This window comes from Kitasatospora sp. NPDC056138 (genome assembly GCF_042264695.1).
Lineage (GTDB): Bacteria > Actinomycetota > Actinomycetes > Streptomycetales > Streptomycetaceae > Kitasatospora.
The window spans coordinates 1-57,671 of sequence record NZ_JBHJVK010000020.1 but is presented as its reverse complement, the minus strand read 5'-3'; the positions used below and the strand labels follow the sequence as shown (position 1 = coordinate 57,671).

Sequence of the window (57,671 nt, the reverse complement as noted above, 5' to 3'; positions counted from 1 at the left end):
CGGCCGGCGCCGCCAGTACGGCGGGGTGAGGTGGTAGAGCTCCGCGAGGTGCCGGCGCAGGCGCGGCCAGGGGTACTCGTCGAGCGCGCTCCGGACCTCGACGGTGTCACCGGGCGGCTCGGGCCGGTGCACCTGGACCTCGTCGCGGGCGGCCAGCACCGTCTGGCCGCTCACCGTGCGGCCGTCGCCGGCCGGCGCCCACGCCCGGGGCGGCGGGTGCCGGTCGGCGGTGACGGTGAGCACGACGTCGGCGGCGAACGCCGCGGCGCGGGTCCACCACTCCGCCGCGTCCAGGCTCGCGTCACCGTGCCGGTACTCGATCGAGTCGCCGGCCCGGCCGACCGACCTGGCGATCTTGAGCGCCGGGTGCGCCAGGCGGCGCTTGAGGTCGTCCCGCAGCTGTCTGATCCGCGTCGCGCCCACGGGCGGCGGCCCGGGCAGCGGCTGGCAGAACCGCGTGCCCCGGTGCGCCTCGGCCCGGATCGAGGTGCCCAGGCGGAAGTGCAGCCACTGCCGGGCCTGGAAGCGGGCCAGGTGGGCGGCGTGCAGGGCGGTGTCGGTGCCGAAGGGCACCCCGACGTGGACGTGGCCACCGGCGCGGGTGCTGGTCCAGCCGCCGCAGCCGCGGATGATCGCGCACACCGCGACGAGGTCCTCGTACGCCTGCGGGGTGTCCCGCAGGATCGGCGAGACGACTTCGCCGTCTCCCTCGGCCTCCTCCAGCTCGACCCGCCAGGTACGGCGGTCCTCGCTGTAGGGCTCGGCGCCGTCGGGCCCGCGCTCGGCGCCGTGCTGCCGGACCCGGGCGTCGCGGGCGAGCCCGCGCTCCCGCAGCAGTGCGGCGATCGCGTCGATCTCCGGGGTGCTGAGCAGCGTTCCGTCCGCCGCCCGGGCGCCCTGGCCGGCGTGGAACTCGATCTCGACGCCGCGGGTGACCAGCCTCCCGACGCCGCCGAGCAGCCGCCGGTACTCGGTCTCCAGCGGCGGCAGCCCGGCCCGCAGCCGGCGGGCCACCCGGTGCGCCGCCTCGTCGAACAGCCGGTGGTCGCCCAGGTAGGAGCAGGCCGGCCGGGCGGGAAGCAGCCGGCGCAGCTGATCGCGCACCTCCGCCGTCGTCATGACGGCCGGCCGGCCCTCGGCCGGCTCCAGATGCGGCGGCAGACCGCGGGGCAGCAGCCGGTCCTGGTGGTCGGCGAACCTGGGGACGGCGCCGGCGTGCGGCGGGTGGGACCGCCACGCGTCGGCCCGTTCGTCGGCGCCGTCCGCCCACTTGAGCCGGACGCCGCCGCGCAGGTCGGCGACGACGTAGCCGGGCGCTGGCACGTGCACGGCTTCACCCAGCCGCGCCGCCAGTTCGGAGGCCCACCCCGGCTCCACACCGGGGGCGACCAGGCACACCTCCAGGCCCGCACAGCCGTGCTCGCGGAGCAGCGCGGCCACCTCGTCCGGGGCCGGCAGCGGTGCGCCGTCCCGCAGGGCGGCCGTGCACAGGCCTTCGGGCCCGGTCACGCCGTGCACCTCGACACCGGACACCGGGCGCGCCACCGTCACTCCGATCCGCGCAGCACGCCCCAGGTGTGGTGGACACACCTGACTCCGCCGTGGATCCGGACGGTGAACCCGCGCTCCCGGGCCCCCGTGCACAGCAGCCCGTCCCAGCCCATCGTCTCCTCCCAGTCGAACAGCACCGGTGCCTGAGAGACGACGGCGTTGGCCCACACGGTGCAGGCGCCGCCGACGCAGCCCACGTCGAGCGGCTCGTGCGGCAGTTCCTCCCACGGGATCGGCGCGCCCCAGCCGCCCTCGGGCACGGCCTTGCCCCCGCAGACGTAGCGCCCCTCGACCCGGTCCCAGGCCGCGGAGACCGCCGCGAGCGGCGTGCCGCCCGGGCGCGAGTACTCCTCGACGAGCCGGCGCACGGCGTCGGCCGGCGGGTCGATGTCGTCCTCGAGCGTCAGGATCAGGTCCTCCTTGATCCTCGGCAGGACCGAGGCGTAGAGGCGGGCCACGTGCAGGTTCCGCTCCCGCTTCAGGTACCACTCGTCCGGCGACGGCTGGTAGACGGTGCCGTCGACGGTGAAGTCGAGGTGTTCGAGCCCGCGGGCGGCCTGGATCCCGACGCTCGCGGCCCGCAGCCGCTCGGTGAACTCCGGGTCGCGGCTGTTGTCCACCACGTAGAGCGAGGTCCGGGCGGGCAGCTCGGCCTTCAGCAGCACCTCCTCCCACTTGGAAAAGGTGCTCTCACGCCCGGCGTGCAGCGAGACGACGGCCAGCGACCGCTTCTGCCAGGCGTCGGCCGTGGCGTCGGCCTCCGGCCGCGGCGGCTGCGGTGCCGCGAAGCTGACGGCGCGCCAGCCGGCGGCGGTCAGATCCAGGCAGAGCGCGTGGTCGAGCGAGGCGGGCCCGTCGCACCGCTCCGGCCACCAGCCCACCAGCTCGGCGGCGGCACGCCGCCAGACCGAGGCCGGCTCGATGCCGTCGGCCACCCGCAGCGCCCAGTAGTCCCGCTCAGCGTCCTCGCCGCCGGGCGACAGCACCGCGACGTCGGACAGCGCGGAGCGCACGGCCTGCTGAGCGGCCGCGAGCAGACCCGCCGGGACGACCGCGTCGACGAACACCGCCCAGCGGGCTTCGGTCGCGGCCCAGCCCGCGGTGCGGGCCTGCGCCCGGCCCGGCCAGTCGCCGGCCAGCACCGTCCAGCCTTCGGGCGCCTCGCGGGGGGCGGCCGCGCCGAAGCCGAGCAGGACCCGCTCGGCGGGCGCCGGAACCTGGGCGTCGACCGAGGCCAGCACCGCGCCGAGCCCGCCGGGACCACCGGCGTCCGCCGTGACGATGACGGCGATCTCGGGGGCCGTGGTCACGCCGCGCTCACCCCGTGGTCGGAGAGCACCTTGGCCAGGGCGTCGATGCAGTCCTGGATGTCCTCGGGCTCGGCCGCCGGGTGGACGGGCAGGCAGAACGCCGTGCTCGCGCACAGGTCGGAGTTCGGGCAGGTCTCGTTGGAGGGGTTGCCCGCGAATATGGGCTGGCGGGTGAGCGGGATCGGGTAGCGGCGCTGCGCGGGGATCCCCGCCTGCTGCAGCTCGGAGACCAGCGTGACGACGTCGAGGACGGACGGGTCGGTGGTGAGCCGCAGGGTGTACTTCCACGGCGCGGCCACCCCGCCGGGCACGACCTTCGGCAGCGAGAGGCCGGGCAGCTGCGCGAGGCCTTCGTCGAGCAGGGCGCCGTTGCGGCGGCGCGCGGCGACGAAGCCGTCGAGCCGGCCCAGCTGCACGAGACCGACGGCCGCCTGCGGCGAGGTCAGCCGGTAGTTGTAGCCGACCACGGCGTGGTGGAACAGCCCGGGGCCGGCCGGCACCAGGCCGTGGTCCCGCAGCGTGCGCAGCGCGGCGGCCAGCTCCGCGTCCGCCGTCAGCAGGGCTCCGCCCTCGCCTCCGGTCGTCATCGTCTTGTCCTGCCAGAAGCTGAAGCAGCCGACGTCGCCGACCGAGCCGACCCGGCGGCCGTCGATCTCGGCGCCGTGGCCCTGGGCGGTGTCCTCGATGAGCTTGATCCCGTGTCGGCGCGCCATCTCCGCCAGCTGCCCGACCGGCGCCGGGTAGCCGTTGAGGTGCACGGCGATGACGGCCTTGGTGCGCTCACTGATCTTGGCCTCGGCGTCGGCCGGGTCGATGCAGTAGGTGTCCGGGTCGATGTCCACGAAGACGGGGGTGGCGCCGAGGTAGGCCAGGGGCGAGGCGGACCCCACGAAGGTGTAGGCCGGCACCAGGACCTCGTCGCCCGGGCCGATGCCCAGGGCCGCGAGCGCGAGGTGGATGGCGCTGGTGCCGTTGTTCACGGCGATCGCGTGCGGCACCGAATGCCACTGCGCGTAAGCCTCTTCGAACTCGGCGACGTGACGGCCGGAGTTCTGCGAGAGCTCGTTGGTCAGCAGGACGGCGGCGGCGGCGTCGACCTCCTGCGGGCCCAGCTGAGGCCAGGACGGGAAGTTCTTCGTACGTACGGCGGACACGTCTCTCCCAGCGGGTTCGAAGGTGAGGAGGGCCCGGTTCGCAGCCGGCTCCGTCCCGGCCGCTGAGCTTAGGCACGGGCACTGGTGACGGAGTGAATGCCGTCTGTCGGCGGCATTCAGAACACGGTCAGAGCTTGATCACTGGACTTCCCTAGCGTTCTCGCCAGACATCCGAGAGATTGGCGGCTTCGTGGAGCAGGGACTTGCGCCGGTGCCGGAGGGCCCGCGGCGGCCTTACCGGGACCAGTGGGAAGCGGCGGTCGCCGAGGCCTACGCGGACGAGCTCGGCCTCGCCGACGTCACGATCGACACCGCGTTCAGCACATCCGGCGACGACGGGGCGGCCGACCGCATCGCCGACCGGCTGTTCGAGACGACCCGGACCCGGCTGCCCCGGGCCGAACTCACCGCCCGCGACACCGTCGAACGGGTCGCCGCGTACCTGCGCGAGCGCGCGCCGTCCGACCGCTGCCTCCAACTGCCGGCCGACTTCGATCCGCACGCTCCCTCGCTGTTCTACTTCCACTCCGCCTCCGGCACGGCGATGGCCGTCAGGACGCTGCGCTCGGTCCTGCCGGTGCAGTCGGTCGGCGTGCGCGCCGCCGGTCTGGAGGGCGAACGCGAGGTGCCCCGCAGCATCGAGGAGTTCGCCTCGATCTACCTGGAGGAGCTGCTGCGGCTGCCGGCGGAGCAGCCGTACCTGCTGTGCGGCTTCTCGACCGGTGGCGCGATCGCGTTCGAGGTCGCCTGCCGACTGCTGGCGGCGGGCCGGCGCGTCGCGATGCTCGCCCTCATCGACAGCCAGCCGCCGGACCCCTCGCTCGCCGCAGGGGTGTCCTCGGAGGAGGTGCTGATCGGCGGCAGGCTGCAGGAGCTGCTCCGCCGGATCGGCGTCGACGTGCCCTACACCATCACGGTCGGGGACGCGGGCGTCGTCAGCAGCCTCAAGGAGGCCCGCGTGCTCGCGGAGACGGTCGGACCGGAGGTCCTGCGGCGCCAGCTGGAGGTCTTCGCCCGCACCCTGCGCGCCGACCGGTTCTACCACCCCGGCTACTACGCCGGAGACCTGCACTACTTCAACGCCCACATCGCCGACGACCTGGTCGGCAACTGGGAGCCCCACGCCCGGCGCGTCATCCGCCACCGCGTCGAGGCCGACCACCACGAGTACTCGATCTTCCCCGACCCGGGATTCCGCACCGCGTTCGTGGACGCGGTCCGCGGCGCCTTGACAGAAAGGCCGTGACAGGCATGAGCGAGAGCACTCTGCCCGCGCAGCAGCGGCTGAGCAGCCACGTCGAGTGGACCGAGGCCCGCGTGGAGAACCGCGAGCTGAACCTCCGTGAGTTCGAGCAGCGGGCGACCCTCCTGCGCAGCCTGCCCCGGGTGCTGTTCGTCGAGCTGACCGAGAACTGCAACCTCTCCTGCCCGATGTGCCGCTCGGCCGGCAAGTTCGACCGCTCCCGCAACATGAGCCAGGAGCTGTTCGACCGGATCGCGGGCGAGCTGTTCCCCACCGCCGAGATCGTGGACCTGCGCGGCTGGGGCGAGAGCACGATTCTCAAGAACTTCCCCCGGTTCGTCGACCAGACCCTCGACTACGGCTGCCGGGTCCGCATGGTGACCAACCTGACGGCGTTCCACGAGGCGACCTGGCGCAAGCTCGTGCGTTCCGGCGCCCTGATCTCGGTGTCCTTCGACGCCGGCGAGCGCGAGACCTTCGGGCAGGTCCGCCGCGGCGCCGACATGGACGTGGTGCTGCGCAACCTGGAGGTGCTGGTCGACGAGGCACACGCCAGCGGGGTGGGCACCGGCAACATCCACCTCAACGTGACCGTGCAGCCCGCGGCGCTCGACGAGCTGACCACCATCGCCAAGCACGCGGCCCGGCTCGGCATCGGCATGCACCTCAGCCCGATCACCCTCCCGGACGGGCATCCGGACCAGCTGGTGCACCACCGTCCCGAGGTGGTCCGCGCGCTCGCCGAACTGGCGGAGGTGGCCGAGGCGACCGCGGTGGACGTGCAGCTCAACACGGCGCTGGACGAGCTGTGGGCCGACGACGGCGCGGCAAACAAGACCTGCACGCACCCGTGGATGTACCTGTACGTCAACTACCGCGGCGGCGTGGGCTTCTGCGACCACCTGATCGGCTCGCCCGCGGAGCACCACCTGGTCGGCGATCTGAACACCGCAGGCCCGCGCGAGATCTGGAACAACGAGCAGTACCTGTCGTTGCGCGCCCAGCACGCCGCCGGCCGCGAGCACATCGACCCGAAGTTCGAGGACTGCCGGTGGTGCTACCGCAACCGCTACCTGGACTTCGACCACGAGTCGTACCAACCGTACGAGCAGCACCGGACGCGGCTGACCCGCTCCCTGTGCGCGTCCTTCGTGCCCGGTCCGGCGATCGCGCCGCCGACGAGCCGGCTGCTGCCGTTGTCCGTCCGCCCGGCGCCCGCCGCCGAGGGGGACCGGTGACGGCGCCTCGGGACACGGACGAGCGCTCCCACCTGCTTCCGCTGGAGGGCTCCGACTGGGCCGTGTGGCGGGACGTCGTGCTGCGCGGCGCCGGCTTCCCGGTGACCGAGGCGGGCCGGCTCTCGGCGCCCGGCCTGGCGCAGGCCGCCGGTCTGCCGGACCAGGAGTTCGACGAGCTGTGGAAGGCGGAGCTCGAACGGCTGGCGGACTCGCTGCGCGAGGTGGCGGCCGACCCGCGCTTCCGCGAGGCCGTCGCCTGGCAGAACCCCGCCGCGGTGCGCAGCGCCGTGGACAAGGTCGGCCGCCCGGCCGAGCCGGGCCGCACCACGGAGCTCAAGCACCTGCAGCTCGTCGCCAACTACCTGCAGCGGTACACGGTCAAGAACGACACCATCGGCTTCTTCGGCCCGGCAGCCTGGGGCCGGCTGACCGAGTCCGACCGGCCGATGGACTGTGCCGGCGGGCCCGGCCTGCTCGCCGACCGCACGGTCTACTTCGAGAACTGGGCGATCGACACGCTCGCCCGGCGGCTGTCCGACCGGCCCGGCATGCGTCCGTGGCTGCGGCCGGTGCTCTCCGGCGGGGTGTTCGTGGACGACGACCGGCTGCTGCGCCCCTACCGGGACCCCGTCGAGCCGCCGCCCGGCGTCCTCGCCCTGCTCCGGCTGTGCGACGGATCGCGGACCCTCGTCGAGCTGGCCGCGCAGCGCGGCACCTCGACGGTCGACTCGGTCGTCGAGGAGCTGCGGCCGTGGCTGGACGACGGCGTGGTGCGGATGGACCTGAGCGGTCCGGTCGAGGCGCGTCCCGAACGGGCGCTGCGGGAGCGGCTCGCCCTGGTAGGCGACCGGGAGCCGCGCGAGAGCGCGCTCGCCGCGCTCGACGAGCTGGAGCGCGGCCGGGACGCGGTCGCCGCGGCGGCCGGCCGGCCGGACCGGCTGATGGCCGCCACCGCGGCGCTGGACGAGGCGTTCCGGCGGATCACCGGCAGCGACGCCGTACGCCGGCACGGCGAGATGTACGCCGGGCGGACCCTGGTCTACGAGGACACCCGGCGCGACGTGGAGCTGGAGATCGGACGGCCGGTGCAGGCGGCGATCGGCGGGCCGCTCGGCCTGATGGCCGACAGCGCCCGGTGGTTCGCCGCCCGCGCCGGCCACAACTACCTGGACCTGTTCGGCTCCCTGCTCGACCGGCACAGCCGCGCCACCGGCCGCGACCGCCTTCCGCTGTCCCAGTTGCTGGGGATGGCCACCCGGCAGCTGACCACCCGCAGCGGGCCGCCGGAGCCGGTGGCGGACGCGGTGTCCCGGTTGCAGGCCAAGTGGGCGCGGATCCTCGACGTACCGGACGGCGCGCGGCGCCACGAACCGACCGTCGAGTCGATCCGGGACGCCGTCCGCCGGGAGTTCCCCGCGACCGCCCCGCTGTGGTCCGCGGCGCGGCACCACTCCCCCGACCTGATGATCGCCGCGGCCGGGCTGGACGCGGTGCGCCGTGGGGAGTTCACGGCGGTGATGGGCGAGCTGCACCTGGCCACGAACACGCTGGAGGCCCGCCCCTTCGTGGAGCGGCACGCGGACGTCGGCCGGCTGCTCGAAGCCGCGGAGCGCGACCACGCCGGCCGCCGCTGGTACTCGGTGCCCAGCAAGGACTCGCCGCTGGTCAACTCCCGCAGCTACCCGGCCGCGCTGCTCTCGCCGCACTTCCGGTACTGGTGCCTGCACGACAGCGACACCGGCGCGCCCGGCCCGGTGCTCCCGTCCGCCGCCCTGGAGGTGTGCCGCGAGGACGGGCGCCTGGTGGTGGTCTCGAAGACCGGCGAGGGCCCGTGGGACCTGCTGGAGGTGCTCGCCGAACAGGTGTCCGCCGCGATCGTGGGCGCGTTCCGCCCGATGGCGCCGGCCCGGCACCTGCCGCGGATCTCGATCGGCCGGCTGGTGGTCCAACGGGAGACCTGGAGCTTCGAGCCGGCCGAGCTGGAGTGGGCGTTCGCCAGGACCGCGGCCCGGCGGTTCCGGGCGGCGCAGGAGTTCCGGGCGGCGCACGACATGCCCGTGCGGACGTTCTCCCGCGTGCACACCGAGCGCAAGCCGACCCTGACCGACTTCAGCAGCGTCCTGATGCTCGAACAGACCGCGCGCGCGGTGCGCCGGGCGGCGGCGGACACCGCCGGACGCCGGAGCGTGACGATCTCGGAGATGCTGCCGGACCTCGGGCAGACCTGGCTGACCGACGCCGCCGGCGCGCCGTACACGGCCGAGCTCCGGATGGTGCTCGTCGACCCGCTCGCCGCCGAGGGGGCCCGGCTGTGACCCCGGCGGCCATCGAGGCGTCCGGGCTCGGCCGGTCGTTCACCGTGGCGGAACGGGACGCCGGGCTGCGCTCGGCGGTCGGCGTCCTGGTCCGCCGGCGCAAGCAGCAGGTGCACGCCCTCCAGGGCGTGGACATCCGCGTCGAGCCGGGAGAGATCGTCGGCGTCCTCGGCGCGAACGGAGCGGGCAAGACCACCCTGCTCAAACTGCTCTCCGGCCTGCTCCACCCCTCGGCGGGGTCGGTGCGCGTGCTCGGCCACGACCCGGCCCGGCGCGAGCCGGCCTACCTGCGCCGCATGGCGCTGGTCATGGGTAACCGGTACCAGCTGCAGTGGGATCTGCCCGCCGTCGACTCCTTCGAGCTCAACCGGGCGATCTACCGGATCCCGCGCGAGCGGTTCCGGCGGACCAGGGACGAACTGGTCGACCTGCTGGACCTCGGCGACCTGGTGCGCAAGCCGGTACGCAACCTCTCACTAGGCGAGCGGATGAAGATGGAGCTGGTCGGCTCGCTGCTGCACCGGCCGGAGATGCTGTTCCTGGACGAGCCGACCCTCGGCCTGGACGTCGCCATGCAGCGGCGGATCCGGTCATTCGTCGCCGAGTACAACCGGACCGGGTCCGCGACCGTGCTGCTGACCAGCCACTACATGGCCGACATCGAGGCGCTCTGCCGACGGGTCGTGGTGGTGCACTGCGGCCGGGTGCTCTACGACGGAGACCTGTCGCGGCTCGGCGAGCGCTTCGCCGCGCACCGCGACATCGAGGTGACGCCGACCGGTCCCGACGTGGACCTGAGCGGGTTCGGCGAGTGCCGGCCCGCCTCCGCCGGGCGGCTGCGGGTGCGGGTCGAGGCGGCGCGGGTGCCGGAGGTGACGACCCGACTGCTGGCCGGAGGCGAGGTCACCGACCTCACGGTGACGCGGCCCGCGATCGAGGACGTCATCGAGCACATCTTCACCTCCGACGCGGTCGACCTGCGGGCCGACGGCGCCCCGGCCCCGGCGGCAACGCCGTGACGGCCTGGGAGGTGGCGGGCCGCGTGCGGGCGCTGGGCGCCTTCTACGCGGCCGCAGGCCGGCAGTCGATGACCCAGCAGCTGACCTACCGCGCCAGCAGCCTGCTGCTGATGACCGGCATGCTCGTCGAGCCGGTGATCTACCTGGTCGTGTGGTCGGCGATCGCCCGCTCCCAGGGCGGATCCGTCGACGGGTACACGCCCGGCACCCTGGCGGCCTACTACATCACCTGGACCCTGGTGCGGAACATGAACGTCGGCTACGCACCGGCCGGGTTCGAGCACCGGATCACCACCGGCCGGATGTCGGGCCGGATGCTGCTGCCGATCCATCCGATCCACTACGACCTGGCCGGCTTCGGCGGGGCCAAGATCGTCTGGATCGCCCAGTGGCTCCCCGTCGCCGCCGTGCTCGTGCTGCTGTTCCACCCGACGGCGCATCCGACCCCGGCCGGCGTGCTGGTATTCCTGGTGTCGATCTGGGCGGCGTTCGTGATCCGCTCGCTGTTCCTGTGGCTGATCGGGCTGATCACGTTCTGGACCACCAGGGCGAGCGCGCTGTTCGAGCTCTACCTCCTGTTCGAGCTGCTGCTGTCCGGGCGGCTGGTGCCGCTCGCACTGCTGCCGGGGTGGATGCGGAGCGCGGCCGGGTGGTTCCCGTTCGAGTGGACGTTCAGCTTCCCGATCGACGCGCTGATCGCCCCCGGCCCGGCCCCGCGGCTGCTGGCAGGGCTGGGCGTCCAGGCGCTGTGGATCGGCGTCGGAGCGCTGCTCGTGGCGGTGGTCTGGCGGCGCGCCGTGCGCCGGTTCACGGGGGTGGGCGCGTGAACCTGCGACTGGCCGCGCTCCACCTGCGCCTGCTGCTGCTCAACGAGCTGCAGTACCGGGCGAACTTCCTGCTGCGCATCGTCACCTCCGTGCTGTCCCTGGGCACCACGGTGATCACCCTGGCCCTGGTCTTCCGCCAGGTCCAGCGGCTGGACGGCTGGGACCTGGACCAGCTGGTGGTCCTGGCCGGCGTCTACACCACGCTCAGCGGCTTCACCCAGATGCTGGTGATGCCCAACGCACTGGCCCTGCTGACGGACATTCAGGAGGGCACCCTCGACGCGGTGCTGCTCAAGCCCGCCGGCGCCCTGCTGACCGTCAGCGTCCGCTCGTCGAAGGTGTGGCAGGGGCTGGACGTGGCGATCGGCCTGGCCACGACGGCGACCGGTGCGGCGCTCTCCGGCGGTGTGAGCCTGTCGGCGGTCCCGGTCTTCGCCGTCACGCTGCTGTGCGGGGCCGCGCTGATCTACAGCTTCCTGATGTCGATCGCCATCAGCGCGTTCTGGTTCGTGAAGCTGGACAACGTCGCCGAGCTGTTCTCGGGCCTGTTCCAGGCGGCCCGCTGGCCGGTCGGCCTCTACCCCGGGTGGATGCGGATCGGACTCACCGTCCTGATCCCGATCGGCCTGGCCGTCACCCTGCCCGCCGAAGTCCTCACCTCTCGGGCCACCGGGGCGGGCCCGGCCGCGCTGGCCGCCTTCGCCGCCGCCGGCCTCGCCTTCACCCGGTTCCTGTGGCGGCGCGGTCTGCGGCGCTACTCGGGTGCCTCAGCCTAAAACCTCGTACGGAGATCCTGTGGACATCAGCCTCTTCTATTTCGCCGACGACGCGTCGCGCACCGACAAGGGACGCTACGACCTGCTGCTCGACGGGGCCCGGCTGGCCGACGACGCGGGTCTGCACGCGGTGTGGACACCGGAGCGGCACTTCCATCCCTTCGGGGGTCTCTACGCCAACCCGGCGGTCACCGGCGCGGCGGTCGCAGCCGTCACCCGCCGGGTCGGGGTGCGGGCCGGGAGCGTCGTGCTGCCGCTGCACGATCCGATCCGCGTCGCGGAGGAGTGGGCCATGGTGGACAACCTCTCGAACGGGCGCGCCGCGATCGCCTTCGCGTCCGGCTGGCACGCGGTGGACTTCGCCCTGACCCCCGAACCCGAGACCGCCTACCGGGAGCGCAAGACCACGCTGGCGCAGCACATCGAGGTGGTGCGCAGGCTGTGGGCCGGCGAGGAGGTCAGCCGACTGGACGGCGGCGGCGAGCGGGTCGGCGTCCGGATCTACCCCGCACCCGTGCAGCCGGAGCTGCCGTTCTGGATCACCAGCTCCGGCCGCCCGGACACCTTCCGACTGGCCGGCGAACTGGGCGGCAACCTGCTGACCCACCTGCTCGGCCAGCGCCCGGACGTGCTGCGGCGGAACATCGCGCTCTACCGGGAGACGCTGGCCGCCCGGCACGGAAGCTCGGCGCGCGGCCGGGTCACGCTGATGCTGCACACCCTGCTCGGCCGCTCCGACGCCGAGGTGCTGGAGCTGATCCGGGAGCCGTTCAGCGGCTACCTGGCCAGCTCCCTGGACCTGACCGGCACGTCCGGGCCGACCGTCGAAGGCATCGACGAGTTGACCGAGGCGGACCGCCGAGCCCTGCTGCGCCGGGCCTTCGACCGCTACTCGCGCGACAGCGGCCTGTTCGGGTCCCCCGACACCGCGCGCCGCACCCTGCGGTCCTTCGAGGACATGGGGGTCGACGAGGTGGCCTGCCTGATCGACTTCGGCGTCGAGCCCGAGGCCGTGCTGAGCGGCCTGCACCGGATCGCCGACCTGGCCCGTGAGAACGCCTGAGTTCCCGACCGAGAAACGAGAAGACCGATGACACTGCACGAACTCGTCGCCGCCGCGGCTCGGCGCGACCCGCAGGCGCCGGCGGTGATCACCTCGCACCGCACGCTCAGCTACGCCGAGCTGGACGGCCTGGCCGAGGCCGTGGCCGGACGGCTGCGCGGATCGGTGCGCCCCGAAGAACTGGTCGCCGTGGCCCTGGACAAGGGCTGGGAGCAGATCGTCGCGGTCCTGGGCGTCTTGAAGGCCGGGGCGGCCTACCTGCCGCTCTCCACCGACCTGCCCGAAGCCCGGCTCCGGCAGCTGGTGGAGCTCGGCCGCTGCTCCCACGTGCTCACGCAGGCCTCGCTGCTGACCTCCGCGGCCTGGCCGGCGGACGCCGCCGTCTCCACCCTGGAGGGCCTCGTCCCCGCGCCGGCCGGACCGGCCGCGGGCACCCGGGACAGCCTGGCCTACGTCATGTTCACCTCGGGCTCGACCGGCACGCCCAAGGGCGTGATGGTGGAGCACGGCGGCGTCGCGGACACCGTGCTGGAGATAAACCGGCGCTTCGGCGTCGGGCCACGGGACAGGTCCCTCGCGCTGACCTCGCTCAGCTTCGACCTGTCGGTCTACGAGATCTTCGGCCCGCTGGCCGCCGGCGGCGCGGTCGTCGTACCGGACCCGGAGCGTGCGGGCGACCCGGCGCACTGGGCCGAGCTGATGGAGCAGCACGGGGTCAGCCTCTGGCACACGGTGCCGGCGCTGCTGGAGATGCTCGTGTCCTGGCTGGGCGAATCCGGCACGCCGGCGCCCGGGCCGCTGCGCCTCGCGGTGCTCAGCGGCGACTGGATCCCGGTGGGCCTGCCGGACCGGGTGCGCGACCGGTACCCCGCGGCCCGCGTGGTGAGCATGGGCGGCGCGACCGAGACGTCGATCAACTCCCTCGTCTACGAGATCGGCGACGTCGACCCGTCCTGGACCAGCATCCCCTACGGCGACCCGCTGCCGGGCGAGGGCTTCCTCCTGCTCGACGACGCGCTCGCGCCGGTCCCGGCCGGGACGGCCGGCGAGCTCTGCATCACCGGCACCGGCCTCGCCCGGGGCTACTGGGACGACCCGCGGCAGACCGAGGCCGCGTTCGTCCGGCACCCCGGGCTCGGCGTGCGCATGTACCGCACCGGTGACCGGGCCCGGGTCCGCCCCGACGGCACGCTGGAGTTCCTCGGGCGGAGCGACCTGCAGGTCAAGATCCACGGATTCCGGGTCGAGCTCGGCGAGATCGAGGCCGCGCTGCGCGGCGCCGCCGGCGTCGACCAGGCGGTCGCCGTCGCGCTCGGCCCGAGGACGGCGCTCGACCGCGTCGTCGCCTTCGTCACCCCCGGCCCGCACGCCGCGCCCGACGAGGCGGCGGTCACCGCCGAGCTCGCCGCACGGCTGCCCGGCCACCTCGTCCCGCAGCGGATCCACGTGGTCGCGGACCTCCCGCTGACCACGAACGGGAAGGTCGACCGGGCCGCGCTCGCCGCGACGGCCGCCGCGACGGGCGGCCCGGACGCCGAGCCGCCACGGCCCGGTACCGAGCAGCAGCTCGCCGACATCCTCACCGAACTGCTCGGCCGCCCCGTCGCGGACCGCTCGGCCGACTTCTTCGCGCTCGGCGGCAACTCGCTGCTGTCCGTCCAGTTCGTCACGCGGCTGCGCCGGCGGCTCGGGCTCGACGTCCCGCTGGGCCTGCCGCTGCGGCGGCGCACGATCGCCGGGATGGCCGAGGCGCTCGCGGACCTGCCCGCCGTGCGCGAGGCCGCGGAGCCGAGGCTGGCGCCGCGCGCCGGCGCCGGGGCGGCACCGGTCTCCTTCGGCCAGGAACAGGTGATCTTCCTCGATCAGCTGGCCGGGGGCGACCGCGCCTACCACTTCCAGTGCGTCATCCGCTTCCGCGGCGAGCTCCGGCCGGACCTCGTCCAGCGGGCCCTCACCGAGGTCACCCGGCGGCACGAGATCCTGCGCACCACCTTCCACCTCACCGAGAGCGGCCCGATCCAGGTGGTGCACGATCCGGCCGAGGTGCCGCTGCACGAGCTCGATCTGCGCGGCGTCCCGGACGCCGACCGCGAAGCGGCGCTGACCGCCGCGCTCCGCGCCGAGTTCGACCGCGACTTCGACCTCGCCACCGGCCCGCTGGCCGTGTGGACCCTGATCCGGCTGGCGCAGGACGACTGGGCCCTGGTCGAGACCGAGCACCACCTGGTGCACGACGGCTGGTCGGTCTCGGTGTTCTGGCGGGAGATCGGCGAGCTCTACTCGGCGTGGGCGGACGGGCGCGAACCCGAACTCGCCGACCTGCCGGTCCAGTTCTCCGACTACGCCGCCTGGCAGCGGGAGCGCTACGCCGTCCGGCGCGGGCAGGTGCTTCCGTACTGGACGAGCCGGCTGGCCGGCTCGGGCACCTTCGACCTGGCCGTGAGCCGGCCGCGCCCGCCCAAGCAGACCTTCCGCGGCGCGGCGATCCGGGTCGCGGTGCCCGACGACCTCTACGCCCGGCTGCGCGCGTGCGGGCGGGCGGAGGGCGTGTCGCTGTTCGTCGTCATGTTCGCCGGGTTCGCCGTGCTGATGAACCGTTACAGCGGGGCCCGCGACCTGACCATCGGCTCCTGGCTGGCGAACCGCGACACCCCGGAGACCGAGAACCTGCTCGGCATGCTGGTCAACATGGTCGGCATGCGGCTGAAGCTGGACGAGGAGCTGTCCTTCCAGGAGCTGCTCGGCCGGACCCGCGACGCCGTGCTGGAGGCGCTGGCGCACGGCGAGGCCCCCTTCGAGGACGTCGTCCGCTCGTTGGACCTGCCGCGCGACCCGAGCCGGAACGCGCTGGTGCAGACCTGCTTCAGCTTCCACGACTCGCCGGTGCCGTCGTTCGACTGGCCGGGGGCGCGGGGCGCGCTGGTCGAGCACAACAACGGCAGCGCCAAGTTCGACCTCAACATCGTCGTCATCCCCCGGGCCGAGCAGCTGCGCCGGGCGGGCGACCCGGGCGAGCGGGAGAAGCTCGCCCTGATGTGGGAGTTCAACACCGACCTGATCGACCAGGACGCGGCGCAGCGCATGGTCGACCACTACCTGCGGCTGCTGAGCTCGGCGGTGGACGATCCGGGCGCGGCGGTCGACGCCCTGGACATGCTCGTGCCCGAGGACCGCACGGCCATCGCCGCCTCGGGCGGTGCCGCGCGGGACTTCCCGGCCGAGGACGACGCCGTCGCGCTCATCGCGCGCCAGGCCGCCGCGCGCCCCGATGCCCCGGCGGTCACGGCGGGCGGCCGGACGCTGACCTACGCCGAACTCCGGGCCCGGGCCGACGGGCTGGCCGGCCGGCTGGCCGCGCTCGGCATCGGCCCCGGCCACCGGGTCGGCCTGTGCGTCGACCGCTCCGTCGCCGCCGTGGTCGGACTGCTGGGCGTGCTGCAGACCGGCGCCGCCTTCGTGCCGCTGGACCACCGGCACCCCGCGGCCCGAAACGAATACGTGCTGGACGACGCGGACGTCAAGGTCATCGTGACCACTCCGGAGCTCGGCGGCCTGTTCCCCGGCCGTCACCGGGAGTTCGTCAACGGCACACCCGGACCGACACCCGAGTACGCCGCCGACCCCGGGAGCGAGGCGTACGTGCTCTACACCTCGGGCTCGACCGGCCGGCCCAAGGGCGTTCGAGTCCCGCGGCGCGCGCTGGCCGGGCTGCTGGCCTCGATGCGGGACCGGATCGGCTTCACCGAGGCCGACACGCTGCTGGCCGTGACCACGCTGGCCTTCGACATCTCGCTGCTGGAGCTGCTGCTCCCGCTCGTGTCCGGCGGCCAGGTGGTCATCGCCGACGAGAGGTCGACCTCGGACGGGGAGGCGCTGGTCGGCCTGCTGGCCCGGCACTCGGCGACGGTCATGCAGGCGACCCCACTGACCTGGCGCATGCTGGTGGCCGCGAAGTGGTGGCCGGCCAACCGGTTCACCGCGCTGTGCGGCGGCGAGGCGATGCCCGCGGACCTGGCGGCGGAGCTGGTCGAACGGGCCGCCGTGTGCTGGAACCTGTACGGCCCCACCGAGACCACCATCTGGTCGACGGCGTACCGGCTCGACGGCGGCGAGTCGCCGGTGCCGATCGGCACGCCGCTGGCCAACACCCTGGCCCGCGTCCTCGACGACCGGCTGCGGCCGGTGCCGCCGGGCCTGCCGGGCCAGCTCTACCTGGGCGGTACCGGCGTCGCCGACGGCTACACCGCCGCCGGACTCACCGAGGAGCGCTTCACCGCCCTGCCCGGCGAGGACGGCCGGTTCTACCGGACCGGCGACGTGGTGCGGCTGCGGACCGACGGCGGGCTCGAGTTCCTGCACCGCGCGGACCGGCAGCTGAAGCTGCGGGGCTACCGGATCGAGCCGACCGAGATCGAGCAGGTGCTGCTCGCCCACCCGGCCGTGGCGGACTGTGCCGTCGAGCCGAAGGGCGACCCGGCCAGGCTGATCGGCTACGTCGTCAAGGCCGACGCCTCCGTGACGTCCGCCGAGCTGACCGAGCACCTCGCGGCCGCGCTGCCCGCCTACATGGTGCCGCAGGCACTCGTCGACCTGGACCGGCTGCCGCTGTCGCCGAGCGGCAAGCTGGACCGGGCGGCGCTGCCGGAGCCCGGCCCGTCGGCCGGGACCGCGGACCCGGCCGACCGCGCCCCGCTGACCGGGCCCGAGCAGGAGGTGGCCGCGCTCTGGTCGGAGGTGCTCGGCGGTCTCGCCGTGGGGCCCGACGACGACTTCTTCGAGATCGGCGGGCACTCCCTGCTGGCGCTGCGCCTGGTGTCCAGGGTCCGGGCGAAGCTGGGCAGCGCGATCACCGTGGACACGGTGTTCGACTTCCCGACGGTGCGGTCGATGACGGCCGAGCTGGGCCGGACGGGCCGGTGAGCACCCCGCAGGCATTCGCCCCCACGCCGGCCGCCGCGGCCTACGTGGGCGAAAGGTTCGGGCTGGCCGGCTCCGCGCTCGCCGCGGAGCCGGCGGCCCGCGGGCTGTGCGGCCGGATCTGGGAGCTGACGGCCGCCGGCACCCGGTACGCGCTCAAGGAGCTGTTCTGGGACGACGACCAGGACGAGCAGCAGATCCGTGGCCGGGTCCGGTTCGAGACGGCGGCGCGGGCCGCCGGGGTCGGGTGCCCGCAGAGCCTGCCCACCGTGGACGGCGACTACCTCTGCCGGCTTCCCCCGGCACTCGGCGACGTCTACGTCCGGCTCTACAGCTGGATCGACGGCAGGCCCCTGACTCCCGCGGACCATGCCACCGAGCACGCCGCCGACTGGCTCGGCGACCGCCTGGCCCGGCTGCACCGGCTGGGTCTGCGGGACCCGGACGCCGGTGCGCCGGACAGCAGGTTCGAGCGCGTGCCGACCGCGGATCAGTGGCAGGAGCTGCTCGACGCGCTGCGCGCACAGCGCGTCGAGTGGGCCGACGGGCTCGAACGGCTGATGCCCGCGGTCGGGGAGCTGTCCGAGCTCGTCGTCCCCTTGGACCGGGACGCCCTGGTCATGTGCCACCTCGATCTCACGCCCGCGAACGTGATGCGTGAGCGCACCGGCGGGTTCGTGCTCGTCGACTGGGACAACGCCGGACCGGGCTCGGCCGACCACGAGCTCGCCGCGGCCCTGATGGCCTGGCACGCGCCCGACGGCCGGGCGCGGACGGACCGCGTCGCCGCCACGGCGGCCGCGTACGCACGGGCTGGCGGCCCCGGCCGCGTCGGGGACCTGTCGTGCTTCTCCGGGTACCTGGGCACGGTCCTCAACAACCTGTACACGCAGGCGTCGGTCGCGATCGCGGCGGACGCGCACGAAGAACACCGAGAGCTCGCGAGGACCAAGGTCCGGCAGGTGATGGCGAACCTGCCCAGCCGGTCCGCACTCGAACAAGTCGGCCTGAACGCCGAGAACCGATGAGAGGGACACAGCGATGACGATGAAGTACGGGAAGATCGCCGGCGTGGACCGTGAGGTCTCGCGCATCACGCTCGGCACGTCCGGCATGCGGACGTACGAGAAGGCCGCACCCCTGCTGGAGCACTTCTTCGGGCAGGGCGGCAATCTCCTGGACACGGCCTTCGCCTACGGCGGCGGCGTGTGCGAGGAGGTCCTCGGCACGTGGCTGGCCCGCAACACGCCGGACGAGCCGCCGGTGATCATCGCCAAGGGGGCGCACCCGCCGAAGTGCGCGCCCGAGACGATCACCGAAGAGCTCTCGATCTCCTTGGAGCGCCTGGGCGTCCAGTGTGTGGACGTGTACCTGCTGCACCGCGACGACGAGCAGGTCCCGGTCGGCGAATGGGTGGACGCGCTGGAGGCCGAGGTCCGCGCCGGCCGGATCGGCGCCTACGGCGGTTCCAACTGGCGACGGGCCCGCGTCGAGGAGGCCACCGCGTACGCGCGTTCCACGGGCGGGCAGGGCTTCGCCGCGGTGAGCAACCACTTCGCGCTGGCGAAGATGGCCGAGCCGCTGTACCCGGGGTGCATCGCCGCCGATGAGGACGACCTCGCCTGGTTCGCCCGGAATGACGTGGCACTGATCCCCTGGTCCAGTCAGGCGCGCGGGTTCTTCTCCAGCGTCGACCCCGGCCTGCTCGACCCGAACATGGTGCGCTGCTGGGACACGCCGGCCAACCGCGGCCGCCGCGAGCGCGCCGAGCGGCTGGCCGCGCGGCGCGGCGTCGAGACGATCAACGTCGCCCTCGCCTACGTGCTGGCGCACCCGGCGGCCTTCCCCATCATCGGGCCCCGCGACCCGGCCGAGGCCGCGATCGCGCTCGGCGCCCTGAACATCGAGCTCGACGCCGCCGCGCTCGCCGAGCTGAACGGCGACGGGCGGCTGGGCTGAGCCCACCGGCCGGACAGGGAGGAATACGATGACGAGTCGGGAAGTACTGCCGAGCCTGGTCGGCGACGTCTCGGACTTCTACGCGAAACACTGGCGCACCGCTCCGGCGGTGTTCAGGCCGCGGGAGCGGGAGCAGGCGCCCGACTCGACGGGCCCGATCGGATCGCCCAGCCCGATCAGCCTGCGGGAGGTCGACGACGCGATCGATTCGGGACTGCTGCGCGTGCCCTACGTGGAAATGGTGCGCAAGTCCACGCCGATCGACGCAGGCGACTACACGAAGGCCCGCACCGTCAACAACGTGCTCGCCGAGGGCTTCGCGGACGCCGAGGGCATCAGGCGCATGATGGACGACGGCGTGACCCTGCTGCTGCGCAATGTGGAGCACTGGCACATGGCCACCCGCGAGGCCGCCACGCTGCTCGAACGGCAGCTCGGGCACCGCGTCGAGGCGTTCCTGTTCGCGACCCCGCCCGGCGAGCAGGGTCTGCCCGTACACCGCGACGACGCCGACGTGCTGCTGGTGCAGATCCAGGGCGGCAAGCGCTGGAAGGTCTACGACGGACCGCGCAACACCGCCTGGTCACCGGGCCGGGCCGGCAACGTGGGCCCGGCGCTGCTGGCGGAGGTCGTGCGCGAGGGCGAGGTGCTCTACATCCCGCGCGGATACGCACACGAGGCGGTCGGAGAGCAGGACGAGCTGTCCGTGCACCTGTCGTTCACGATCCGGGAGGTCGGCCGGTCCGAGCTGTATTCGGCGTTGGAGCGCCTGTTGCTGGACGGGATGTCGCTCAACCACCGCCCCCGCACCGAGCAGGAGCTGCTGGACGACGCCGAGCACCTGCTGGACCGGTTCCGTGCCGGGGCCGACCGCCTCACCGCCGCCGATGTCCTCGCCGAGGCACGCCGGGCGGAGGCCATCGGCGGTGAACCCGCCCGATCCGCGCTGGCCAGGCGCACAGGTGGGACGCCTTCGTGACGCCGGCACGAACGCCTTGAAGCCCCTGCGGATCCGGCGGCGTGTTCAATTCGGACGGCGTCCACCCATCGAGGCGGAGCCCACCGCGGCGATCGGCGCGGCACCGTTCCAGCGCACCCCGGAGCGCACGCCGTCCGGACGGCGCGGCCGGGACTTCCCGGTCACCGCCGGGGAGACGATGTGGTGGTTGACCCAGGCCTCGAACTCGGCGATCTCGGCGTCCAGCAGTGCCTGGTTGATCCGGCGGCGCCGCTGCGGCAGGGACGGCGAGAACCTGCTTCACGATGCCCGTTGTGCTGGTTCAACTACCGGGACACGTCGAGCGACTGGAGCGCCGACTCGCCGCTCCAGGAGGCTCCGGAGCCCACCGGCCCCAACCGGTCGCGGGTCGTGCAGTTGACCGTTGGATCCGCATTCCGCTGTTGTTGACCCGCGGCGATCGCCTCGCGAGCCGGAACGCCCGGCTCGCGGGCTGCGCGCTGCCGTCACGATCCGCCGGAATGTCCGACGAGTACCGGCATTCGTACGCCGGTTCCACTGCCGGAATTTCGACGTGCTGGACGTCACTGCATTTCGTAGCATTACGCCGTCGTCACCCGAGGGCCGTGTGCGACCATATTTTCTGAATTCGCAGGCGCCTCTCGTCAGTGGGTTGACAGCACAGAGGCCCTTCCTTTCGAGTGGAGGCAGTTTCCGTAGTCGCCGCACCGGCGGTGGATCGATTCATTTATGTTGGAATTCGGCAGTCGGCGCCGTGATCAGTTCCCGCGCCGAGGTGAACCGGACAAGTCATCCGCTCTTGAATATTTTCCGAGCGTCGCTCTGGGGGGTTGTGCGCACGATGAGCTCCCGTACAAATATTGATTTGGTCGCGGTCGGCCTGGGCTATGTGGGCCTACCGCTGGCCCGTGGGGCCGCTCGGGCGGGCCTGCGGGTGGCAGGCTTGGACCTGAGCCGTCCGGTGGTGGACGGGCTCAACGCGGGGCGCTCCCACGTCGATGACATTTCCGACGCCGACGTGGCGGCGATGCTGGACCACGGGTTCAGGGCCACCACCGAGGCCTCGGTGATCGCCAGCGCGAAGGCGGTGGTGATCTGCGTGCCGACGCCGTTGACCGAGCTTGGGGCTCCCGACCTGTCCGCGGTGAACAGCGCGGTCGCCATGGTGGCCGATCACCTGCGAGCCGGGACGCTGGTGGTGCTGGAGTCGACGACTTACCCGGGCACGACCGATGACGTCGTCCGGCCGGCGCTGGAGGCCGGCGGACTGCGCGTCGGGATCGACTTCCACCTCGCTTTCTCCCCCGAGCGCATCGACCCGGGAAATCCCGACTTCGGACTCGAGAACACCCCCAAGGTGGTCGGGGGGTGCACTCCGGAATGTACGAAGTCCGCCCGCCGGCTCTACGAGCATTTCGTCGGGGAGGTGGTGGAGGCCAAGAGCCCGCGGGAAGCAGAGATGGCGAAACTCCTTGAGAACACCTACCGGCACGTCAACATCGCGCTGGTCAACGAGATGGCCATGTTCTGCCGTGAGATCGGCGTCGACCTGTGGGACGCCATACGCTGCGCCTCGACAAAGCCGTTCGGATTCGCCCCGTTCTATCCCGGGCCCGGCGTGGGCGGCCACTGCATTCCCATCGACCCGAATTACCTCTCCTACAAAGTCCGGTCGCTGGGTATTCCGTTCCGGTTCGTCGAGCTGGCGCAGGAGATCAACCAGCGGATGCCGGTGCACGTCGTCCAGCGGTCGGTCGATCTGCTGAACGGCCGGGGCAAGGCGATGAACGGCTCTCGGGTGCTGCTGCTGGGTGTCACCTACAAGCCCGACATCTCCGACCAGCGCGAGACGCCGGCCACCGCGCTCGTGCTCGAACTGCGACGACGCGGGGCCGACGTCCGGTACTACGATCCCAAGGTCGCGACCTGGGGCGTGGCCGGAACACCGGTGGAGCGGGTGACGGACTACCTGGCCGACGCCGAGACGGCCGACCTCACGATCCTGCTACAGCCCCACAGCGACATCGACGTCATCAAGCTCGCCGATCGCGCAGATCTGCTCTTCGACACGCGGGGGAAGACCCTCGGGCACCCGCGAGCGGTGCAGCTGTGACCATCCCACACGACCAGACGTGTCACACGTGCTCCTGCGGGGCAACGGTGTGGTTGACCGGTCTGCCGAGCGCCGGCACGTCCACTACTGCAGCTCCTCCTCCCCGCGCAGGCGGGTGTCCGCGCTCTTTGAAACGTGACCCCCTAACCTGCGCGTTGCATCCGGGGCCGCATCCGGATCATGATCGGAAATACGAAAGTGCCTTCTGAGCTGCAACGATGAGGCTTGTCTAAGGTCCCAGTCGTACCAGCAGGAAGGCACTTTCTGCGTGCACACTACCCGGTCACGCCCCAAGCTCGTCGTCAGTGCCGACGGGCACGGGGTGGTCAACCACGTCGGCTCGCGTCTGCTGGCGGATCTGGCCGACGCCACCTCACTGACCAGCGCCTTCAGCGACGCCCTACACCGGCTGCGACCGCGCGGGACCGGGCACGATCCCGGCCGCGTCGCGGTGGACCTGGCGGTGATCCTCGCCGACGGAGGCGAGGCGATCCGGGACTTGGCCGTGCTGCGTGACCAGCGGGACGTGTTCGGCCCGGTCGCCTCCACCCCGACCGCCTGGCGCGTCCTGGCAGGCATCGACACCAACAACCTGAACGCGCTACGGGCAGCCCGGGCCGCTGCCCGCGAGGTCGCCTGGCTGCAGGCCGCCGAGACCAGGGACGGGATACCGCCGGCCCGCGCCGCAGGACGTCAACTGCCCGGCCTGGTCCTGGACATCGACGCCACCCTGGTCACCTGCCACTCCGAGAAGGAAGAAGCGGCCGCCACCTACACGCGCGGCTTCGGCTACCACCCGATGCTCTGCTTCCTGGACAACACCGGCGAAGCCCTGGCCAGCGTCCTGCGACCCGGCAACGCCGGAGCGAACACCGCGGCTGACCACATCACGGTCGTCGATGCGGCCCTCGCGCAGATTCCCGACGCCCACCGCCACGGCACCCCGGTCCTCATCCGCGCCGACAGCGCCGGCAGCGCCAAAGCCTTCCTCGCCCATCTACGCGCCCTACGGCAGCGGGGCATCCAGACCACCTTCTCCGTCGGACACGCCGTCACCGAACAGGTCCGCAAGGCTATCCGGGTCCTACCCGACCAGGTCTGGCACCCGGCCCTGGAACAGGACGGCACCCTTCGCACCGGCGCCGAAGTCGCCGAGCTGACCGGCCAGGTCGACCTCACCGGATACCCGGACGGCACCCGCATCATCGTCCGCCGCGAGCGTCCCCACCCAGGCGCCCAGCTGTCCCTGTTCGACCAGGACGAAGGCATGCGCCACCAAGTCTTCCTCACCGACACGCCCGTCGCCGGCGGCGGCTCGACCCAGTACCTGGAGGTCCGCCACCGCGCTCACGCCCGAGTCGAGGACCACATCCGCTGCGGCAAGACCACCGGCTTCGGTCGCTTCCCCTCCCGCCACTTCGCCATCAACCAGGCCTGGCTGGAGCTGTCCCTGACCGCCATCGACCTGCTCGTCTGGGCCCGGATCCTGCTGCTGGACGGCGAGTTGGCCACCGCCGAGCCCAAGAGACTCCGCTACCGCCTCCTGCACGCTGCCGCCCGGATCACGCGCGGAGCGCGCCGCCTACACCTGCGGATCGCCGCCACCTGGCCCTGGCGCCACGAACTGACCGCGGCGTTCAGCCACCTGGTGGTACTACCCCGACCGGCCACCTGACAGACCAAGCCGCCCTTGACCACCACGACACGAGGACCCAGGAGCACCCGGCCATCGCGTCGGGCCCTCGGCATACCCAACGCCTGACGGCAGCCCCGCGACCTCCGATACGGGGATCCCCCCAGATCAGCCGACGCGAACCGAAACACGGAGGCTAGGAATTGGCTCTGGCCGCAGTTCCGTGACGGGCCGCTGCGGAGGTCGCTACCCGGCAGCCACGACCTGGCCGGCCGTGACCTGGGGAGCATTGGGGAGCAGTGGCGCGAGGTCGTCCCGCACGAAGTCCGCCGCCCTCTGGATCGATTCCTCGGCCCCGGCTCGGTCTTCAAAGACGCTGGTAGACACCATCACTCCGTCCCCGGCGTCAACCCAGTAATAGGCCACGAATCCGGGAACCTGGCGAAGGAGGGGCACGAATCCCTCGGCCACTCGGCGTCCTGCCTCCGCCGGATCGGTCACCCCTTCGTACCGCCGTACTGCTGCGTACACGCTGGCCTCCTCATGGGTCCCGGGGACATCTCGTGCGAGACGACGTACCCCTCACCGGACGTCTCTCGCTCACGAGATGTCCGGAAGACACCTGAATAGCCGCATGGGCAGCCACGGCCGGCTCCGGGCCCGGGACGAAGCGAGGCTTCACGGAATTACGGCCAGAGCCCTATTGCCCTCTATGGGAGGCCACTACAAGGACTCCTCGCCCGGTTCATAGGGCCAGCCGAACCGACGTGCAGCCCGCTCTCGATCGGGTTGCGTCCAGAATTCTCATCACCCACGGCCTGACGCTAACCCAGGATGCCAACTCGGCGAGGAAGACGAGTGGAGCGTCATTCCATCAACTGCCGCGTCCACCGGACCGGAGTGCCGGTCCCCGCCGACGCCCATGCCTATCTCTGCGGCCCGCTGCCGTTCATGCGCGCCGTCCGCAGTTCACTCCTCGACCACGGCCTGCCCGCCTCGGCCGTCGCGTACGAGGTGTTCGGCCCCGACCTCTGGCTCAGCCAGGACTGAACCGCTCCCCGAACGCCCGCCGCACCGGCACTCCCGGTCCGGCGGGCGTTCGGTCTTCCCGAACCCGGCCCGCCCTCCCGTCCGTTGGTCATGGTGAGCGCCCCGGACGGAGCCGCGGTCCGGGGCCGTCGCGTGCCGGCCGTCAGGGCGCCGGTGCGCGGCAGCGCCCCCGGCCGGGGTGAGGCGTTCGAGGTCTGCGGAGACCTCCGCGCCAGAGCCCGGTCACGGTGCCCGGCGTACAGACCGAGGGCACAGGTCGGCCGGCCCCGGGACCGGGGCGAGACCACCGTGTCGGCTGCCGGACGAGGATGAGCGGCCATCAGACGCCGGTCTGCGGTGTCCCCGGTCCGGCCCCGCGGTCAGGCCGCGGGATTACCGGTCACCAGCGGCCACAGGCGGCCCGTACCGCTCTCCACCACGTGCCGGCCGATCCGCGCGAACCAGGCCTGCTCGTTGCCGTCCTCGTCCCGCCACGACCACAGCCGGGTGGTGGCCAGGCGCAGCGGGCTGAGCTCGGTGAACCCGATCGCGCCGTGCAGTTGGTGGGCGATGCGCGTGATCTCCCCCACCGAGGCGGATGCCTGCGCGGCGGCGGCCTGGGCCGCGAAGGCGGCGCCGCCCGGGTCGCCCAGTGCGGTCGCGGCCGCCTCGACCGCCGCACCGACCAGGGCCGCCTCCTCGATCAGCTTCGCCTCCTCCTGCTTGACGGCTTGGAAGTGGCTGAGCGGACGGCCGAACTGGGACCGGGCTGCGGTGTGGGCCACCGTGAGCTCGACGCAGCGCCGCGCGGCACCCGCGATCAGCGCGGCCCGGGCCAGCCCGGCGCGCCATTCGGCCTCGGCCAGGACGGCTTCCGGGACGCGGCGGACCCGCTCGGTGGGAACCGCCGTGTCGGTCAGGACGACCCCATCCCTGGGCTCGCCCGCGAGGTTGGCCCCCTCGAGCAGCCGGTACTCGTCCGGTTCGAGTGCGAGCAGCACCGGCCCGCCGGGCCCCTCGGTCAGCACGACCACGGCCTGCGCGGCCCGGGCCCACGGCACCCGGGAGAGCGTGCCGCTGACGTGCACCGCGTCGTCGGTGCCGGCTGCTCCCGGCGGGCCGACCCGGCTGGCCGAGTCGACGTTGGCGAACCGGACGTCGAGCGGGCCGCGGGCGAAGGTGAGCGGCCCGTTCGGCACGGCCAGCCCGGCCCGGGCCAGCAGCGGGCCGGCGAGCAGCAGGGTCTCGGCGAGCGGTGCCGGGCAGCCGTGGTGGCCGGCCTCGCGGACCAGTGCGACCAGGACGTGCGGGTCCGTGTCCGGCGGGGGTAGCGCGTCGGCCGTGGTCAGGGCGTCCCACAGGGCGCGGGCGGCAGCGGCGGGTTTGTCCAGGGCGTCGCCCGGGTGCCGGGCGAGCACGGCGGCGGGCGTACGGAGGTGATCGGTGGTCATGAGGAGAGCTCCAGGCCTCGGGTGATGATTCCGCGAAGGATCTCGTTGGTGCCGCCGCGCAGCGTGTAGCCCGGGGAGTGCAGGATCGCGGTGGCGAGCAGTTCGGGGTAGCTGCCCTTGGTGGTGTCGGTCCGGGCGGTCGTCGGGAGGATCTCCCGTACCTCGTTGACGAGTTCGCCCTCGAAGCGGGTGCCGAGGTCCTTCACCAGGGCGGCCTGCACGTCCGCCGGGCGGCCGGCCTCCAGGGCGGCGGCCACACCCAGCGACAGCTGCCGGATCGAGGACAGCCGCGCGGTCAGCCGGCCGACCCGGGTGTGCTGCTCGGGGGTGCAGGCCCCTCGCCGCAGCTGCTCGACGAGTGCCGTGAGCAGCGGCACCGTGGACAGGAACCGTTCGGGCCCGCTGCGTTCCAGTGCCAGCTCACCGGTCACCTGCCGCCAACCGTCCCCGGGCCGGCCGAGCAGGGCGTCGGCGCCGAGCTCGACGCCTTCCAGGTGGAAGTAGTTGAAGGTGTGCTCGCCGCTGAGCAGGCGGATCGGCTCGATCCGCACCCGCGGGTCGCGCAGGCCGACGATGAACTGGCTGAGCCCGGCGTGGCGGTCGCCGGACTCGTCGTCGGTACGGGCGAGCACGATGGCGTAGTCGTTCAGGTGGGCGCCGCCGGTCCACGTCTTGGTTCCGGTCAACCGCCAGCCGTTGTCGGTCCGTTCGGCCCGGGTCCGGACCGCCGCCAGGTCCGAGCCGGCGTGCTGCTCGCTCATGCCGATGGAGAAGAAGCACTGGCCGGCGGCTATCCGCGGCAGGAAGCGGCGGCGCTGCTCCTCGGTGCCGTGACGCAGGATCGACGGGCCGGCCTGCCGGTCGGCGACCCAGTGTGCCGAGACCGGGGCGCCGGCCGCGAGCAGCTCCTCGATGACGACGTAGCGTTCGAGGTTGCCACGCCCACCGCCCCCGTACTCCTTGGGCAGTGCCATGCCGACCCAGCCGCGCTCGGCGAGCCGGCGGGTGAAGCCGGGGTCCCAGCCGGTCAGCCAGGAGTCGGGGCGGCCCATGACCGTTCCGGCGGCGCGTTCCTCGGCGAGGAAGTCCCGGACTTCCCGTCGGAGCCGCTGTGTTTCGGGCCGTAGCTGGACGGCGCGGGCGCCGGTGGTGGGCAGGATCATCGCGGTGCTCCTCTGGTCGTGGGCGGGGTCAGTTGCCCGTGAAATGCGGGGTGCGGCGCTCCCGACGGGCCTGGACGCCCTCGCGGAAGTCGGCGGTGGCGGTCGTCACCGGCTGTGCCAGGGACTCCCAGGCCAGGGCCTGCTCGACGGTCATCAAAGGGCGGTTCAGACCGTCCTTGGTCAGCCGCACCGCGAGCGGCGCCGCGGCGGCGATGCCGTCGGCGACCGCGAGTGCGGCGGCGAGCACCCGGTCCGCGGGCAGTGCCTGGTGGACCAGGCCGATCGTGGCGGCCTCGGTGCCGTCGACGAGCCGTCCGGTGAGCAGCAGTTCGCGCGCGCGCGGCAGGCCGACCGCTTCGGCGAGCAGCGCGGTGGTGGCCATCCCGGGGTGCAGGCCGAGGCGGACGAAGGGTGCGCCGAGCTTCGCGTCCGCGGCGGCGTACCGCAGGTCGCAGGCCAGGGCGAGGGCGAGTCCGGCGCCGATGGCGTGGCCGCCCACGGCGGCGATGGTGGGCACGGGCAGGTCACGGACGGCCAACCAGGTCCGGTAGAAGGCCGCGAGGTGGGCCCGGGCCGCCGCGATGCCGAGGCCGTGCCCGGCGGCCAGGTCGCCGAGGTCGGCCCCGGAGCAGAACGCGGGGCCGGTGCCGGTCACCACCACGGCCCGCAGGTCGGGGGTCCCGCTCAGTGCCTGCACGGCGGCGCGCCACTGCTCGGTGAGTCGGCCGGTCATCGGGTTGCGGCGGTCCGGGTCGGTGAGGGTCAGCACTGCGACCCCGTTCGGTCGGTGTTCGACGTGCAGGGGTTCCTGCTTGGTCATGACGGCTGCTCGATTCGTGGTCGACGGCTGGTCAGGAGGCGGGGTGGAAGCCGATCTCGGCGAGCACTTCCTCGGTGTGCTGCCCTATCCGGGGACAGTGCCGGTGCAGGCCTGCCGGGGTCCGCGAGAAGCGGACGGGCTGGCCGATCAGGTGGTAGCCGCCCTCGGTGGGGTGCTCGGCCCGCTGGAGCAGACCGCCTTCCCGCGCGTACGCGCTGGTGGCGGCCTCGGTCAGGCTGAGTACCGGCGCGGCCGGGATGCTGACCGAGTCGCAGAACCGCTGCCATTCGGCGCTGGTGTGCCGGGCCGCGAACCTCCCGGCCAGTTCGTACAGTTCGTCGGCGTGGCGGGCCCGGTCGCCGAGTGAGCGGAAGCGGGGGTCGTCGGCGAGCTCGGGGCGGCCGACGAAGCCGAAGAAGTCCCGCCAGTTGCGGTCGCTGTAGGGCAGGATGCACATCCAGCCGTCCGCCGTCCGGGAGGCCCTGCGCTGGGAGCTGAGCGCGCGCGGGTAGCCGATCGGCCCCTGAGGCGGGTCGAGGGTGGCCGCCGCCAGGTGCTCGACCAGGTTGAAAGCCAGCATGGTGTCCGCCATCGGTACCTCGACGTGCTGGCCGGTGCCGGTGGCGTCCCGGTGGTGCAGCGCGGCCAGCACGGACTGTGCGATCACCAGCCCGCACACCTTGTCCACCAGCACGGTGGGCACGTAGTACGGCTCACCGCTTACCTGCTCGTTGAGCCACACCAGGCCCGAGGCGGCCTGCACGATGTCGTCGTAGGCCGCGTGGTTGCCCAGGGCCGAATCGCTGCGGAATCCCTGGGCGTTGGCGTACACCAGCCCCGGGTTGACCGCGGCGACCTCGTCGTAGCCGAGTCCGAGGCGGGCCAGCGCGTGCGGGCGGACGTTGGTGATGAACACGTCTGCGGTGGCGATCAGGGCCAGCAGTGCGTCGCGGCCGTTCGGGGCCTTGAGGTCGATCGTGACGCTGCGCTTGTTCCGGTTGAGGTTGAGCGCGCCCGCCCCCATGCCGGAGTGGCGCTGCGGGGGGAGGTGGCGGGTCATGTCCCCGGTCGGCGGCTCAACCTTGATCACGTCGGCGCCCAGGTCGCCCAGCTGCTGAGCCGCGTACGGCGCCATTATCACACTGGCAAGCTCGACCACCCGCACCCCGACGAGCGGGCCCGCCCTCCGCTCCTGTTCTGGCGACATCGCTGTCCTCCGGTGTCATTGGGAACCGGCCGGTCGCCGGTTGACATGCCGTCAGTCAACTCTGGGGGAATTCATATCGTCCAATACTTCCTGACTTGCCATTCCATATGCTGTGCCATATGGAACTGACACAGCGACTCCTCGAACAGTTCGTCGTGCTCGCCGAGGAGCAGCACTTCGGACGGGCCGCCGATCGGCTCACCATGCGCCAGCCGCCGCTCAGCCAGGCGATCCAGCGACTGGAACGCGTACTCGGCGTCAGCCTGTTCGAGCGCGGGCCGCGCGGCGTGCGGATCACCCCGGCCGGCCGGGCCTTCGCCGAGGACGCGCGGCGGCTGCTGGAGGCCCAGGCCGCCGCCGTGGACCGGGCCCGGCGCGTCGCCAGCGGACGGGAGGGCGAGGTGCGGCTCGGCTTCATCAGCAGCCTCGGCTATCACTACGTGCCCGATCTGCTGCGCCGAGCCCACACCGAACTCACCGGGCTGCGGCTGCAGTTGCGTCAGCACCCCTCGGTCGAGCTGATCGCGATGCTGCACGCCGGCGCGCTGGACCTCGCCCTGGTCCGGCTCCCGATCTCGGGCAGCGACGAACTGACGGTCCACCAGGTGGGCGTCGAGCGGCTGATCGCCGTGCTTCCGGAGCACCACCGGCTCGCCGCGCAGGACTCGCTGGCGCTGCCGGACCTCGCCGACCACGACTTCGCCGTCCTGCGCCCCGGCGCCCTGCCGGGGCTCGCCCAGCAGGTCGCGCTCGCCTGCGCCCAGGCAGGCTTCACCCCCCGGCCGCTGGGACAGGCCGACGACCTGCCCGGCCTGCTCAGCTACGTCGCCGCCGGCCTCTGCGTGGCCCTGGCGCCGGAACAGGTGCGCTCGCTCGGCCTGTCCGGTGTGGTCCACCGTCCGCTGCGCGGCAGTTCGCCCCACCTTCGGACGGCGATCGCCGCCGTGCACCGGTCGGACAGCGGTGACGCGGCGGTCCAGCGGGTGGTCGGGCTGTTCGGCTCGCCCGCCCTCACACCCGAGGCGTAGCGTCCGGTGGCCTGCGCGAGGACCGACCGGGACGAACCGCTGGGCCGCCCGGGCCCGTTCGGCCGCTCTCCGCGGACGTGCCGAGCAACGGGGCGGAACCCGGCGCGTACCGGCGTGGCGGATCCGGCCGGACGGCTCACGGTGTGAATTCCCCTGGTGAACAGCCTACTTGCGAAGGAACGGCCCGCCGCCGAGCCGGGCGAGCAGCTCGGGGTGACCAGCCAGGGCCTCGGTCAGCACCTGCTTGCCGAACGGCGCGTAGCTCGCGGTGTCGGTGGCGGCCCAGTCGATCCCGCCGAACGGCGGCTGCGGGTCGTACTCGATCAGCAGCTGCACCTGCCGGGCGGCGTCCTCTCCGGCCAGTCGACCGGCCAGGTGCAGCGCCATGTCGATGCCGGCCGCGACACCCGCGGCCGTGACGTACCGTCCGTCCTCGACCCAGCGGTCGGCCACCGGGGTCGCGCCGAAAGGGACGAGCAGGTCGCGGAACAGCCAGTGCGTGGTGGCCTTGCGCCCCTCCAGTAGCCCGGCGGCGGCCAGCAACAGCGAGCCGGTGCAGACCGAGCCGACCACCGACGCGCCTGAGGCGGCCCGGCGCAGCCGGGCGAGCAGCGTCTCGTCGGCCATCGCGGCGAGTGTCGGCACCAGACCGCCGGGCACCACCAGCACATCGGGGTCGGGGACTTCGTCGAAGGTGTGGCTGGGCAGCACGGACAGCGGGGTGTCGGTGCCCATCGGCTCGATCCGCTCTCCCAGCACGACGGTCCGGATGCCCGGCACGGTGTCCGCCAGCGCTGCGCAGACCTGGAGCGGCCCGACCAGGTCGAGCACGGTGATTCCCGGGTAGGCGACGAAGGCGACGGTCCGGGCCGGCTGCGCGGTCTCGGTGATGGTGGTCATGGCTGAACTCCTCGCTGGCTGCGGATGGCATCGGCGGCAGCGCTCCGGCTGCATCCCGGTCGCGCTCCGGCCCCTCGAAGCCACCGTCGCCGCCGGCCCGGGGATGCGGCAACCGGCACCCCGTCCGGTTGTCCGGAATCCTGCGATCCCCGGCCGCCGGACCGGCAGGCGTAGGCTGGCAGCCGTGACGACGACTGCCCGCCAGGTGGTGATCATCGGCTACGACCAGGCGGACCTGCTCGACATCGCCTGCGTCGCCGACACCCTGGACGCCGCCAACCGGCTCGGCGCCGAACCCGCCTACGACCTGCGGCTGGCGACACCTCACGGCCGGCCCGTCCGCTCCTCCACCGGGCTCGTCCTGATGAGCCAGGCCGCCGTCGAGCGGGTCCGCGGCCCCCTGGACACCCTGCTGGTCGTCGGCGGCCTCGGCCATCTGACGGCGGCCGCGGACGCCGATCTCGTCTCCCACGTCCGGCGGCTGGCGGCCCGCAGCCGCCGGGTGGCCTCGGTCTGCACCGGTGCGAGCATCCTCGCCGCGGCCGGCCTGCTGGACGGCCGGCGGGCCACCACCCACTGGGCGTACGCCCGCGAACTGGCCGTCCGGCACCCGAAGGTCACGGTCGACCCGCGCCCGCTCTACCTCGTCGACGGCGACGTCAGCACCTCGGCCGGTGTGACCAGCGCGCTCGACCTGACGCTGGCCGCCGTGGAGGCCGACCACGGGCCCGAGCTGGCCCGACTGGTCGCCCGCTGGCTGGTCACCTACATGCAACGGCCTGGAAACCAGGCGCAGTTGTCCATCTACGTCAAGGACCCGCCGCCCGAGCACCGGGTCCTGCGCCGGCTCGTCCTGCACATCACCGGCCATCTCGACGCCGACCTCGGCACCGCCGCCCTCGCCGCCCGGGCCGACATCAGCGAGCGGCACCTGTCCCGCCTCTTCCTCGACCGACTCGGCCAGCCTCCGGCCCGTTTCGTCCGCACCGCCCGCACCGAAGCGGCCGCCCGGCTGCTGGAGACCACCGCGCTCCCGCTCGCCGCCGTCGCCGGACGCTGCGGCTTCGGCTCCACAGAGACTCTGCGCCAGGCCTTCCACGCGCACTACGGAATCTCACCCTCGGCCTACCGGCTGGCGCTCCGCGCCGGCCCGCCCTCCGCCGCGCTCCCGGCACCGTCGGAAGCGGTTCCGACGGACGCCGTCGACGGCCGCGGATGAGGACGGAGGCGCCGTAGAGGGACCGCGGCCCGGTACGCGACCGCACCCGCCGGACACCGGAGGATTCCGGGGCCCCGCCGTACGCTCCGCAAGGCCACCGGGACCGGGCCCGCAGGGCCGACGGCTCTTTCGTGGACCAGGCGTTGACGTATCGTCACATCGAGTCACGGCGAGTCGCAGGTGTCACTGGCACGCCTGCAGATCCGGCACTTCCGGGAATGCCGCCGCCGGCCGTCGACAGCGCGAGAGCCGATTCCCGGCTCGGACGCGGACACCCGGCGACCGGGCACGACGCCCGGGATCCGGGGTCCATGTGCGGGCCACCGCATCCCCAAAAATTACTTATTTCAGTAACCATTGCGCTATTTACGTATCTGACATTCTGGTCCTACTCTTCAAGAGCCCTCAAGGGACCGCCCGAATCCCCGGCCGCCCTCCTGAGTCAGGCCGAGCTCCGGTCTTCTTTCAGCCGCGTGACCGTGTGAGCGCCTCCTCCCGTCACGCTTCCCGACCCTCCGTCCGGAGCTCCGCCGCCAAGCGAGCAGCGCCCCCTCCTCGACCACCAGCCGCCCGCCGAACGCGCCGCTCGCCCGGGCGGGTCCGCTCGCGCCCGAGGAGCTGCGGCAGCTGGCCGCGTGGAACGACACCGCGCACCCGCTGCCCGACGTCACGCTCCCCGAGCTGGTCGAGGCCCAGGCGGCCCGTACCCCCGAGGCCACCGCTGTGCGGTTCGAGGGCGAGCAGCTGGACTTCGCCAGCCTCGACCGCAGGGCCGACCGGCCTGCCGGGCCCAGGTTCCACTGCCACCTCCGCGTGACCACGCTCCCCATCGACCCACCGCAACCGACCAGGAGGTCCACCGTGTCCGACGGCTTCGAGCCGCTCACCCGGGAGATGATGAAGGCCACCGTCGCCGCCGTGCTGGGTGAAGAGCCCACCGACATCCCGGACGACGACGAACTCCAGCTGCTCGGCCTGGACTCGATCCGCCTCATGCACCTCGTCGAACGCTGGCACCGGGCCGGGCTCGAACTCTCCTGCGTCGAGCTGGCGCAACGCCGCACGCTCGCCAAGTGGCGGGACCTGCACTCCACCCGACTGCCGAGGGGTTCGCAACTCCGCCCGGGGCACGATCGGCTCCCCGCGCAGTAGGCCGAGATCAACGCCTCGATGGTGGCGGCTGGCCTCGACTCCGGCGTCCCCGAGGAGGCCGTCGCCGGCTTGGCGCAGGCCCCCTGGCCGCTCGTCAGCTACCGCGGCCGCTACGCGCCCATGGTCCGCCACCTCGGCAACGAGCAGGTACGGGTGCGCCACGACACCGTCATGTCCCGGGTCGACCGGCTCGTCGCGCGCGGGCGGCCGAGGAGTCCCTCCGTACGGATCGCCCCCGCCGGCGGCTGGTCACGGCGGTCCACGCGCTCGCCCACGAAGCGATCACCGAGACCGGGCAGGGCCACCTCGCCACGGAGCGGGCCTCCGACGTGCCGGCCACCGGCCCGCTCGGTCTGCTCCGCCGATTTCCTGTCAATTATGCTTCACTGTAAGCCGGTTACCCGATACCGGACGGGTCGGCCGTGGCACCATGGAAGGTCGGTGCGCCGACGAACGGAGTGTCCTGTGAGCAGTCTCAACAAGGGTCTGGGACGGATCGAAGTGGACCTGCAGTGGGATCCGAATCCCGCCGGTACGGCGCCCCACGACCTCGACCTGATCGCCGCGACCTACGCCACCGAAACCCCTGACGGCGACCCGGCCTACCTGGTGTACTTCGACAGCCGCTCCCCCGACGGCACGATCACGCTGAACCGGGACAGCCGCGACGGCCGGGGCCTCGGCGTCGACGAGCGCATGGTCCTGGAGCTCGACCGTCTCGCGAACCGCTACCGCAGGGTCGTCGTGGGCGTCGCGATCCAGCAGGGCGGCGGCCGGGTGACCTTCGCGGACATAGCCCGCCCCGATGTCCGAATCCGGGAGCGGCGCGATCAGCTCGCGGCGGTGTCCTTCGACTCCGTCGGCGAGGCGACGGCGGCGCGGGTCGCGGAGTTCGTCCGGGACGACTCGGGGGTCTGGCGGTTCCGGGACGGCGTCCGCGGCTTCGACGCCGATCCGGCCACCTTCGCCCGGATCATGGGCAGTTGAGCAAAACCCGGGTCAAGCCTCGCGATCCCCGGAGCCCGCGATGTCCGTCCTGGTGACGTGCGACTTGTTTCGGACACATGCGCGACATGCTGCTCAACGGCACAGGAGGACAGGAACAGCCCGCCCGCACGCTGGAACCGGGTGGCGCCCCACGGGCCGGGCCGCCACGAAAGGGAGTGACCACGCCATCCTCTGCGTCAACCGCACGGGAATCCCCTGGACGTGGATAATCCGCCCTTCACGACGCGGCAACGGTGCCCACCACGGCTACTCCCGGCCCCTCCTGCCCGCCGCGGAGTCTGGGGTGGATCACGCTCCGACGGCGCCTCGCCCGCGACCCCGTTCGACATCGCCGTCCCGATCCGCCAGCACCGCGAGGTCCTCGGTGGCGCTCGCCCGGATCGGGGCGCTGGTGACCGGCGGGGCCTGAGTCAGGATCAGTTCAGTCTGCTCGTCCAGGTCCATCACGGTCACCGGGGGCCGGGACAGCCACCTGACCCGAGACGGCGGCGACCGCTGCCGCCGGGTCGTCGAGACGGCCGTCGGCCGACACCTCGTCCTCGTCAGCTGATCCCGACCGCGCGCAGCGCCTGGTGCTGACTTGGTGCTGACTTGACGGGCCAGTAGACGTAGCAGATGCCGCCCGAACCCCCCGTGACCTGGCCGTTCGCGTCGTAGCGCTTGGTGCGCAGCCAGATGTTCTCGAACTGGCGCCGCCGGTAGACCCGCCTGACCTTGTCGTCACCGGCCGAGGCGGGGTCGTTGGCGATGACGTCGCCGTCGTCGGTGAAGCCGATGACGGCCATCAGGTGGCCGTCGGTGCCGTAACCCGCGCCGTCCAGTTCGGTGCTGAGGAAGGACTGGGAGGTGATGACCGGGATGCCTGCGTCGATCAGCCGCTCGAGGTCGGCGAGGGAGCCGAGGCGGGTGATGACACCCTGCAGGTCCTGGTAGGTCGCGGCGTAGGCGGCGTTGAAGGGCCAGTTGCCGCAGCCCCGGTACTGGTGGTCGTAGGTGGACCGGGCGGCGTGGCAGACCTCGGGGTCCGGGTAGGAGGCATCGACCCAGGCCAGGTCCGTGGCGCTGGGTCTGTGGCCCCAGTACTCGATGACCATCTGGGAGGAGGTGGGGCTGCACCACGCCTCTCCCCCGTTGTCGTACTCGGGGTACTGCCCCCGGTGGATCTCCTGCGAGTACCGGGGGACGGCCAGCTCGCGGCCCCGGCCGGCCCCGGGTACGGAGACGGGCACCTCGAAGCGGTCCGGGAGGTCCGACCCCACCGCGCCCAGGCGCCGGACGGTGGGCGTGAGTTCCGAACCGGGCTTGCGGTACAGGGTCAGCCGGAGCGTGTACGAGACCAGGCGCAGACCGCTCTCCGGAGCGTCGATGGCGAAGGTGTCGGTGGCGATGCTGCTCCGGCCGTCCTGCTGGCCGCCCACGGAGGTGCGGAGGATGTCCTGGTCGGACGCGGCCCAGCGGCCCATGACGTACCAGGGCGTCGATCCGCCGTCGCTGTAGGTGCCGCGCAGTTCGACGGCGAGCCAGGTGCCGACGGGAGTGTGCGCGTTCCAGGAGACGACCAGTTCGGTGGCGGGAGTCGCCGGCTCCCGCACCGGGGAGGTCCAGGTGGCGAACTCCCAGCTGGTGCTCCGGCCGCTGTGCGGGTCGAGGTAGTCGACGGTGCCGACGGGGGTCGCGATGGCCACGCCCGGGCGGTCGCCGTCCACCACCCTGGTCCCCCGGTGGTCCCCCGGGCTCCAGTCGGCGGCGGTGGTCCACGCGTGGTACTCCACCCGTGCGTTCGGATCGGCCTGCACCGGGCGCAACGCGGAACCGGCAGGAACCGTCCCGTCGGGCGGAGGTACGGGTGAGCCGTGCGCCGGTGCGGCGACGGTGTCGGCCGCTGCGGCGAGCGCGGCCGTCAGTAGGGTTCGCCGTGACGCAAAGCCGTTCACCGTGCCGGCCTCCGATTGCTCCCGGGTGGCCGCTCGCGGCTCCCGCAGCCCTGCTCGTTGCACTGTCCTGCCTGCCAGTCCTACCAGGGCCTCGGCAGCTCCGCTCGCCCGACTCGCGGCGCGGTGCCGGACATCCGGCCCCGACCGGCACGGGCCGTGCCCGCCTGCCAGCCGCCCGCCTCCCGACCGGCCGCCTGGCGGCAGACGACCGGCGCGAGTCGGCCCGAGCCGACGGGCCGCCGCTCGACCGCGCCCGGCGGCGGGTCAGTCCAGGCCGGCCCGGCGGCGGGCCACCTCGGCGACCGCCGCCCAGTCACGATCCGCGTCGCCGTGGGCGACGGCGTCCAGGAAGGCGTCGCGCAGGACTCCGCCGAAGGGCAGCGGTACGTGCTGCTCGGCGCCCGCCTCCAGGGCGAGGTTGACGTCCTTGAGGCCGAGGACCAGCCGGAACCCGGCGGGCTCGTACCGCCGTTCGGCGATCATCGCGCCGTAACCGGAGTAGACCGGGCCGGGAAAGACGGTGTTGGTGAGCATCTCGACCAAATCGGTCGCCTTGACGCCGTTGGCCTCGGCGAGGCTGCTCGCCTCGGCCATGGACTCGATGGCGCAGGCGAGCAGGAAGTTGGCGCTGATCTTGGCGGCGTTGGCCTGGTGCGGCTCGCTGCCGAGCCGCCAGGTGCGCTGCCCCAGCGCGGCGAACAGCGGCTCGGCGCGGTCCAGCAGTTCCTCGGGGCCCGCCGCCAGGATGTTGAGCCGACCGGCCTCGGCCACCTCGGCCCGTCCCAGCACGGGGGCGGCGAGGTAGCCGATCCGGTGCTCGGCGTGCAGTTCGGTGGCGCGGCGGGCCAGTGGGAGCGAGACGGTGGCCATGTTGATGTGCAGCCAGGCCCGGGCGTTCGCGAGCAGCGCCGGATCGTGCAGGTTCGACTCGACCGCGTGGTCGTCCGCGAGCATCGACACCACGATGTCGTTGTCGAAGACCTCGCTCAGGCCGGCGGCGGCCAGCGCCCCCTGCTCGACCAGCGCCTTCACCGGCTCGGGCGAGCGGTTCCACACCTGCACGGAGAAGCCGGCCCGGACCAGGTTGGCGGCCATGGCACGCCCCATCGAACCGAGCCCGACGAAGCCCACCGTGAGTGCGGTCATCGTCTCTCTCCTCGCCGTCATCGCCATCCGTACGGTCCGACTGTACGTCAGGTCCGGTACGGCATCACCTTGCGGTTCATCGCCCGACGCCATCTTCGGCCTCGCCGTCCGCGATCGGCTCCGGAAGCGGAACGCTGTCCGGAGCGGTGACACCGGTACCGCGGGTGCCGGAGGTGCCGGCGTCGGCCGGGCCCGCGTGGGCACTGGGAGCGGTCAACGAGGCGACCACCCCGACGGCGAGGGACGCGACGGCGAGCATGCTGCGCTTCTTCATGCCCTCCCCAACGAGTCGGCCGACGAGGAGTCACGCCGAGGAGTCACACCGAGAAGCTCCGCCGGACACCGCCGTCGCAGAACGCCGTCGCAGAGCACTGCCGATGACTGCCGTCGATGACTGCGCCCGACGGGTCCCGCCGGGCGGAGCACCCGAGCCGACAGTGCGCGGAAAACCGTTCGAACCGGCACCTTCCGTGCGGCTACCGTGACCAGCATGACGACCGATCAGACCCCGTCCCCGGAGCATCTCGAGCTCCCCAGGGCGTACTTCGCCTTCCCCGGGCCGCTGCGCGACCGCCTCGTCGCGGCGATCCTGGACGGTTCGAAGACCTCCACCACCGGACTGCTGGTCGAGTACGAGTTCGAGGACGAGCCCCTGCCGGTGCCGGGCACGCGCTTCGCCGTGGTCGACTCCGCAGACCGTCCGGTGGCCGTGATCGAGGTGGCGGACGTGCGCGTCGTCCCGCTGGCCGAGGTCGACCTGGCACACGCGGTGGACGAAGGCGAGGGCCACACCACGGTCGCGCAGTGGCGGGCGGACCACGAGGGGTACTGGCACGGCGCGAACTTCCGGGCGGCACTGGACGATCCGGGGTTCACCGTGGACGACACCACCGTGGCGGTCCTGGAGCGCTTCCGGCTCGTCACCGCGCTCTGACGCCCCCGTGCCGAGCCCCGACGGCACGGCACGGGCGGGATCGGCGAGACCGGCGAGACCGGCGAGACCGGCGAGTGCCACCAGCCTGAGGCGCCCCCGATCACCCCGCCACCCGTCACCCGGCGGTCCGGCTTTCCGGCCGCCCGGCGGTCCGGCCCGTCAGCCTGCGGTGGCCGAGAGGCGGCGGGTGGCCAGGTCGGCCAGCAGGGCGGCCTGGCGGGAGAGAACGGTGTCGTCGAAGGCCGCGGACGGTGCGTGGTTCATCGGCGCCGTTAGCGGGTCGCGGTCCGGGAAGGTGGCGCCGATGAAGAGGATGGCCCCGGGGACCTGCTCCAGGACGAGCGAGAAGTCCTCCGAGCCGCTGATCGGGTTGGGGGTGACCACGGCCTGCTCGGGGCCGAAGAGTTCCCGGGCGGTGTCCAGGGCGAAGGCGGTCTCGTCGGGGGTGTTGACGGTCACCGGGTACATCTGTGCGTACTCCGCCTCGACGTCCAGCCCGTGGGCCCGGGCGATCCCCTTGACCAGGGCCGGGAGTCCGGTGCGGAGCAGTTCCCGGTTCCGGGCAGAGAAGCTGCGGACGGTGGCGTCGAAGGCCGCGGTCTCGGGGATGATGTTGCTCTGCGTCCCCGCGCTCAGCCGGCCGACCGAGACGACCACCGGGTCGAAGACGTCGAAGCTGCGGGTCACGAAGGTCTGCAGGGCGGTGACCATCTCGCAGACGGCGGGCACCGGGTCCTTGGCCCGGTGCGGGGCCGAACCGTGGCCGCCCTGGCCGCTGACGGTCACCCGGAGCTCGTCGCAGGCGCTCATCATCGGACCCGGACGGCCGGTCACCACTCCACCGGGGAGCAGACCGGCGGTCACATGGAGCGAGTACGCGGCGTCGAGCGGCTTGCCCGCGGCGTCCAGTACGCCCTCGTCGATCATCGCGCCCGCGCCGTTGAACCCCTCCTCCCCCGGCTGGAACATGAAGACCACGTCGCCGCCGAGCCGTTCGCGGCGGTCGCAGAGCAGCCTGGCCGCACCCACCAGGCCGGCGGTGTGCAGGTCGTGGCCGCAGGCGTGCATCACTCCCTCGGTCCGGGAGGTGAACTCGGCGCCGGTGCGCTCCTGGACCGGCAGCGCGTCCATGTCGCCGCGCAGCAGTACCGCTCCGCCGGGGCCGCCGGCACCGCGCAGCACGGCCGTGACGGAGCTGAGCGAGCGTCCGGTGCTGATCTCCAGCGGCAGCCCGTCCAGGGCGGCCAGCACCTTCTCCTGGGTGCGCGGGAGGTGCAGTCCGAGCTCGGGTTCGCGGTGCAGCGCCCGGCGCAGTTCGGCCAGTTCGCCCTGGAGCTCCGCTGCCCGTTCGACTGTCGACATCGTTGTCCTCCGTCTCTGTTCGGTGCGTCCCTTCGGGTCGGGCGTCCGACGGCGCGTCAGGAGTGCTCGACGCCGCGGACCGCCCCAGGATGAAGCCTTGGAGCGCCGCTCGCCCTGTAAACACCGGGAACGCCGTGAACACCGGGAACGCCGTAGCACCGGGAACGCCGCAACCGCCCGGTGGAGAGGCGCACCCACCACCACTCGGCGCCGTTCCGGCAGATCCTCGCGACCTCTGGGTGCGGCCGGGCCGGGGCAGTATCGTGCGACCCACTCGACCGCCACCCAGCCACGGAGGCCCCGTGACCGCCGCCCTGCCGCCGACCGAGCGCCGCAACCCGGCCACCACCGACATCGACCTGCTGCCCACGCTGGACCTGCTGCGCGCCGTCAACGCGGCCGACGCCGAGGTGCCTGCCGCCGTCGCGCGCGCCCTGCCGGTCCTGGCCGAGGCGGTGGACGCGGCTGTGGCGGCCCTGCGCGGCGGCGGACGGGTGCACTACGTGGGGGCCGGCTCCTCGGGGCGCTACGCCGTCCTGGACGCCGCCGAGCTCGCACCCACCTACGGTCTGGAGCCCGGCCGCATCACCGCTCATCTCGCCGGAGGTCCGAGCGCGTTGGCACAGGCGGTCGAGGGCGCGGAGGACAGCGAGCCCGACGGGCGGCGGGCGGTGGCCGGGCTGCGGCCGGGCGACGTCGTCCTCGGGCTCGCGGCGAGCGGCCGGACCCCGTACGTGGCGGGCGCGCTGGCGGCCGCGCGAGAGGCCGGGGCGAAAGCCGTGCTGGTGAGCTGCAATCCGCAGGCGCCGCTCGCCGACCTGGCCGACCTGCACGTCTGCACCGACACCGGGCCCGAGGTGGTGACCGGCTCGACCCGGATGAAGGCGGGCAGCGCGCAGAAGCTGGTGCTGCACGGTTTCTCCACCGCGGTCATGGTCCGGCTGGGCCGGACCTGGTCGAACCTGATGACGGAGGTCGCCGCGACCAACGCCAAGCTGGTCGGCCGGAAACTGACCATCCTGACCCAGGCCACCGGCGCGGACCCGGACACCTGCCGTGCCGCCCTGCGCTCCACCGAGGGCGAGTTGAAGCCCGCACTGGTCCTGCTGCTCACCGGTGCCACCCCGGCGGCCGCCCGCGCCGCGCTGCACTCCGCCGACGGCGTGGTCAGGGCCGCCCTCGAGCGGCTCCGCCCCTAGGACGGCCGCTCCCCGTCCCGCCGAGGGCCGGAACGGGCGGTCGGGAGCGAGAGCGGGCGGCGCGCGGTCGGGAGCGAGAGCGAGCGGCGAGCGGGGAGTGCGAGCGAGCGAGCGGCGAGAGCAGGGAGCGCGAACGGCGACCCCGGCGCCGGATGCCGGGATTCCGTGGCGGTGGATCAACCCGGCGTGAACATTCGGTTTCGCGGACCCGCTGCTGCCGCCGCCGATATTGACGCGACCTCGGGCCGGGACTGGGATGGGGTGCCGAGACCCGGCTGGTCACGCCGGGTCTCATGTCAGGTCCATGGCGGGCGGGCCCGAGCGGCGCCGCACCGGTGGCCTCCGGGGGAAGGACGGGCCATGCCTGAGATCACGACCGCGACCCCGCGGACCGGCCGGACGCAACAGCGACCGGCCACTTCGGCCCGCCGGACGCCCGGACACGGCCACCCTGCACCGGACGAACCCCCGGACGGCGTGCCACCGGCTCGAGGCGTCCCGTCGGGCCGCCGGCCCGGTCCGGACGGACTGCCCGGTCCGGACGGACTGCTCGGTCCGGACGGACTGCTCGGCCGGGACGACCTGGTCGCCACCGTCGGCGATCGGCTCCGGGGCCGGGGCGCGCTCCTGCTGTACGGGCCGGCCGGGATCGGGAAGAGCTCCGTGGTCACGGCCGTTGCCGCGCAGGCGGCGGGGTCCGGCGCCACCGTGCTGCGGTGCACACCGGCGGACCAGGAGGCCCGGCTGCCGTTCGTGGGCCTGATCGACCTGTTCGGCGGTGTCCGGGACGCCTGCCTCGACGCGCTGCCCGCCGGTCCGCGCGCCGTACTGCGGGCCGCGCTGCTGCGCGGCGACGGGCCGGCCGACGACCGCAGCCGGCTGGCCCTGCGGGTCGCGGTGGCCGAGGTGCTGCGGTCACTGGGCGAACGGGCTCCGGTGCTGCTCGTACTCGACGGGCTGCAGTGGCTGGACGGGCCGAGTGCCGAGGTGGTCGCCTTCCTCGCGCGACGGACCCGGTCGCTGGGAGTGTCCGTACTGGCCACCGAGCGGGCCCCGGAGGGCGAGCCGCCGCGCCTGCGCGACCTCTGCCCGCCCGGCGCCCTCGAACTGTCCCTCCCGCCGCTCCCGCCGGTCGCCATAGGCGAGTTGCTCGCCCGTGAGGTCGCGGCGCCGCTGACTGCCGCCCGGGTGCGGGAGGTTCAGCGGGCCGCTGCGGGCAACCCGCTCTACGCCCTCGAACTGGCCAGAGCGGATCCCGGCGACCCGTCCGGTCCGCCGTGGCCGTCGGGCGGACCTTTCGCGACCGGCGCGCCTCCGGCGGTGCCGGAACGGCTGCGGACGCTGCTGCTCGAACGGGTGCGGGGGCTGTCGCCCGGGACCGCCCGCACCCTGCTGCTGGCCGCCGCGGCCTCCCGTCCGACGGTCCGCCGGCTGCGCGACGCGGGCGCCCTCGACCCGGTGACGGCGCTGGCCGAGGCCCGGACCGCCGCAGTCCTGGACACCGGCCCCGACGGCAGTGTCCGCTTCCGGCACCCGCTGCTGCGCGCCGCACTGCTGGCCGAGGCCACGGCCGACGACCGGTTGGCGGCGCACCGGGCGCTGGCCGCCACGGCCGGCGAACCGGTCGAACGGGCCCGCCAGCTCGCCCTGGCCGGCCCGGAGGCGGACGAGGGCCTCGCCCGGACCCTGCTCGACGCCGCCTTCACCGCCCACCGCCGGGCGGCGCCCGGGGCGGCGTACGAGCTGGCGGCCCTCGCGGTCGCCCGGACACCTGCCGCAGAGGTCCGGAAGCAGCGTGAACGACGGCTCGCCGCTGGGGAGTTCGCCTGCGACGCGGGGCTCTGGGAGGAGGCCGGACGGGCCGTGCTGCCGCTGCTCGCCGGGCCCGTACCTGCGCCCCGGGACGATCCTTCGGCAGCGGCTCTCCGGGTCCGGGCCCGACTGGTCCTGCTCCGGGCCGGCGGTACCGGGTCCGACGGCGCACCGGAGTCGATCACTGCGGGCCTGGCCGAGGCTGCGGGCGATCCGGCTCTGGCGGCCCCGCTGCGTCACTGGTCCGCGGCTCTCGCACTGGCGAACGGCCGGACCGCCGAGGCCACCCGCCAGGCCGGTCGGGCGGTGGAGCTGGCGGCCCTCGCGGGCGACACCGCCACCGGCGCCGCCGCCCTGGGCCTGCTGGCCGAACTCCACACGCTGCGCGGGGACTTCGCCCTCGCCGAACACCACCTCGCCCGCGCCCGGGCGCTGCCCGACCCGACCGGAGCGCAGCACCGGGCCCTGCTGCGCCACAGAGCCCTGCTCGACCTCGAGGGCGATCGGCCCGAGCAGGCCCGCCGAGGGATCGCGCCGCTGCTCGCGCTGATCGGCGCGGGCCCCGGGCGGGCGGCGGACGGAGTACGGGCCGACGGCTCCGGAGCGCCGCGCCCGTTCGACGTCGACGGCTCCTCGGCGGCACTGCTGGCGCTGGTACGGCTCTGCGCCCGCCTCGGCGACTGCGAACCGGCCCTGACGGCGGTGCGGGAGGCGGCCGCCGCCCGAAGCGCCTCCGCGCCGCCGACCGGCACGGCTCTGACCAGCACGGCTCTGACCGGCACAACGTCGACGCCCTCGGTGCGGATGTCCCCGGTGCCGGCGGCCACGGCACCGTCCGCCGCAGCGCTGACCGCCGCAGCGCTGGCGGAACTCGCGGGCGGCGATCGGTCACGGGCCGTCGGGCAGGCCACAGCCGCGGTGCGCGCCGCGACCCGGTCGCACGACCGGCTGTCCCTGGTCCTCGCTCTGGAGGTGCTCGGCCGGGCGCACCTGCTGGCCGGGGAGCCCCGCGCGGCTGCCGAGGCCGTGGCGGCGCTGCAACAGGCCCGCGCCCTCGGCCGGGAACTGGAGCTCACCGGCCCCGCGACGGCGTGCCGCCTCGGCGCCTTGGCGGAAGGGCTGGTGGCACTCGGGGAGTGGGCCGAGGCCGAGGCCGTGATCGCCGAAGGCCGGGCCCTGGTCACCGGTCTTCGGGGCGTGCCGGGACCGGTGGGCGACGGCAGCGCCACCGCCGTACTGGACCGCGCGGACGGGCTGTTGCTCGCCGCGCGCGGGCACGGCACCCAGGCCGCCGGGCTGCTGCGGGCGGCCGCCGTCCGCCTGGCCGGGCTCCGGCTGCCGCTGGAAGCGGCCGCGACCCTGGTCGCGCTCGGTGGCGTCGAGCGCCGGGCGCGCCGACGGGCGGCGGCCCGGACCGCGCTGGGCGAGGCGCGGGAGCTCTGCCGGACGCATCTGGCCCGGCCGCTGCTGGAGCGGGCCGAACGGGATCTCGACCGGCTCGTCGCGGGGGATCGGGCCAGTTCGGAGCACCCCGGACCGCTGGCGGGTGGGCAGCGGGTCGCCGAACTGACGGCAGGTGAGCACCGGGTCGCCGAGCTGGTCGTCGGCGGGGCCACCAACCGCGAGGTCGCCGCGGCGCTGTTCGTCAGCGTGAAGACGGTGGAGGGCACCCTCTCCCGGGTCTACCGCAAGCTCGGGGTGCGCTCCCGGACCTCGCTGGTCCGGACCCTGACATGACGGGGACACCCGGGGACACCGGCGGTTCACGGAACTGGCAAGGGCTATCCCCCTTTTGAGGGGACGTCCGCACTCCTACCGTTGAGGTCCATCCACTGCGCAGCACCGTTCCCGCCGTCCCGGCGGGGGCGGTCCGGCGTACCCGTCGCCCCAGGAGGACCTCAGTGAAGTCCCGCCTCAAGCCCCTCATCGGGCTGCTCGCCGCACCGCTGCCGATCATCGCGCTCGCCGCCGCGCCGGCCTTCGCGGCGTCGGCCGCAGCACAGCCGGTCGCACTGAACGGGAACGTGCTTCCGGCCGTGAGCCACTCGACCCGGACCGGAGAGGTCGCGGCGGACCGGACGATAACCGTCGCCGTCAGCCTCGGCCAGCGGGACACGGCGGGCCTGGACGCCTTCCTGGCCCAGGTGACCGACCCGAAGTCGCCGAACTACAAGCACTACCTGACGGTCGACCAGTTCGCGCAGCGGTACGGCGCGACCGAGGCGACGGTGGCCAAGGTGACCGCGTACCTGAGGGCCCAGGGCCTGAAGGTGGGCGCGGTGACGGCCAACCGCCTCACCCTGGAGGCCAGCGGAACCGCCGCCCAGGTGCAGAAGGCCTTCGGCACCAGACTGTCGACCTTCCACGACAGCACGACCGGCCGCGACTTCTACGCCAACAGCACGGCGCCGGTGCTGCCCGCCGAGGTCGCCGCCGCGGTGACCGACGTCTCCGGGCTCAACGACTACGCGAAGTACCGGCACTTCAGCACCGGCAGGCTGTCGCCCGAGGTCGGCACCCGCGCCCCGTCCGGCCTGAGCCCGGCCAAGGCCAGGACCGCGTACAACCTCAACTCCGCCCTCAGCGCCGGCTACACGGGCAAGGGGCAGAGCGTCGCGGTCGCCGAGTTCTCCGCGTTCCAGCAGTCGAACATCGCGGCGTACGACAAGTACTACGGCCTCACCCCGCCCACTCCGACGGTCGTCAACGCCGGTGGCGGCACCACCGACCTGTCGGGCCAGGGCGAGGTCGAGCTGGACATCGAGGTGATCCACGCGCTGGCGCCCGGAGCCAACGTGAAGGTCTACGAGGCGCCGAACAGCGATGCCGGGGAGGTCGCCCTCTACAGCAAGCTGGTCAGCGACAACGTGCCCGTCATCTCGATCAGTTGGGGCATCTACGAGGCGGGTGAGACCGCGTCCAACCGGGTCGCGGTCGACGCCGACTTCAAGGAGGCCGCCGCCCAGGGCCAGTCGGTCTACGCCGCCTCGGGCGACAGCGGCTCCGACGACGCCGGCAACGGCGGCACCTCGGTGGACTTCCCGGCGGCCGACCCGTACGTCACCGGGACCGGCGGCACCACGCTGTCCACCACCTCGTCGGGCGGCTGGAGCAAGGAGACCGCCTGGAGCGGCAGCGGCGGCGGCGTGTCGTCGGTCTTCGCCACCCCGAGCTACCAGACAAAGGTGAACACGGGCGCCAAGCGCACGGTGCCGGACGTCGCGGCGGTCGCCGACCCCGCCACCGGCTGGGCCGTCTACACCGCGGGCGCCTGGTACACCTACGGCGGCACCAGCGCGGCGGCACCCAACTGGGCCGCGTTCACCGCCGTGTACAACAGCGAGGCCGCGGCCAAGTCGAAGCCCGCCTTCGGCTTCGCGAACAGCACCATCTACTCGCTGGCCTCCTCGGCCAACTACGGTGCCGCCTTCCACGACGTGACCAGCGGCTCCAACGGCGCCTACAAGGCGGCCAAGGGCTACGACAAGGTGACCGGCTGGGGCTCCTACAACGGGGCGGGCTTCCTCAAGGCCGAACTCGGCTGACGGACGACCGCCGACACGGCGAAGGGGCCGGGCCCGCGCCCGGCCCCTCCGCCGCGCCCGCCCTTTCCCTTCGCCCGCCCTTTCCCTTCGCCCGCCCTTTCCCTTCGCCCGTCCCCTTCCCGGTCACTCGTTCCCCTTCGCCGCGCCGGCTCCTCGCCCGCGCCCGGCCCCTTCGCCGGCGCCCGGCGCCTTCGCCCGGCCACCGCTCCGCCCGTACGGCCCAGCAGCGGCAGCGCCGCAGCCGCCGCGCTGCGCATGGTGCTGTGAGAGCAGCCCCGCGAGCGGGGAGCGAGCGAGAGCGAGGAGCGGGCGATGGGACCTCCGGACCAGGCGCAGCCGCCGCCGAGGCGGTTCACCTTTCCGAGTGCGATCACCGTACTGGCACTGGTCACCGTCGCGGTCTGGGCACTGGCCTTCCTGATCCCGCCCGGACAGTACGACCGCACCGCGAACGGCGCCCCGGTCCAGGGGACGTACCACCGGGTGCCCTCGGGGCTGGGTTTCACCGGCCGCCTGAAGGACCTGTTCCTCTCCCCCGTCAACGGTCTCTACGGCATCCGGGACCTGAAGACCGGCGAGATCGGCCCGACGCTCACCGGCGCCCTCTACGGCAGCGCCGGCGTCTTCCTCTTCGTACTCGCCATCGGCGCCTTCATCACGGTGGTCTTCGCCACCGGCGCACTCGACCGGGGCATCGAGCGCCTGGCGCACGCCCTGCGCGACCGGGGCGCACTGCTGATCGCCGGGATCATGGTGGTCTTCTCCCTGCTCGGCACCGTGGAGGGGTTCGCCGAGGAGACGCTCGGCTTCTACGGCCTGATCGTGCCGCTGATGCTGGCGCTCGGCTACGACCGGATGGTGGCGACCGGCACGATCATCCTCGGCGCGGGCATCGGTGTGCTCTGCTCGACCGTCAACCCGTTCGCCACCGGCGTCGCCTCCTCCGCCGCCGGCATCTCGCTCGGCGACGGCATCGCCCTCCGGTTCGCGATGTGGATCGTGCTCACGGCCGTCACGGTCGGGTACGTGATCGGCTACGGCCGCCGGGTGCAGCGGGACCCGGACCGTTCCCTCGTCGGTTTCCTGCCGGGCGACCGGGAGCACGTCACCGACGAGGCGGGCGCGGCCCCGGAGCTGACCGGGCTGCACAAAGCGGTACTGGCCCTGGTCGGCCTGGTCTTCGCGTTCATGATCTTCTCGGTGGTGCCCTGGTCCAGCGCGCTCAGCGGGAGGGCGGACGCGGCCGCCTACGCCTGGGAGCTGGACTGGTCCTTCGCTGAACTCGCGGCGCTCTTCCTGGTGGCGGCCGTCCTGACCGGGCTGGTCGGCCGGATGGGCGAGCAGCGGCTCAGCTCCACCATCGTGCAGGGCGCGGCCGACTTCATCGCGCCCGCGCTGGTCATCGTGCTGGCCCGCGGGGTCACCGTGATCATGAACAACGCCAGGGTGACCGACACCGTGCTGCACTCGATCGAGGGCGTGGTCGCCGGCTCCCCCGCCGCCCTGTTCGGGATCATCGTCTTCGTGGTGAACCTGCCGCTGGCCTTCCTGATCCCGTCCAGCTCGGGGCACGCCACGCTGGCCATGCCGATCCTCGCGCCGCTCGCCGACTTCGCCGGGGTGTCGCGGGCCGTGGTCGTCACCGCGTGGCAGTCGGCGAGCGGCTGGATGAACCTCTGGGTGCCGACCACGGCCGTCACCATCGGGGGCGTCTCGCTGGCCAAGGTCCGCTACGACCAGTACCTGCGGTTCGTCTGGCCGCTGCTGGCGCTGCTGGCCGTGCTGATCTGCCTGTTCGTCGGCTTCGGCGCGGCCGTCGGCTGAACCCGCGGACCGCTGCGCGAGCGGTGGCCGCCGAAGCCTCCTCCCGGACAAGGACGTTGTGCGGGTGCCCTGGTCGCTGCTAGCGTCGATCACATGAAGCGCGCTGCGATGATGACGACGACGCCGAGGAGTGTCCCGGCGCGCTGATCCGTGTTCTTTCGCGAAGCCCCGGGGCGAGTGCCCCGGGGCTTCGTCGTGTGGGTCCCCCGGTCGCCCGCCCCACCCGACCACAGGGAGACCGCCATGCACGACCACCGCAGGCTCGGCCGCGAGCTCGACCTCTTCGACACCGACCCGCTGATCGGCTCCGGCCTGCCGTACTGGCTGCCCCCGGGTGCGGCCGTCCGGCACGGCCTGGAGGAGTACGTCCGCGAGGTGGAGCGCCGGGCGGGCTACCGCCACGTGTACTCGCCGGTGCTCGGCAAGCGCGAGCTGTACGAGATCTCGGGCCACTGGGCGCACTACAGCGAGGACATGTTCCCGCCGATGGATCTGGGCGGCGAGCAGGTGGTGCTGCGGCCCAGCCTGTGTCCGCACCACGCGCTGATCTTCCGCTCCCGCTCCCACAGCTACCGTGAACTTCCTCTGAGAATGGCAGAGTTGGGAGGCATGTACCGGTCCGAGCTGTCCGGGGTACTGGGCGGGCTGACCCGGGTGCGGGCGATCCAGCTGAACGACGCGCATGTCTTCTGCACCCTCGACCAGGTCGCCGACGAGGCGCGGGCCGCGCTGGAGCTGATCCGGCAGGCGTACCGGGCGCTGGGGATCACCCCGTCGCGGATCCGGCTTTCGCTGCCGGGCGAGGGCGGGAAGTACGTCGCCGCGCCCGAGCTGTGGGAGCGCTCGACCGCGCTGCTGGTCGAGGTGCTGGAGAGCTCCGGGCTGGAGTACGAGGCGGTGGCGGGCGAAGCCGCCTTCTACGGCCCGAAGATCGACGTGCAGATCGCGGACGGGGCCGGCCGGGAGGCGACCCTTTCCACCATCCAGGTCGACTTCCACCAGCCGGAGCAGTTCGACCTGGGCTACATCGGCCCGGACGGCTCACGGCACCGTCCGGTGATGGTCCACCGGGCGATCATCGGCAGTGTCGAGCGGGCCGTCGCCCACCTGATCGAGCTGCACGGCGGGGCCTTCCCGGCCTGGCTCGCCCCGGTGCAGGTGGTGGCGGTGCCGGTCTCGGCGGCGGAGGTCCCGGTGGCCGCCGCCTTCGTGGAGCGCTGCCTGGACCGGGGGCTGCGCGCCGAGCTGGCCGAGCCCGGACAGGGCACCCTGGGCGCCAGGATCCGCGCCGCGCGCCTCGTCCCCTACCAGGCCGTCATCGGCTCCCGCGAGGCCGCCGCCGGGCAGGTCGCCCTGCGCCTGCGGGACGGCCGCCGGATCGATCCGCTCGCCGCCGCCGAAGTCCTGCACCGGATCGGCGAGTTGACCTGCAGTCACAGCACCGACCTGTGGTGACGGAGCGTGGACGGCAGGCGTACGGTGTCGCGCATGGAGCTGAGTGAACTCGAGGCGCAGGCGCTTGCCGTCCACGACCTCTACGACCGGCTGAACGAGCGCAGGCGCAGGATCTGGACCCGGGAGGAGTTCATGTTGGGCTTCGTCGGGGACGTCGGCGACCTGGCGAAGCTGGTCATGGCCGAGGAGGGCGCCCGGGAGGTCCCGGGCGGGCGGGCGGCGCTCGAACACGAACTGGCCGACTGCCTCTGGTCGGTCCTGGTGCTCGCCCACCGCTACGGCGTCGACCTGGAGGCGGCCTTCACCAGGACGATGGCGCAGCTGACCGGGCACCTCGTCGCCGAACTGGCCTCCGACGAGCCCGCCGCCGAGGGCTGACCGTCCGGACCCCGGCGGTCGGCGGGTCGTGTCGGGGCGAGCGCGGGGGCCGGATGAGAGTCTGGGAGCGGAGGTGATCGGTGACCATGTCCGGAGCACGCGGGGGCCCGACCGGGCCGGGGGCCGGCCCGCAGGGCAGCCGACGGACGGGGGCGAGCGCACTCACCGGACCGCTGCCCGAGCACGGACGGGTCCGGATCGCGGTCCACCGGATCTGGCGCCACGGGCGCGAGGTCGAGCTGATGCACCGGGCCATGGGTTTCGCGGCCCTCGGCTTCGTCACCCTGGTCCCGTTGCTGATCGTGGTCGCCGCCGCCTCCCCCGTGCACGGCGCCGGCTTCGCCAGCTGGGTGGTGGACGGCCTCGGCCTCTCGGGCCGCTCCGCACAGGAGGTCCGGGACCTGTTCGCCTCACCGACCCAGGCGCTCAGCGCCACCACGGCGCTCAGCCTCGCGGTCGCCAGCGTCTTCGGCATCTCGTTCATGGCGGCCGTCCAGACCGGCTACGAGCGGGTCTGGCGGCTCGCCCCGGCGGCCTGGCACACCGTCTGGCGGCAGGCGATCGGACTGGCCGGGCTGGTCGGCTTCCTGCTCGCCGCCTCCTGGGCCGGGGTGCCCTGGCAGGCCAGCCCGGCCCAGCCCGCACTCAGGCTGCTGACCGCGCTCGGCGGCGGGGTGCTGTTCTTCTGGTGGACCCAGTGGCTGCTGCTGGGCGGTCGGGTGCCCTGGCGGGCGCTCTTCCCCGGCTCGGTCGCCACCGTACTGGCCCTGTTCGGACTGCGGCTCTTCTCGCAGTTGGTCTTCCGCCCGCTGATCATCTCCAACGCGCTCTCCTACGGCGTGATCGGGACGGTACTGGTGGTGCAGTCCTGGCTGGTCGGGGTCGGCTTCACGGTCTTCGCGGGCGCCCTGGCCGGCCACGCCTTCCGGGAGCACCGGCTGCGCCAGGCCGGGCGGGACGGCACCGGGCCCTGAGCGACACCCCCCTTCGGGCGGGGTGGACGCCCTTCGGCGGCGGCCCGCAGACTGCTGCGATGGGGCATTCGGTGGGGCAGCGGACGCAGGAAGCCTGGAGCAGCGGGGCGGGCGAGAGCGGGGTGCGGGATCTCGCGGTCCCGCTGCACGTGCTGGAGGTGCCGCTCCCGCACGTGCTGCCGTTCGCGATCGGGTCCTTCGACTCGATCGGGCCGATGTCGCGGGCGGCCTTCCCGCACCGCCACTCCTTCTACGAGATCGCCTACGTCACCGGCGGCTCCGGCTGCCACGTGGTGGATCTGGCCCGCCGCCCGCTGCGGCCGCCGCACCTGTGCGTGATCGCCCCCGGACAGGTGCACCACTGGGAGGACGCGGACGACGTCAGCGGCTGGGTGATGCTGTTCAACGAGGAGTTCCTGCTCGCGCACCCCGAGGACGGCGGGGCGCTGCGCGAGGTGAGCAGTCGCCCGTGGCTGAGCCTGGACGCCCGGGCGGCACGGCGGTTCGGCGGACTGGTCGAGGAGATGGCCCGGGAGTACCGGGAGGCCGAGGACGGGTACGTCGGGGTGCTGCGTTCGCAGCTGCACGTGCTGTCGGTGTGGGCGCTGCGGGCGATGGGTGGTGCGGACGGCGCCCCGGCCGCCGAGGAGCGGGTGGGCGGCCGGCCGGGCGAGCTGGTGACCGAGTTCACCCGTCTGATCGCGCTGCCAGGCCGGACCGATCGTTCGGTCCGTTCCTACGCGCGGGAGTTGGGGGTGTCGGCGGGCTACCTGAGCGAGGTGGTGAAGGCGGCTCTCGGTCTCACCCCGGGCACCCTGATCCGGCGGAGCCAGACCCTGGAGGCACAACGGCTCCTGCTGCGAACCGATCTGACGGTGCGACAGATATCGAGAGAGGCCGGCTTCGCCGATCCCGCGTACTTCTGCCGGTTCTTCCGCCGCGAGACCGGCCTCTCGCCGGGCGAGTACCGCAGCGGGGGCGGAGGAAACCACCACGATCCCCGAATCGAGTCCATCGCCTCCGCGCCCGGCGCGGCGTAGGTTTGGCCGCAGTGATCCCCGACGGCCCGTCCCCGCGCCGCACGGCGGCCGCCTGCCATGCTCGGTCACTGCCCCCACGCATCCCGTGTGATTGTCATGCAACGGCCACCGTGCGGCGCTCCCAACCCCTCCTGGAGCTGCGATGACCCCTCGCGAGAACGACCGGAGCAACCCAGACCGGAGCGGCGACGACCTGAGCGGCAACCACCGGAGCCGCCGCGAACGCGAGCCCGGCGGCCGAAACCACGGTGACCGGAAGTACGGTGACCAGCGGCACGGCGGCCCGGCCATCAGCCGGAAGAGCCTCCTCAAGGTCGCCGCCCTGGCGGGAGCCGCGCCCGCGCTGCTCGGCGGCGGCTCGGCCCTAGCCCGCGACCGCGCAGGCACCGGCGCACCACCCGCCTTCACACCCGCCTGCGACGACGGGGACCATCCCACCGTGCCGCAGATCGAGGGCCCGTACTTCAAACCGGACTCCCCGCTGCGCTCCTCCCTGGTGACCCCCGACACCGCCGGCACCCGGCTCACCGTCAGCGGCTACGTCTTCGGCCGCCACTGCCGTCCGATCGCCGGCGCCCTGCTCGACTTCTGGCAGGCGGACGACGACGGCGCCTACGACAACACCGGTTTCAACCTCCGGGGCCACCAGTTCACCGACGCCCGGGGCTCATTCGCCCTCGACACGATCGTGCCCGGCCTCTATCCCGGCCGGACCCGGCACCTCCACGTGAAGGTGCAGGCGCCGGGCGGCCCGATCCTCACCACCCAGCTGTACTTCCCAGGCGAGTCCCGCAACTCCACCGACGGCATCTTCGACCCGGAGCTGCTGATGACCGTCCGCCAGGCCGGCCCGGCGAAGGAGGGCACCTTCGACTTCGTGCTCGACATCGCCCAGCCACCCGACCCCTCGCCGACGCCGACGCCCTCACCCGGCAGCACGGCCTGGACCCCGGGCACCGCCTACCGCAGCGGGGACCGGGTCGGCTACGGCGGCCTCGGCTACCGCTGCCTCCAGGCCCACACCTCCGCCTCCGGCTGGGAACCGCCCGCCGTCCCCGCCCTGTGGCAGCGCGTCTGAGCCCAGCCCAGCCCAGCCCAGCCCGTCGGCATCCGAGCGGCCAGACATCCAGGCAGTCGGGCGCCCGGACACCCGGACACCCGGACAGCCGGACACCACCTCCCGGCGCACGCCCCGGCTCCGGCCCGGGAGGCACCGCCGCCCGGCCGGGGCCGGGGAGCCCGCCGGGGCCCACCCGGATCCACCGCGGCCGGGCCGAGGGGTGCACCGGTGCCCGTCCAGCCCCGGGGAGCGCGGCGAGCCGCCCCTAGCGGGCACAGCGGCGGGCGGTCAGTTCGGCGTGGGCCAACAGGACGGCGGCCACCAGCGCGACCCCGACGGCGCAGAGCGCCAGTGACCGGACCACCCCGTGGTGCAGCTGGAACCAGGCGCCGACGAAGGCTCCGCCCGCCATCGCGACCGCCGCTCCGGCGCGGCGCCCGGCGCGCGGGGCGGCACCGCCGGCCAGCAGCGAGTCGGCGGCCAGGCCGGTCAGCGTCATGGTCAGCACCGTGGTGGTCAGGTCGGCGACCCCCACCCGGCGGACGGAGGCGTTGCGGATGCCCATGGCGAGCGCGAGGACGGCGATCACCGCAAGGCGGCCCGCCGTGCCCTGGACCAGCGACGCCACGGCGCCGGCCAGGCCGGTCAGGGCCGCCTCCGCCACCAACGCGCCGCCGAACCAGCGGTGTGCGGGGCGCGACCTCATCGCCACCGCGAACCGGCCGGCCAGCACGGCCCCGGCGAGGAAGCCCGCGAGCGAGGTCAGCGAGGCGACGGCCGAGAAGCCGGGGGCACCCGCCGCGGCGAAGCCGACCACGACCACATTGCCGGTCATGTTGGCCGTGAAGACCCTGCCCAGCCCCAGGAAGCTCACCGCGTCGAGAAAGCCGCTGACCACGGTCAGGACCATCAGTACGGCCGGCAGGTGCTCCCGGGCGCCGATCCCCTGCTCGCCCATCCGGCCATCATCCCAGCGCCCCGGGCCGGCTGGGCCGCCCCGCCGCCGGGCGGGCGTGTCGAGGAGCCGCCGCTCAGAACCGCACCGGGAGCGCGAGCAGCCCGCGGGCCCGGATCGAGGGGCGCCGGCGCAGGGCGTCACGCGGGACGTCCAGGGCCAGGTCCGGGAAGCGGCGCAGCAGGGTGGCGAGGGCGATGCCGGTCTCCATCCGGGCGAGCGGCGCGCCGATGCAGTAGTGGATCCCGTGGCCGAGGGACAGGTGGGCGCCGTCCCGGCGGTGCAGGTCCAGCTGGTCGGGCCGGTCGTAGTGGTCGGGGTCGCGGTTGGCGGAGCCGAGGGCCAGCAGGACGGTCTCCCCGGCGGGGATGGTGACGTCGCCGACGGTGACGTCCACCAGCGGGAAGCGGCGGATCGCGAGCGGCGCGGGGGTGTCGTAGCGGGTGAGCTCCTCGACGGCGGCCGGCAGCAGCCGGGGGTCGCGGCGCAGTTCGGCGAGCTGTTCGGGGTGGTCGAGCAGGGCGAGGACGCTGTTGCCGATGAGTTGGACGGTGTTCTCGTAGCCCGCGAAGAGGATCAGGAAGGCGAGCGAGGTGAGTTCGTCCTCGCTGAGGCGGTCGCCCTCGTCCCGGGCGGTGATCATCGCGGCCAGCAGGTCGTCGCCGGGCTCGGCGCGCTTGCGTGCGATGAGCCGGGCGAAGAACTCCAGCATGCCCGCGACGGCCGCCTTGGCCTGCTGGGGCTGTGCGGGGTCCGGGGTGATGATGGCGTCGGTCCAGGCACGGAAGTCCCGCCGGTCCTCGGCGGCGACACCGAGCAGGTCGCAGATGAGGGCGATCGGGAAGGGGCCGGCGTAGTCGGCGACGAGGTCGGCGCGGCCGAGGGGTTCGATGCGGTCGAGCAGCTCGTCGGCGGTCCGCTGGACGGGGGCGCGCAGCTGCTCGATGCGCCGGGGAGTGAACGCCTGGGAGACCAGCCGGCGGATCCGGGTGTGGTCGGGCGGGTCCATGTTGAGCAGGTTGGCGTCGAGGGCGGGCGGGAGGGCGAGGCCGCGGTAGTTGCCGGGGACGGCGTTGCGCCTGTCGAACGAGAGCCTCGGGTCGGCGAGCAGCTCCCTGACGTCCTGGTACCTGGTGACCAGCCAGAACGGCAGCCCGTCGGGGCCGACGATCCGCTGTACGGGTGCGCTCGCGCGGAGTGCGGCGTAGCCGCCGTACAGGTCCTGGAGCAGTTCGGCCGTGCCGACCGTGACGGGAACGGGCTCGGGAAGGGTGGTCGCCATGGGGTCAGCGTAGGGCCTGCGGGGACCGAGGCTGGGCGGTCCCGGGCTCGGTGCTTGACCAGCACGAATCCTTCTTTATCTCAGATATGAGATAAGGTCTGGCCCGTGACCGACGACTACCTCATGCGTATCGGCAAGCTCATCCGTGACGCCCGCCAGCACCGGGGCCTGACGCAGGCCCAGCTCGGCGAGGCCCTGGGCACCAGTCAGAGTGCGGTGAACCGGATCGAGCAGGGCAGGCAGAACATCAGCCTGGAGATGATCGCCCGTATCGGCGAGGCCCTGGACAGCGAGATCGTCTCGCTCGGCTACGCGGGCCCGATGCACCTGCGGGTGGCCGGCGGAACCCGCCTCTCGGGCGCCATCGATGTCCGCACCAGCAAGAACGCCTGCGTCGCGCTGCTCTGCGCCTCCCTGCTGACCACCGGCCGGACCACCCTCCGACAGGTCGCCAGGATCGAGGAGGTGTATCGCATCCTTGACGTTCTGACCAGCATCGGCGTCAAGGTCCGCTGGCTGAACGACGGCCGCGACCTGGAGCTCACCCCGCCGGCCGAGCTGGACCTCGCCGCGATGGACGTCGCGGCCGCCCGCCGGACCCGCAGCGTGCTGATGTTCCTCGGCCCGCTGATGCACCGCGCCGAGCACTTCGAGATCCCGTACGCCGGTGGCTGCGAGCTCGGCACCCGTACGGTCGAGCCGCACCTGAGCGCGCTGCGCCGCTTCGGCCTGGACGTGGCGACCACCGGCGGCAGCTACCACGCCAGCGTCTCGCCCGAGGTCTCGCCGGACCGGCCGATCGTGCTGACCGAGCGCGGCGACACCGTGACCGAGAACGCACTGCTGGCCGCCGCCCGCCACGACGGGGTGAGCGTGATCCGCAACGCCAGCCCGAACTACATGGTCCAGGACCTGTGCTTCTTCCTGGAGCGGCTCGGCGTGCGGATCGAGGGCATCGGCACCACCACGCTCACCGTGCACGGCAAGCCCGAGATCACCTGTGACGTCGACTACGCGCCCGCCGAGGACCCGGTCGAGGCGATGAGCCTGCTGGCCGCAGCCGTCGTCACCTCCTCCGAGCTGACGATCCGCCGGGTGCCGGTCGAGTTCCTGGAGATCGAACTCGCCGTACTGGAGCAGATGGGCCTGGACTACGACCACAGCCCCGAGTACCCGGCGCTCAACGGCCGCACCCGGCTGGTGGACCTGACCGTGCGCCCCTCCAAGCTCACGGCGCCGATCGACAAGATCCACCCGATGCCCTTCCCCGGCATCAACATCGACAACATCCCGTTCTTCGCGGTGATCGCCGCCGCCGCGCACGGCACCACGCTGATCCACGACTGGGTCTACGACAACCGGGCCGTCTACCTCACCGAGCTGGGCCGGCTCGGCGCCGACGTGAAGCTGCTCGACCCGCACCGGGTGCTCGTCCAGGGCCCGACCCGCTGGCGGGCGGCCGAGATGATGTGCCCGCCCGCACTGCGCCCCGCGGTGGTGATCCTGCTCGCGATGCTGGCCGCCGAGGGCACCTCGGTGCTGCGCAACGTCTACGTCATCAACCGCGGTTACGAGGACCTCGCCGAGCGGCTGAACTCGATCGGCGCCAAGATCGAGACCTTCCGCGACATCTGAGCCGTCCGGCCCCGGAGGCGAGCGCGTCGGCCTTCGCCCCCTGGTGCTCATGGGGCGAAGGC

General features: G+C 73.2%; 43 protein-coding genes and 1 pseudogene (1 of these 44 running past the window's edge). 29 read left to right on the top strand and 15 right to left on the bottom strand.

Going from position 1 to position 57,671, the window contains the following annotated elements; genetic code table 11:
- The 3 genes in view from ACFC1R_RS15210 to ACFC1R_RS15200 are tightly spaced (at most 38 nt apart) and all read right to left on the bottom strand, a layout consistent with a single transcriptional unit that may run on beyond the window.
- Positions 1–1,509, bottom strand: partial view of a hypothetical protein gene (locus ACFC1R_RS15210; protein ID WP_375938516.1) — the 5' portion only. 456 nt of this gene lie to the left of the window's left edge; 1,509 of the gene's 1,965 nt are visible here — the first part of the coding sequence; the start codon lies at positions 1,507–1,509; its stop codon lies beyond the left edge, outside the window.
- Between the two features lie 38 nt (positions 1,510–1,547).
- On the bottom strand, positions 1,548–2,861 hold the full coding sequence (locus ACFC1R_RS15205) for a hypothetical protein (RefSeq protein WP_375938513.1): 1,314 nt from the start codon (positions 2,859–2,861) through the stop codon (positions 1,548–1,550).
- Positions 2,858–4,015, bottom strand: a complete 1,158-nt coding sequence (locus ACFC1R_RS15200; protein ID WP_375938511.1) for a DegT/DnrJ/EryC1/StrS family aminotransferase — start codon at positions 4,013–4,015, stop codon at positions 2,858–2,860. Before ACFC1R_RS15200 ends, ACFC1R_RS15205 begins: the two co-directional genes overlap by 4 nt.
- Before the next feature lie 211 nt (positions 4,016–4,226).
- On the opposite strand from ACFC1R_RS15200, the gene ACFC1R_RS15195 reads away from it, so the two are divergent.
- The 14 genes and pseudogenes from ACFC1R_RS15195 to ACFC1R_RS15130 form a co-directional block, all read left to right on the top strand.
- Positions 4,227–5,261: a thioesterase domain-containing protein gene (locus tag ACFC1R_RS15195; RefSeq protein WP_375938508.1), complete on the top strand. Its 1,035-nt coding sequence runs from the start codon at positions 4,227–4,229 to the stop codon at positions 5,259–5,261.
- A gap of 5 nt (positions 5,262–5,266) precedes the next feature.
- Positions 5,267–6,496, top strand: a complete 1,230-nt coding sequence (locus ACFC1R_RS15190; RefSeq protein ID WP_045302658.1) for a radical SAM protein — start codon at positions 5,267–5,269, stop codon at positions 6,494–6,496.
- On the top strand, positions 6,493–8,811 hold the full coding sequence (locus ACFC1R_RS15185; RefSeq protein ID WP_375938504.1) for a lantibiotic dehydratase: 2,319 nt from the start codon (positions 6,493–6,495) through the stop codon (positions 8,809–8,811). The genes ACFC1R_RS15190 and ACFC1R_RS15185 overlap by 4 nt, the downstream gene beginning before the upstream one ends.
- Positions 8,808–9,830 (top strand): ATP-binding cassette domain-containing protein, encoded by a 1,023-nt coding sequence (locus tag ACFC1R_RS15180; RefSeq protein WP_375938501.1) that lies wholly within the window; start codon positions 8,808–8,810, stop codon positions 9,828–9,830. Before ACFC1R_RS15185 ends, ACFC1R_RS15180 begins: the two co-directional genes overlap by 4 nt.
- Entirely contained in the window at positions 9,827–10,657 is an 831-nt protein-coding gene (locus tag ACFC1R_RS15175; RefSeq protein ID WP_375938499.1) for an ABC transporter permease, read from the top strand. The genes ACFC1R_RS15180 and ACFC1R_RS15175 overlap by 4 nt, the downstream gene beginning before the upstream one ends.
- Positions 10,654–11,433: an ABC transporter permease gene (locus ACFC1R_RS15170; protein WP_375938496.1), complete on the top strand. Its 780-nt coding sequence runs from the start codon at positions 10,654–10,656 to the stop codon at positions 11,431–11,433. The genes ACFC1R_RS15175 and ACFC1R_RS15170 overlap by 4 nt, the downstream gene beginning before the upstream one ends.
- 19 nt (positions 11,434–11,452) lie before the next feature.
- Positions 11,453–12,496 carry a MupA/Atu3671 family FMN-dependent luciferase-like monooxygenase gene (locus tag ACFC1R_RS15165; RefSeq protein WP_375938493.1) on the top strand — a complete coding sequence of 348 codons (1,044 nt, stop codon included), beginning with the start codon at positions 11,453–11,455 and terminating at the stop codon, positions 12,494–12,496.
- A gap of 27 nt (positions 12,497–12,523) precedes the next feature.
- Complete coding sequence (locus tag ACFC1R_RS15160; RefSeq protein ID WP_375938490.1) at positions 12,524–17,416, top strand: amino acid adenylation domain-containing protein; 4,893 nt, start codon at positions 12,524–12,526, stop codon at positions 17,414–17,416.
- Positions 17,413–18,441, top strand: coding sequence for a phosphotransferase enzyme family protein (locus ACFC1R_RS15155; RefSeq protein WP_375938487.1), 1,029 nt, complete (start codon positions 17,413–17,415; stop codon positions 18,439–18,441). Before ACFC1R_RS15160 ends, ACFC1R_RS15155 begins: the two co-directional genes overlap by 4 nt.
- A 13-nt stretch (positions 18,442–18,454) precedes the next feature.
- Positions 18,455–19,372 carry an aldo/keto reductase gene (locus ACFC1R_RS15150; RefSeq protein WP_375938484.1) on the top strand — a complete coding sequence of 306 codons (918 nt, stop codon included), beginning with the start codon at positions 18,455–18,457 and terminating at the stop codon, positions 19,370–19,372.
- A gap of 28 nt (positions 19,373–19,400) precedes the next feature.
- A complete protein-coding gene (locus ACFC1R_RS15145) occupies positions 19,401–20,351 on the top strand; it encodes a JmjC domain-containing protein (RefSeq protein ID WP_375938481.1) in 951 nt (316 codons plus the stop codon).
- 841 nt (positions 20,352–21,192) lie between these two features.
- The gene (locus tag ACFC1R_RS15140; protein WP_375938653.1) at positions 21,193–22,464 is read left to right on the top strand and encodes a nucleotide sugar dehydrogenase; all 1,272 of its coding nucleotides are present in this window, start codon (positions 21,193–21,195) and stop codon (positions 22,462–22,464) included.
- 205 nt (positions 22,465–22,669) lie between these two features.
- Positions 22,670–24,139, top strand: coding sequence for an IS1380 family transposase (locus tag ACFC1R_RS15135; RefSeq protein WP_375938650.1), 1,470 nt, complete (start codon positions 22,670–22,672; stop codon positions 24,137–24,139).
- A gap of 855 nt (positions 24,140–24,994) precedes the next feature.
- Positions 24,995–25,147, top strand: a pseudogene (locus ACFC1R_RS15130) (hemin transporter); the annotation flags it as partial.
- Positions 25,148–25,506: 359 nt separating this feature from the next.
- Here the strand turns inward: ACFC1R_RS15130 and ACFC1R_RS15125 are convergent.
- The 4 genes from ACFC1R_RS15125 to ACFC1R_RS15110 are packed head-to-tail and all read right to left on the bottom strand — an operon-like array spanning position 25,507 to position 29,767.
- Positions 25,507–26,577, bottom strand: a complete 1,071-nt coding sequence (locus tag ACFC1R_RS15125) for an acyl-CoA dehydrogenase family protein (RefSeq protein ID WP_375938478.1) — start codon at positions 26,575–26,577, stop codon at positions 25,507–25,509.
- A complete protein-coding gene (locus ACFC1R_RS15120; RefSeq protein ID WP_375938475.1) occupies positions 26,574–27,740 on the bottom strand; it encodes an acyl-CoA dehydrogenase family protein in 1,167 nt (388 codons plus the stop codon). The genes ACFC1R_RS15125 and ACFC1R_RS15120 overlap by 4 nt, the downstream gene beginning before the upstream one ends.
- 28 nt (positions 27,741–27,768) lie before the next feature.
- On the bottom strand, positions 27,769–28,560 hold the full coding sequence (locus ACFC1R_RS15115; RefSeq protein ID WP_375938472.1) for an enoyl-CoA hydratase/isomerase family protein: 792 nt from the start codon (positions 28,558–28,560) through the stop codon (positions 27,769–27,771).
- Positions 28,561–28,591: 31 nt separating this feature from the next.
- On the bottom strand, positions 28,592–29,767 hold the full coding sequence (locus tag ACFC1R_RS15110; RefSeq protein ID WP_375938469.1) for a CaiB/BaiF CoA transferase family protein: 1,176 nt from the start codon (positions 29,765–29,767) through the stop codon (positions 28,592–28,594).
- Between the two features lie 119 nt (positions 29,768–29,886).
- Here ACFC1R_RS15110 and ACFC1R_RS15105 point away from each other — a divergent pair, with 119 nt between their 5' ends.
- Positions 29,887–30,795, top strand: coding sequence for a LysR family transcriptional regulator (locus ACFC1R_RS15105; protein ID WP_375938466.1), 909 nt, complete (start codon positions 29,887–29,889; stop codon positions 30,793–30,795).
- A gap of 165 nt (positions 30,796–30,960) precedes the next feature.
- On the opposite strand, the gene ACFC1R_RS15100 is transcribed toward ACFC1R_RS15105, so the two are convergent.
- Positions 30,961–31,695, bottom strand: a complete 735-nt coding sequence (locus ACFC1R_RS15100) for a DJ-1/PfpI family protein (protein WP_375938463.1) — start codon at positions 31,693–31,695, stop codon at positions 30,961–30,963.
- A gap of 184 nt (positions 31,696–31,879) precedes the next feature.
- Here ACFC1R_RS15100 and ACFC1R_RS15095 point away from each other — a divergent pair, with 184 nt between their 5' ends.
- The 3 genes from ACFC1R_RS15095 to ACFC1R_RS15085 all read left to right on the top strand — a co-directional run bounded on the left by ACFC1R_RS15095 (position 31,880) and on the right by ACFC1R_RS15085 (position 35,053).
- Positions 31,880–32,914: a GlxA family transcriptional regulator gene (locus ACFC1R_RS15095; protein WP_375938460.1), complete on the top strand. Its 1,035-nt coding sequence runs from the start codon at positions 31,880–31,882 to the stop codon at positions 32,912–32,914.
- Positions 32,915–33,775: 861 nt separating this feature from the next.
- Positions 33,776–34,066, top strand: coding sequence for a phosphopantetheine-binding protein (locus ACFC1R_RS15090; RefSeq protein WP_375938457.1), 291 nt, complete (start codon positions 33,776–33,778; stop codon positions 34,064–34,066).
- A gap of 465 nt (positions 34,067–34,531) precedes the next feature.
- Entirely contained in the window at positions 34,532–35,053 is a 522-nt protein-coding gene (locus ACFC1R_RS15085; RefSeq protein ID WP_375938454.1) for a TerD family protein, read from the top strand.
- Between the two features lie 309 nt (positions 35,054–35,362).
- Here the strand turns inward: ACFC1R_RS15085 and ACFC1R_RS15080 are convergent, their stop codons facing one another.
- The 4 genes from ACFC1R_RS15080 to ACFC1R_RS15065 all read right to left on the bottom strand — a co-directional run bounded on the left by ACFC1R_RS15080 (position 35,363) and on the right by ACFC1R_RS15065 (position 38,428).
- On the bottom strand, positions 35,363–35,518 hold the full coding sequence (locus tag ACFC1R_RS15080) for a hypothetical protein (RefSeq protein ID WP_375938451.1): 156 nt from the start codon (positions 35,516–35,518) through the stop codon (positions 35,363–35,365).
- Positions 35,519–35,616: 98 nt separating this feature from the next.
- A complete protein-coding gene (locus ACFC1R_RS15075; RefSeq protein WP_375938448.1) occupies positions 35,617–36,846 on the bottom strand; it encodes a peptidase C39 family protein in 1,230 nt (409 codons plus the stop codon).
- Between the two features lie 426 nt (positions 36,847–37,272).
- Entirely contained in the window at positions 37,273–38,154 is an 882-nt protein-coding gene (locus ACFC1R_RS15070; RefSeq protein WP_375938445.1) for an NAD(P)-dependent oxidoreductase, read from the bottom strand.
- Positions 38,155–38,230: 76 nt separating this feature from the next.
- On the bottom strand, positions 38,231–38,428 hold the full coding sequence (locus ACFC1R_RS15065) for a hypothetical protein (RefSeq protein ID WP_375938442.1): 198 nt from the start codon (positions 38,426–38,428) through the stop codon (positions 38,231–38,233).
- 216 nt (positions 38,429–38,644) lie between these two features.
- Here ACFC1R_RS15065 and ACFC1R_RS15060 point away from each other — a divergent pair, with 216 nt between their 5' ends.
- Positions 38,645–39,088, top strand: coding sequence for an ASCH domain-containing protein (locus tag ACFC1R_RS15060; RefSeq protein ID WP_375938439.1), 444 nt, complete (start codon positions 38,645–38,647; stop codon positions 39,086–39,088).
- A 159-nt stretch (positions 39,089–39,247) separates the two neighbouring features.
- On the opposite strand, the gene ACFC1R_RS15055 is transcribed toward ACFC1R_RS15060, so the two are convergent.
- Complete coding sequence (locus tag ACFC1R_RS15055; RefSeq protein WP_375938436.1) at positions 39,248–40,450, bottom strand: M20 family metallopeptidase; 1,203 nt, start codon at positions 40,448–40,450, stop codon at positions 39,248–39,250.
- Between the two features lie 302 nt (positions 40,451–40,752).
- Here ACFC1R_RS15055 and ACFC1R_RS15050 point away from each other — a divergent pair, with 302 nt between their 5' ends.
- The 9 genes from ACFC1R_RS15050 (at position 40,753) to ACFC1R_RS15010 (ending at position 53,755) form a co-directional block, all read left to right on the top strand.
- On the top strand, positions 40,753–41,649 hold the full coding sequence (locus ACFC1R_RS15050; RefSeq protein ID WP_375938433.1) for an N-acetylmuramic acid 6-phosphate etherase: 897 nt from the start codon (positions 40,753–40,755) through the stop codon (positions 41,647–41,649).
- Positions 41,650–42,009: 360 nt separating this feature from the next.
- Complete coding sequence (locus tag ACFC1R_RS15045) at positions 42,010–45,198, top strand: AAA family ATPase (RefSeq protein ID WP_375938430.1); 3,189 nt, start codon at positions 42,010–42,012, stop codon at positions 45,196–45,198.
- A gap of 164 nt (positions 45,199–45,362) precedes the next feature.
- Complete coding sequence (locus tag ACFC1R_RS15040) at positions 45,363–47,006, top strand: protease pro-enzyme activation domain-containing protein (protein ID WP_375938427.1); 1,644 nt, start codon at positions 45,363–45,365, stop codon at positions 47,004–47,006.
- Positions 47,007–47,318: 312 nt separating this feature from the next.
- Positions 47,319–48,830: a YfcC family protein gene (locus ACFC1R_RS15035; protein WP_375938425.1), complete on the top strand. Its 1,512-nt coding sequence runs from the start codon at positions 47,319–47,321 to the stop codon at positions 48,828–48,830.
- 195 nt (positions 48,831–49,025) lie between these two features.
- A complete protein-coding gene (thrS, locus tag ACFC1R_RS15030) occupies positions 49,026–50,285 on the top strand; it encodes a threonine--tRNA ligase (protein ID WP_375938422.1) in 1,260 nt (419 codons plus the stop codon).
- 33 nt (positions 50,286–50,318) lie between these two features.
- Entirely contained in the window at positions 50,319–50,663 is a 345-nt protein-coding gene (locus ACFC1R_RS15025; protein WP_375938419.1) for a MazG nucleotide pyrophosphohydrolase domain-containing protein, read from the top strand.
- Positions 50,664–50,749: 86 nt separating this feature from the next.
- Entirely contained in the window at positions 50,750–51,637 is an 888-nt protein-coding gene (locus ACFC1R_RS15020; protein ID WP_375938416.1) for a ribonuclease BN, read from the top strand.
- Positions 51,638–51,696: 59 nt separating this feature from the next.
- Complete coding sequence (locus ACFC1R_RS15015) at positions 51,697–52,677, top strand: helix-turn-helix domain-containing protein (RefSeq protein ID WP_375938413.1); 981 nt, start codon at positions 51,697–51,699, stop codon at positions 52,675–52,677.
- Between the two features lie 142 nt (positions 52,678–52,819).
- The gene (locus ACFC1R_RS15010; RefSeq protein WP_375938410.1) at positions 52,820–53,755 is read left to right on the top strand and encodes a carbohydrate-binding protein; all 936 of its coding nucleotides are present in this window, start codon (positions 52,820–52,822) and stop codon (positions 53,753–53,755) included.
- Positions 53,756–54,002: 247 nt separating this feature from the next.
- Here ACFC1R_RS15010 and ACFC1R_RS15005 read toward each other — a convergent pair whose 3' ends face one another.
- On the bottom strand, positions 54,003–54,695 hold the full coding sequence (locus ACFC1R_RS15005; protein ID WP_375938407.1) for a YoaK family protein: 693 nt from the start codon (positions 54,693–54,695) through the stop codon (positions 54,003–54,005).
- A 73-nt stretch (positions 54,696–54,768) separates the two neighbouring features.
- Entirely contained in the window at positions 54,769–55,974 is a 1,206-nt protein-coding gene (locus ACFC1R_RS15000; protein WP_375938404.1) for a cytochrome P450, read from the bottom strand.
- 105 nt (positions 55,975–56,079) lie between these two features.
- Between ACFC1R_RS15000 and ACFC1R_RS14995 the strand changes: the two genes are divergently transcribed.
- Entirely contained in the window at positions 56,080–57,609 is a 1,530-nt protein-coding gene (locus ACFC1R_RS14995; RefSeq protein WP_375938401.1) for a helix-turn-helix domain-containing protein, read from the top strand.
- Positions 57,610–57,671 lie beyond the last annotated feature (62 nt).

Bases quoted from the DNA above. Each gene is read 5' to 3' on its own strand.
- ACFC1R_RS15190 (WP_045302658.1), top strand. From the start codon at position 5,267: ATGAGCGAGAGCACTCTGCCCGCGCAGCAGCGGCTGAGCAGCCACGTC.
- ACFC1R_RS15160 (WP_375938490.1), top strand. From the start codon at position 12,524: ATGACACTGCACGAACTCGTCGCCGCCGCGGCTCGGCGCGACCCGCAG.
- ACFC1R_RS15150 (WP_375938484.1), top strand. From the start codon at position 18,455: ATGACGATGAAGTACGGGAAGATCGCCGGCGTGGACCGTGAGGTCTCG.
- ACFC1R_RS15145 (WP_375938481.1), top strand. From the start codon at position 19,401: ATGACGAGTCGGGAAGTACTGCCGAGCCTGGTCGGCGACGTCTCGGAC.
- ACFC1R_RS15140 (WP_375938653.1), top strand. From the start codon at position 21,193: ATGAGCTCCCGTACAAATATTGATTTGGTCGCGGTCGGCCTGGGCTAT.
- ACFC1R_RS15125 (WP_375938478.1), bottom strand. From the start codon at position 26,577: ATGACCACCGATCACCTCCGTACGCCCGCCGCCGTGCTCGCCCGGCAC.
- ACFC1R_RS15120 (WP_375938475.1), bottom strand. From the start codon at position 27,740: ATGATCCTGCCCACCACCGGCGCCCGCGCCGTCCAGCTACGGCCCGAA.
- ACFC1R_RS15115 (WP_375938472.1), bottom strand. From the start codon at position 28,560: ATGACCAAGCAGGAACCCCTGCACGTCGAACACCGACCGAACGGGGTC.
- ACFC1R_RS15110 (WP_375938469.1), bottom strand. From the start codon at position 29,767: ATGTCGCCAGAACAGGAGCGGAGGGCGGGCCCGCTCGTCGGGGTGCGG.
- ACFC1R_RS15105 (WP_375938466.1), top strand. From the start codon at position 29,887: ATGGAACTGACACAGCGACTCCTCGAACAGTTCGTCGTGCTCGCCGAG.
- ACFC1R_RS15100 (WP_375938463.1), bottom strand. From the start codon at position 31,695: ATGACCACCATCACCGAGACCGCGCAGCCGGCCCGGACCGTCGCCTTC.
- ACFC1R_RS15080 (WP_375938451.1), bottom strand. From the start codon at position 35,518: ATGGACCTGGACGAGCAGACTGAACTGATCCTGACTCAGGCCCCGCCG.
- ACFC1R_RS15070 (WP_375938445.1), bottom strand. From the start codon at position 38,154: ATGACCGCACTCACGGTGGGCTTCGTCGGGCTCGGTTCGATGGGGCGT.
- ACFC1R_RS15065 (WP_375938442.1), bottom strand. From the start codon at position 38,428: ATGAAGAAGCGCAGCATGCTCGCCGTCGCGTCCCTCGCCGTCGGGGTG.
- ACFC1R_RS15060 (WP_375938439.1), top strand. From the start codon at position 38,645: ATGACGACCGATCAGACCCCGTCCCCGGAGCATCTCGAGCTCCCCAGG.
- ACFC1R_RS15055 (WP_375938436.1), bottom strand. From the start codon at position 40,450: ATGTCGACAGTCGAACGGGCAGCGGAGCTCCAGGGCGAACTGGCCGAA.
- ACFC1R_RS15045 (WP_375938430.1), top strand. From the start codon at position 42,010: ATGCCTGAGATCACGACCGCGACCCCGCGGACCGGCCGGACGCAACAG.
- ACFC1R_RS15035 (WP_375938425.1), top strand. From the start codon at position 47,319: ATGGGACCTCCGGACCAGGCGCAGCCGCCGCCGAGGCGGTTCACCTTT.
- ACFC1R_RS15025 (WP_375938419.1), top strand. From the start codon at position 50,319: ATGGAGCTGAGTGAACTCGAGGCGCAGGCGCTTGCCGTCCACGACCTC.
- ACFC1R_RS15020 (WP_375938416.1), top strand. From the start codon at position 50,750: ATGTCCGGAGCACGCGGGGGCCCGACCGGGCCGGGGGCCGGCCCGCAG.
- ACFC1R_RS15015 (WP_375938413.1), top strand. From the start codon at position 51,697: ATGGGGCATTCGGTGGGGCAGCGGACGCAGGAAGCCTGGAGCAGCGGG.
- ACFC1R_RS15010 (WP_375938410.1), top strand. From the start codon at position 52,820: ATGACCCCTCGCGAGAACGACCGGAGCAACCCAGACCGGAGCGGCGAC.
- ACFC1R_RS15005 (WP_375938407.1), bottom strand. From the start codon at position 54,695: ATGGGCGAGCAGGGGATCGGCGCCCGGGAGCACCTGCCGGCCGTACTG.
- ACFC1R_RS15000 (WP_375938404.1), bottom strand. From the start codon at position 55,974: ATGGCGACCACCCTTCCCGAGCCCGTTCCCGTCACGGTCGGCACGGCC.